Here is a 47056-nt window from a genome sequence, read left to right on the forward strand (position 1 = left end):
CGCGGTTATTGGTGGGGCCCCCCCCCCGTTGTGGGGGCGGGCCACCGACATATACGTGGTCGTGAAGGGCGGTCGCCTACGCGGCGAAAGGCTCCATGAGGCTTCAGCCGAACGATCGTCCTCATGGGCAGTACTCTGCAACGCGGGCAGGTGGCTGCGCATTCCCGGTGAGTCCTGGGGCGGTGGTCACTGAGAACCTCGTCCACACAGTCCTCGACGCCAGCGAGTAACCGCGCCCCCGTACGGCAGACGGCCCGCCCTGGAGCCCCTGGGGCGGGCCGCTGTGTTCGCTGGCGTGGACCGTGCAGTCTGGCCTAGGCAGCCTGCTTGTTTTGGGAGGACATTGGCGGGGCCTGGGCAGCAGCTTCCGTCTGGGCCTGTCGGACCATCTGCCGGTGAGCCCTGACCCAGCTGTCCAGGTCTCGTGAGCGTGACGGGACGTCCGGCAGAACACGGACCGCCGCAGCAAGCCACGGCTGAAGATCCGCTGCCTTGACGACGTAGCAGGCTTTCAAGAATGCGATGGCCTGCTGCGGGTCGACCGGCAGCACGTCGCCTTCGATGATGCGGCGCGCGGTGGTCCGGGGCAGGATGCCGGGGCCGGACATGCGCTCCATCTCACCAGGTGTGGGGTAGCCAGCCCATACATGCTGGTGTCGCAGGGCGCGTGCGAGGTCCGCCGGACTGGACAGCAGTGTGGGATCGGGTGCCGTGGCGACGTGGAAGGGAGCCCGGGTTGCCCGGCGAGCTTTGATCCACAGCTGGCGGGCACGGTCCTCTATGAGGAGCACGGCATGGATGTCGCCCTCGCCGGCGGTCGCGAGGATGAACTCCGCGACAGTCTCCCAAGACGGTATGTGCGTGCCAGAGGCGGCGCGTTCGAACGTCGCAGCTGACACCACTGTGCTGCGGGCGGCCATCTGCTTGGAGGTGATGCGGGCGTTGTCCCGGCGGGCGCGCAGGAAGTCGGCGAGTTTCGCCTTCTCCGGCACGGTGCGGTCGACAGGGTTCTCGCGGCGTCCCATGGTCCTTGCCTCAGTTCCCGACGCTGAAGTAGGCGCGCACGAGGCGACTGAGACGGCCCGCGGCGCGGCCCGGCACGACGGCCAGGGCGACGACCGCTGTGCCGATGCCGCCGGCTCCCGCCAGCAGCCGCAGGACGTCCGGGAGGGTGTGCGGGCGAGGAGCGAGGAAAGCCGCGGTAACGACGAACGCGATGATCACGCACGCATGTGACATCCCGAACCGGCCGCAAGCCGCGGTGTGGTCCGACCTCGCCGAGTCGGCGGTCGCTGAAGGCGGGGTGGCAGAGGGCTTACTGCCCATCAAGATTCTCCTGACTACCGTCCGGCGACCTGCCGATCACCGGACGGTGCTATCTGGCTCCAACCAAAATGCCCGGACGTGCGCTCAAGCAGGAGTTGGCGCTCCCTCGCACACGGACGGACCGTTGCTGGGCAGACAGTTTTCCAGCCCCTACGACACTCCTGAGGAGCCGTCAAGCGATTGCCTCACGACTGCGCCAATGTGTACTTCTTCGCGAAGAGGGGACCGTCCACGACGTGTTGAGGTCTGCAGTTCTCGGCCCGGACGTCCTTGTGTGGCGAAGACGGTGCAGGTCACAGCGTTACAGAGGTGCCTAGCACGCCGCACCGACACCTGGTGTCACCCGAAAATTCAGAAGAAGATGCAGGTCAGGGCCGGGCCCCCCATCACCCACGCGGCGTCATGCTGCGCTTTTTTGGGGGTAGCAATGCGAGGTCGAGGAGCGGGAGGAACAGAGCGCTGACCTGCGTTGACTGAGTTCCGTACCTTCCGTATCCATGAACCTCCCTACTTAGGGAGGGAGAATTCTGATCACAGGCAGCCGTACGGCTCGCCTGCCCTGATTGCTACTGGCTCCAACCAATGCAGCAGGGAGGGGGCAGGTGTTGGCGCACCAGCCCGAACGACTGCGGCCCGCCCCATGCATGGGGCGGGCCGCAGTCGTTCGACGCGACAGCAGCGAGCAGCAGGGACACAAGCCGAGCAAGCGCTAGTACCCGCCGCCAGGACGTGGAAGGGGCCCGTGTCGCCGGCGTCGGCGCTACGGGCCCTGCGGCTGCTGTTCAGCGCCTACGCTGGGCAGAGCCGTCCCAGCGGTCTCCCCCGTACTGCTGGGACGGCTCCGGCGTTCTAGTCGTTGCTGGTCTGCGGCTCCGGCCCGGCCGACAGGGTCGCCCGGGCGTCGGCGGCGGCGACCTGCTCGGCAAGGACGGGCCCCAGGAGCAGATCCGGCGGGGACACCTCGTCGCGAACCATGGCCCTCACCTGCGCCAGGAACTGATCCGGGGACGCCTCGACGAAGGCCCCGAGGGCCTCGAGGTCCACGCTGTCCTGCCACTGGCGGATGAAGTCCAGGAAGACGTCCGGCTCGGCGACAGCGTCTTCGGCCGCGCGCGCTTCGGCGAGCGCGGTGGTGACGGTGGCGACCATCCACCGGGCCTCGCTCTCGCTGACGTCCTCGGGCTGCAGCAGCGTCCCGGTGTCGGTGTAGTCGACGTACAGGCCGCGGAACTTCACGGCGTTGGTCCGGCGGGCGGCTGCGACCACGTCGTTCAGCAGCTGCTCGATGCTGGCCGGCACATCGTCACCGGTCATCGCCATAACCAGGTGGGCGAACTCCGCCTTGATCTGGTGGTGGGTGAACGCCTTCTCGAAGTCGAGGCGGAACTCCTCACGCACGGTGGGAGGCATGGAGAGCGTCATCATGCACAGCGCGGCCTTGCCGACCTCTTCGAGAGCCAGCGCGGCGAACGAGAATGCCGCGGGCCACTGGTATGCGTCCAGGACGGCCTGGGCGCTGGTGTGCAGGGCGCGCGCGTTCTTGAAAGCCGCGGCCGCGAGGTCGAGGACCGTGCGCTCCATCAGGTGCGGGTCGAGGGGGAGCTTCGCCATTCGCCCACTGTCGCAGGCGACGGTCGATCACGGCATCGCCTTTTGGCTGTGAACGACTTCTCTGGCCCCAGCGGAACGAGTCCGGTGGCCCCAGGGGGTTGATCAGGAAATGAATGTTCGTCAGAAGTGGCCCCAGCGGCGGTCTTGCGGTGATGTGCTTCCGACCGGGGCCCGCATGGATGGCCCGAGATCCAAGGTTGAGCTCTTCGCGGCGATCCGCCGCGACTCCCGTACCGAGAAGCTGTCGATCAACGAACTCTCGCGCCGCTACGGTGTCCACCGGCGTCTGGTACGCGAAGCTCAGACGTCCCCGTGGCCGGCGCCCCGCAAGCCGATGCCTCCGCGGCCTTCGGTGATCGACCCCTACAAGTCTCTGATCGACGCGATACTGCGTGCTGATCTGGATGCCCCGCGCAAGCAGCGCCACACCGCCAAGCGGGTCTTCGACCGGCTGGTGGACGAGCAGGGGATGGACAACGTCTCCTACGGCCGGGTACGGGACTACATCAGGCGCCGCAAGCCCGAGATCTGGGTCGAGGAGGGCCGCGGACCACCCAGCGTGTTCATCCCGCAGACGCACCGCCCCGGCGAGGAGGCCGAGGTCGACTTCGGAGACGTCTACATCACGCTCGACGGCGTGCGCACCCTGTGCTATCTGTTCGTTTTCCGGCTCTCCTTCTCCGGGAAGGCCGTGCACCACGTGTCGGCCTCGCAGGGGCAGGAAGCCTTCTTCGAGGGCCATGTCCACGCCTTCCAGGTGCTGGGCGGCATACCCAGGGGCAAGGTCCGCTATGACAACCTCACCTCCGCGGTGGCCCGGGTGCTCGGCTTCACCCGGGCCCGGGTGGAGACAGACCGCTGGACCGCGTTCCGCTCCTGGGCGGGTCTGGACGCCTTCTACTGCCAGCCGGGCATCGACGGCGCCCATGAGAAGGGCGGCGTCGAGGCGAAGTCGGCCGGTTCCGCCGCAACCACCTGGTCCCCGTCCCCGACGTCACCACCCTGGCCGAGCTCAACGCCCGGATCGATGAGTGGGACCGGCAGGACAACCAGCGCCGGATCGGCAAGCACCCGCGCACCGTCGGCGAGTACTTCGCCATCGAAAGACCCCTGCTCCAACCGCTGCCCGAGGACCACTTCGAGACCGGGCGGCTGCTGACCCCGAGGGTGGACCGCTATACGCGCAGATCACTGTGCGGCAGAACCACTACTCGGTGCCAGTACGGCTGACATGAGCCACGACCACGTCGTCGCCGGGATCGCCGCCGCCCTGCGGGCCGGGGCCCTGACCGCGGACGCAGTGGCCCTGGAAGCCCGCCTGGCCGCCGAACGCGAAACTCCCGCCGAGGCGGCCCCGGACACGGCGCGAGGCCGTATCGCCTCTCCGGTGGTGTCGCTGACCGCACGCAGGCTCGCCGCGCTGCCCCCGGACCCCAGGCCGCTGCCCTCGGTGGCCGCCTACGACCAGCTCCTTCGCCATACCCGGCCGACGGCCGGACGTCCCCCCAGCCAAGGGAGTCCCCTGCCATGAACGCCACCCGTCCCCGCGGTCTGACCGAGCCCGCCGCCGACGCGGCCATCGACGCGGCCTGCCGCAACCTGCGCCTGCCCACCATGCGGAGCCAGTTCTCCGAACTCGCCGACGCCGCAGCCCGCGACCAGATGACCTACCGCGGCTTCCTGGCCGAGCTGCTGATGGCCGAATGCGACGACCGCAACCGCCGCCGCTCCGAACGCCGGATCAAAGCCGCAGGCTTCCCCCGCGAGAAGGCACTGCGCACCTTCGAGTCGACGCGAACCCCGCCATCGACCCGGCCGCCATCCACACCATGGCCTCGTGCGACTGGGTCCGCAAAGGGCTCCCGCTGTGTCTGATCGGCGACAGCAGCACCAGCAAGTCACACCTGCTCATCGCCCTGAGCACCGAAGCCGCGATGGCCGGCTTCCGGGTCAAGTACGTGCTCGCGACCAAACTCGTCAACGAGCTCGTCGAGGCCGCCGACGAGAAGGTGCTGACCAAGACCATCGCCCGCTACGGACGCGTCGATCTTCTCTGCATTGACGAGCTGGGCTACATGGAGCTGGACCGGCGCGGCGCCGAACTGCTGTTCCAGGTTCTGACCGAGCGCGAGGAAAAGAACAGCATGGCCATCGCCTCCAACGAGTCCTTCTCCTCTTGGACCAAGACCTTCACCGACCCCCGCCTCTGCGCAGCCATCGTGGACCGCCTCACCTTCGGCGGCAACATCATCGAAACCGGCAGCGACTCCTACCGCCTCGCCCACACCAAAGCCCGCCAGCAGGCCATCACGGGCTCCTGACCACCGCCGCACCTGGACCTCACAGCTACTGGCACCACGACGCTAGGGTCCTGATCATGGCCATCACCGCTGTCATCTTCGACTTCTTCGGGACCCTCACACCCAGTACGCCGACGAACGTGTGGGACGACCACGCCGCCCGGAGCGCTGCCCCACTCGGCATACCGGCCCGCACGTGGCGCACAGCCCTGGACGCTTCATTTCCCGAGCGGGCAACCGGCAGCCTGGGAGATCTGGCTGCGACGTTTCGCACCCTGGCCCACCGCACCGGTGCCGAACCGAGCGAGGAGGCCCTCGTCGCCGCCTGCACCGCACGGATGGCCGCACAACGAGAGCTGTTCGTACTGCGGGCCGACGCAGTCTCCACCCTGACCGCGCTGCGTGTCCGGGGACTGCGGCTAGGAGTGCTCAGCGACTGCACCGCGGAACTGGCCGAGACCTGGTCGCAACTGCCCTTGGCCACGCTCGTCGACGCACGCGTGCTCTCCTGCGAAGAGGGCCGACGCAAGCCCGATCCGGAGCTCTTCCGCCTGATCGCAGGCCGTCTCGACGCCGACCCGCAGAACTGCCTCTACATCGGCGACGGCGGCGGAGACGAACTCACCGGCGCATCCAACTGCGGCATGCAGGCGTTCATGCTCCGAGCCGCTGACTGGGCCGACAACGACGCCCACGCACGTGAGGACAACTGGGCCGGACCATTCCTACCCTCACTAACCGACGTACTGTCCCTACTCGAACCCTCACCAGCAGTCGTCGATCCGGCCTGACAACCGATCAATGCCAGGCCGAGGCGCGCGAGCCTCACCGGCTGGCGTGGGGCCAATCGACTCGTTCACAGCCAGCCCCGAAGATCGCTAATCGGGGCCAGAAGAGCCGTTCCCCTGGAGCCAGAAGACTCGTTCGAAACCACGCGGCGGCGTGCGGCCGCCGACATGGTGCGGGTTCCGTGGTTCAGACGCAGCAAAGACGAGTAGGAGGCTGCGGGCGGTGGGGGCACCGGGAGGTCGGATGCTCTAAGACCGTGTCCTACGTGGTGAGGCCTCGTTGACCTCTGTATGGGGCGGGGTACATGGAGTTGGATTGTTCCGGAGGGGCTGTGGGAGATCGCGAAGCCGCTGATTCCTGCGTCGAAGGTGCGGCCGCAGGGCGGCGGAACACAGGACACGCCTGATGAGACGCTGTTCGCGGCGATCATCTACGTGCTGGTCAGCGGATGCGCCTGGCGGGCTCTGCCGCCCTGCTTCGGGATATCGAAGTCGACCGCCCACCGGCGGTTTCTGATCTGGTCGAGGGCCGGCGTCTGGGGCCGCCTGCACGAGGCGGTGCTGCACCAGCTTGACGACGCCGGCCTCATCGATGTCACCCGCGTCGTCCTCGACACCGCCCACGTCAGGGCTAAAAAAGGGGCGAACACACAGGTCCGAGCCCCGTGGACCGCGGCAAGCCGGGTTCCAAGATGCACGTCCTGTCGGACGCGAACGGACTGCCCCTTCTCGTCGGCGTCTCGGGCGGCAACACGCACGACAGCGAAGGGCTGAAGCCGATGCTGGAGGGTCACCAAACGAGACACGACCCCCACCGCGGCCGGTACTTCAAGCCTCAGCGCCTGCACGCGGACAAAGCCTACGACCGTGCCGACCTGCGGAAATGGTTACGTGGCAAACGCATCGGGGTCCGGATCGCGCGCAAAGGCATCGAGTCCAGCGAACGGTTGGGCCGTCGCAGATGGGTGATCGAGCGGACCATGTCGTGGCTGTCCGGCTACCGCAGACTCAGCCCCCGCTACGAACGAAATCCCCGCAACTACCTGGCCTTTCTCGGACTCGCCGCAGCCATCTGCTGCTACAAGCGCCTCGTTCCTCTCACCACGTAGGACACGGTCTAAGAAGGGCGAACCGCTCTGCTTGATCGGTGACTCCGGCACCGGCAAGTCTCATCTGCTGATCGGCCTCGGTTCCGCCGCCGCGATGGCCGGCTTCCGAGTCCGCTACGCGCTCGCCGCAAAGCTCGTCAACGAACTCGTCGAAGCCGCCGACGAGAAACAGCTGACCAAGACCATCGCCCGCTACGGGCGCGTCGACCTGCTTTGCATCGACGAGCTTGGCTACCTCGAACTCGACCGCCGCGGAGCCGAGATGCTGTTCCAGGTTTTGACCGAGAGGGAGGAGAAGAACAGTGTGGCCATCGCCTCGAACGAATCGTTCGGAGGCTGGACCAAGACGTTCACCGACCCCAGGCTCTGCGCAGCCATCGTCGACCGACTCACCTTCAACGGCACCATCATCGAGACCGGCACCGAGTCCTACCGTCTCGCCCGGACTAAGGCCAGGCAGCAGCAGACGAAGAAGTAGTCCCGAGGCCAGCTGGCCGGTGGGATCTAATCCCTGCTGCCCCGGGCTTGGCGGTCCAGGAACTCGATCAGCCGTGTTTCCGAACGTGCAAGCCTCTCCCGTTGTTCGCGGGGAAGCGAGGCGAGGGCGTCCACCAGGACCCGCTTTCGCGGAACGTGCACCATGTTGCCGGAGTAGATCCGGCAACTGGAACACCAGGTGAGTCCGATGCACCGCTCGAACATGGAGGACTCAGGCGGATAGAAGCGGTACTGGTACGAGCAGATGGGCGTTTTGCAGGCGGCACAGATCCAACGGTCCCCGTCGGAGACCGTGTCCCAGATCCCGACCCTGCGCCAGTGCTGCCGCCCGGCCGGTGCTCTTCAAGTCGTCATGCCCAACATTCTCTCCCACAGCGAGTCGCCCAGCACAGCCATCCCGGCGAAGGTGGGGCCGGAGCAGACCGAAAGCCGGGGCCACTTCAAGCCGGAACAATCGCCGCGCCAGCCCCGAAGCGGGGCCAGCTCGGGCCGGAAAAGTGGGGCCAGTTCAGACCGTTAACGCCACCTTACGGCCCTCCTTGCCGGCACCACGGGGTTGGGGCAGTTCAGGCGTCCTCGAGCATGGTGCCGCCTCTTGGGGATTGGAGGTGCACGGTGACAGCGGCCGTTCCCGTGGGGCTGCCGACGATGACGACAGGGGCGGTGCTGCGGTTGGCGGAGCTGGCGGGGAGTACGGCGAGCGAGGTGATCGGTGCGCCGGTGACCAGGCGGAGAACTTCCTGGCCCGTGTGGTGGTCCCACACGCGGATGCTGGTGTCGTCCGAGCAGGCGCTGACGAGCATGTGGCGGTCGATGTCCAGGTGGGGCAGGGCGGCAAGGGCGGTGACGGGGCCCTGGTGCCCGGTCAGCGGTGGATGAGTTTCTGAGCGCGGGGCGAAGGGGTCCCACAGCCGGATCACGCCGTCCGATCCGCCGGTGGCCAAGAGGTGCCCGTCCGCCGTGGTCAGGCAGGTGAGGCTGCGCACGGCGCCGATGCGCTGGGGCAGACCCATGTGCGGGTCGTGGCCGGGGTGCAGCAAGCGCACGGCCCGGGTGGTGGCGATGGCCAGCAGCGGTGATCTGGTGTCGGGTAGGACGGCGAGCGCCCGAACGGTCGCCTCGGCACGCAGCGTCGGCAAGCGGGGGGTGTCGTCGTCGACGCGCAGGTACTCGATGCGGGAGTCGCTGATGGCGGCGGCGAGGAGGGACTGGCCGGTTTCCGGGTGGGGGAAGCGGGCCAGCGCCCGGACCCTGCTGTTGGAGTAGTACGAGGGAAGCAGGACGCGCCGTGCGCCTTCTTCCGTGGTGAGGTCGACGCTTCCATCCGCGTACCCGATGGCGATACGTGCGGTGGTCTCAGGTGATGGTTCGAGAACGGTCAGTGCGGTGACGTCTTTGTAGGGGCGGTCGTCCGGCGGGGTCAGGACGTGTGTTTCCCGGCCGGTCTGTACGGAGCGCACGGCGATCTCGCCGGCGCGGCCACCGCTGATGAGACTGGGTGGCCCGGAGGGATGCGGCAGGAGGGCGACCTGGTCTGCCGAGGGATGATCGGTATCGTCGTCGACGGCCGGCGCCTGGAGGTCCCACAGGCGGATGGTGCGGTCGAACGATGCGGAGGCCAGGAGAGGTTGGCCTTGTGAGCCGGTGAAGACCGTTAGGCCGCGGACCATCTTAGTGTGCTCGGCGGGGAGTTGGCGAACGAGTACACCGGTGTCGGTATCGAAGACGTGCAGAGCGCCGTCGACGCTGCTGCCGGTGACCAGCAGGGGATCGCCATAGGGGCCCGGGTGCAGGGCCAGGGACGCCACGGCCTGCCGGATCTGTGCGTGTTGGACTCGCGTCAGCGGGTTCCAGATGCGCACGGACTTCGTGGAGCGGGACGCAACGATCAGCCGTGGTTCGCCTTCACGTGTGGCGAAGCCGACGACGGCGGAGGCGCCCCTGCCCGCACACGGCAGTTCCCCGGCGTCGTCGAACGTCAGGGCATCCACGACGGGGACGTAACTGCCGTCCTGGGCAATGGCGAGCAGTGGACCGGCGCCTGGTACTGGGATAACGGCGAGTGCGTGGACGAGGGGGCCGCGGTACCTCCTGCCGAAGTCCTGTTCCCTCTGCAGGCGACCGATGCTGTGCAGAGGCCGGCGCGTCTGGATGTGGCCGGTCACGGGGTCCATCAGGAGGAGGTCTTCAGTGGTGGCGACGGCGAGGAGCGGCCATCCGTATGCGCCGCGGCGGCCCCGTCGGCGTGCACCATCGCTGAAGGTGGCGACGGCACGGACGCGCCCTTCGAGCAGGGGGGCGGCCTCGCCGGTCTGGGGGTCGCACTGCCACAGCCCTCGGTCGGTTCCGACGATGAGGGAGGGTTCCCCGGGGCGGCGGCCGTCCTCCAGGACGGTCAGGGCGCGGGCGTGGGGTCCCAGACCTTCCAGGGCGGTGCCGAAGGGGCTGCCAGAGAGCGGGTCCCACAGGGTGAGGTTTCCCCTCTCGTCCGCCGCTGCCAGCACCACGGAGTCGTCGGTGGTGCGGAAGGTGGCCAGTGCGTAGGGGTTGGCGGGAGTGCCTGCCAGGATGTTGGTGGGCAGATGCAGGTGGTTGAAGCGCGGGCGTAGTTGTGGGTGGCGCGTCGGGGTGTGTGCTTGTGTGCTGCCGGTGTGCTGGGCGAGGGCGAGGCTGTCGGCTCGGGAGGCGGGGGGTGCGTCGCCGACGAAGGGCTCGATGCGGGCCCACGCGGCCAGGTGCCGGATGCGATCGGTGGCGGTGATGGGCAGGCCGAGGGAACCGCGCACGTTGTCGCGGGTCGCCCAGGGCAGGAAGTGGGCCGGGATGTGGTCGTCGTCGACTGTGTTTCCGAGTGCGGCGTGGGTGATCAGGTGCCGTCGCAGGTAGGGGTGCGGGGGTTGCTCCGGTGCCCTTGGCAGTAGCCGGGCGAATGCCTGGGTGAGCTGCCGGTGAGCGGTGGTGGTGTCGGCTGTCCCGGCACCGTCCTGGGTGGGTGTGGCGGAGGTGTCGGCGGGGGCCAGGAGTGTGTGGGGTGCGGTGCGCAGTGTTTCGCTGACGCGTTCGTGGATGGGGCGGTAGACGGTTCTGCCGTCTTCCTGGGCGGTTGTCAGGTATCCGGTCAGCCGGCTGTCACGTACCACTTGGCGGATGGCGGCTGCTGCGTCGTCGCAGGGGGGATGCAGGGCGTTCACTGCGGCCGGCCAGATGTCGGCCCATGGCAGGCCCGCCCCCTGGGCGAAGGCGGTGGCGCGCAGGACAGCCAGGAGTTCTTCGGGGGTTGCGTCGCCGTGCAGGGCTACGTCGGCGAGGTCTTGGCGGAGCAGTTCGTGCGTTCCCTGTCTCAGCTGACGGCGCCATGCCAGGTCGGTGGGCTGAGGCAGGAGGTTGCGGGCGTGCAGTTGTTGGGCGGCGAGCCGGGCGTCGAGGAAGGACGGGGCCACCTCTTCGGCCACCGCTGTGGCGACACGGCTGATGCGGTCGTCGTCGCGGTCGAGGAGGCGCGAACCGGCCTGGGGGTCGGCGTGCAGCAGGGATGCGGTGTAGGCGGCGATGTCGTCCTGTGCGGTGAGGGCGTCGGTCCGCACTGCCGGGCCGGCGTCGGTTGCTCGTTGCAACAGGGCCAGGAGATCGCCGCCGGTCGGGCCTGCGGGGTTGGCACTGGAGGAGTCGGGGCTGGCGGGGGCGGGGCTGCGGATGCCGAGGAGGAGTCGGATGAGGGGCTGGCCGTCGGCGCGCAGGGTGGCCAGCGGGCGCAGGACGTCGGTGATGATGCGGCGCGGGTTGCGGGCTTCGTCGATCCCGTCGATCACTACGGTGAGAGGTCTGCCGTTGCGCAGCATGAAGGCGCGGACATAGACGCGCAGTTCCTCAATCGGATCATGACCGGCCGGTGTCGGGCGGCCGGTGAGGGCCTCGTAGAGCGCGGCGGACAGTTCGTGCGGGTCGGTGTTGCGGGCCAGTACTGCCGCGTCGACGGCTCCTTCAGGAACGTGAAGGTGTTCGGGGATGGCGTCGAGGACGGGCCGGTAAGCGTCGTCGGCCCGGAATCGGGGATCGCTGAGCGTGACAAGACGGGCCAGGAGGGCGCTCTTCCCGGAACCGGCGGACCCGGTCACGATGAGGACGCCGTCGTCACCGTCCAGAAACTCGATCATGCGGCCGACCAGGGCGGCGCGTCCGGTGAAGTACCAGCCCGGGCTGCTGCCGGACATCTGGCCGGTGGCCCGGGAGATCCAGTAGTCGTCCAGGTCGGCGCGGTTCCAGCCGACCTGGCTGCGGGCGTCCTCGAGGAGGGTGGTGTCGCTGTAGCCGGGGTTGGGCAGGCAGGGGCTCAGCGCGCGGCCGGCGAGTTGGAGGCTGACGCTGTCGCCCGGGGGCCAGATGCGGTGGATGTCCGCCATGGTGGTGCGGTCCCAGACGGCGGCGCGGATCGCATGGAAGTCTTCCCAGCTCAGATGGGAGCGCGCGTATCCATTGGTCTGGTCTTCGCAGTGGGCGCGGACCGCGGCCAGCAGTGAGGTGAAGGCCTGAAGGCGGGGTCTGGAATCTTCGTTGCCGGCGGTCAGCACGACCAGGGATCCCAAAGCTCGGCGGTCCTCATCCAATGCTTTGAGGGTGTCTTGTAGTTCGTCCGTCAGGCGTCCGGAGAAGCAGGAGTCGACCATCACCAGGACGTGCCCGGCGCGGGAGTCGAGGGCGGTGGCGATGAGTTCGGCCGTGGGGAACGCAGTGCCCAGGGGGCGGTTCTCATCCGTGTCGGGCAGCTGCAGAAAATGCTGCCGTCCGCGGGGGGCGAGACCATGGCCGGTGATGTAGACGACCAGAGCTTCGTCGTCGTCGGCGTCGGCCAGGTCCTGGTCGATCAGGAAGCACCGCAGATCGTGCACGCTGAGCAGCGGCTTGGGCGGGGCTGCAGGAGTGAAGCGCCGCTCTGCTTCCAGGCCTTCGCCGGCCCACCAGTCCTCTACGACCGATACCTGGGCGCTGATGCCGGCGCGGAAGGCCTCCCGCTCGGCCAGGGTCCCGGTGTCGTAGTCGCTGACGGCGATGACGACCAAGCGCCGATGGAACGTGGACGGGACGTGTTCTTCGGTCATGACCAGCTATGGGTGGCCGCCCGCGCGACCGGCAGGGTGCGCAGGTACGCCTGGGCGGCGTGGGGATCGATGTCGCCGTTGTCGACTTCGACGTCGGTGACGTTGCGGGCGCCCAGGGCCAGACCGGCTGCGCCGGTGACGGCATCGTCCGGGTCGTACACGTTGAGCCATCTGATGTGTGCCGGCATGGCTAGCAGCTCCGGCTCCGGGATGTTCATTGCGCGCCGCACGGCGGGGATACCCAGGGGCGAGCCGCAGGTGACGAAGGTGTGCACAGCGGTTCCGGCGGTTCCGGGAGCGGCGATCTTCTCCTGCCGGATGAGGTCGTAGGCGATCACGCTGCCCAGGGAGTGGCCGATGACGACGGTGGCGGTGTCGTCGCTGAAGGCTTTGAGGACGTGATCGTGGACCTTGGAGGCGAGGTTGGGGTGCTTGAGATAGAAGCGGACCTCACGCAGGCGGGTGATGAGCTTGCCGACGACGCTGTCAGGGGTACGCCGGTCGTAGACCATGGCGCGGCGGGTGACGCTGGGCGGCAGCTTCGGCAGCCCGAGCGTCGTCGGGTCCAGCTCCTGGGCCAGCGCCCGCTCCTGCGGCGTGAGCAGATCGTCCAGCGCCTCGACGATGAAGGCTTCCTCGTCGGGGGTCAGGGCAGTGGAGTCGTCCGGGAAGAAGTCCGCCGGGCCCAGCCGGTCCGCCCCCCGTGCCAGGAGCGAGGACCAGTGCGGAATCTCCAAGGTGGGCGTCAGCCGGGGGTCGGTGCGCACCGCGTCCTGACCGTGCAGGGCGGTGATGCCGCGGTTGAGGGCCTTGGTCCAGTCTTTGATCAGCTCGCGCTGCGACGTACGGCCCTGCTTGATGCCGTGCACTCCCACGATGTGTTGCTGTTCCACCCGGTCCCCCACCCCCTGCGCACCCGCCGATGGCCAACCGGCCTACTGCAGCGGCATATTCGAGGAGCCCACTCTACGGTGGGTGCAGCCGCTCCCTTCCGGCAGACACACGAACGTCGTCACCACGGACATCGCCTCGCGGGCCGGCTGAGGTTGCTCGGTCCTCTTTCGGTGGCCTGGAGCCGCATCGAACCCGTCGGCGTAACGCCTGCGGGTGGGCTCTTGAGCTCAGGGCCTCCCGCTCCAGGCCCACGGGATGTGACACAGCCACAAAGCGTCGTTCGGCGCCGGACGAGGATGACGATGGGCTCATGGGCGTCGAGCTGGGACCTCGCTTGAGCGGTCGGCTGCTTTAGCATCCCCCTGCTGGCTGCATGCGTGCCCGCACCGCGAAGATCTCATGGTCCTCAGCCGACCCCCTGGTGGAGGAGACCGCCCGGTGCCACAGGCCCAGGACCAGTACCGAGCCCGCGCGGTGTGCCGCCTGAATCCACTGGCTGCTGGCGTCGGCTGAGTGCTCAGAGGACCCCACGGGGTGGGTGTGTACGGTGCCCGCGCGAGCGGAGGTGTAGGAGGCGCCTGTGCGGCGGGCGGTCCGCCGTTCCCGGTCTTTACGGGCGTGTCCTTTGGTCATGGCGAAGGCCTCGAGTCTGCGCTCCGGCCCCATGATCCGGTGCGCAAGTTCGGGCGCATGCGGACGCGTTGGCCAGGCAGGTGAACAGAGGTGTTGTTACGCGCAATTGATGCGGCGATCGCTCCGGATGCCCAGGCACCTTTGCTGTGTGGGGCCGTTCATGGGCCGACCCCGGCTTGGGCCGATGCGCTCGGCCTGTTGGCAGGTTAGCGCGTGCAGTTGCCGGCCGGAGCTGATTCCACCCAGTTACGGCGCGAGACTCGCCCTTGTCGGACGGGGTGACATGCCAGCCGGCGAAAGCCGTCATGGTGCACACGGCCCCGAGCGCGCGGCGTGCACCATGGCGGCCGGGCACGGTAGAAAGTTCGCATGTGGTGGAGGAGGACACGGTGGATCGCTCTGTCAGTCATGGGTGCGGCCTTGCTTGCTGGCGTATTGGCTGTGGTCTTCACTCCGCTCACTCGGTGTCTGACGCGCTGGGTGACGAGCAGTGAGTGGTCTTCTCTGGATGCTCCTGGTCGGGCAGCGGCCGTGGGCCAGTTTCGTCTGGCGGTCGTGCAGGTGGTCGCCGCTGTCGGGGCCGGCATCGCTCTGACCTATACGGCGCGTACCTTTCGGCTCAGTCGCCGGGGTCAGGTCACTGATCGCTTCACCAAGGCGTTGGAGCGGCTGAGCTCGGACGAGGAATATGTGCGTATCGGGGGTGTCTTGGCGATGGAACAGATCGTCCAGGATGCGCCGGATCAGGGCGAGCATGCGGCACGGGTACTCAATGCCTTCGTGCGCCGTCATGCACCGGACGCTGCGGCAACGGCGCTGGATGCAGCACAGTTGCCGAAGAAGCCGAAGGAGCAGGTCCTGGAGGCGCTGCGTGCGCTGACGGTGAAGCGTTCTTGGTGGGGCGGCCGTCGTAGACCGGTAGATCTGGCTGGTCTCCATCTGAAGGGGGCAGAGCTCCAAGACGCCTTTTTGCAGGGGGCCCTGCTGAAGGGAGCCACTTTCACCGAGGCGGATCTGCGTGGTGCGAACCTCAAGGGTGCTGATCTGACGGACACCGATTTCACCCGTGCCGACCTGTCCACGGCGCGGGGGCTGAAGGAGGCGCAGCTCCTGCTGGCGGGGAGTCTGCGCGGATGTCGTCTACCGGGTTCGCTTGCTGGCCGTCCGGAGATCGCCGATCGCGTCGGGGCGAGTGAGTGAACCTCACGGCGGGCGTCTCCTGCCGTCTCGCGTGGCGTGTCGGACCGTTTGGGGTCAGGCTTCCAGTGCCCAGTCCGCGATGGGTTCCGGCAGGCGGTCCAGCACCTGCGTTCGGGTGGTCAGTTCTCGCAGGTTCTGCCAGAAGCGGCGCCTGATCAGCTGTGGTGTCGTGGCGTGTAGGTGGGCTAGCCGTTGTTCGAGCGGCTCGACGACTCCGGGGCGGGTCGCCCGGGTGGTCCGTCTGCTGGCGGGGAAGTCGGTCTCGGGAAGCAGGCGGTGCAGGGGGAACGCGGTGAGGATGTCATCTGGCATGGCGGCGTTCACCGAGAAGTAGGCGCCCAGGTCAAGCGCCTGCTTCTGCTCGGCGGGGCTGCCCAGGAACCAATGCAGGATGAGGCCCGGATGCGGGCGGCTGGTGAGCAGGTCCATCAGGGGCCCGGTGCGCCCGCTGCTGTGCAGGGACAGGATGACCGGCTCGTCGCGCACGGCGTTGAGGATCTGGGTGAGTACGGAACGCTGCGTGTCGAGGCTGCCGCGGCGGTCGAGTCCGACTTCTCCGATGAGGCAGGTCTGCTTCAGGGTGGTGCGGAACTGCCGCAGGCTGAAGTCCTTCAGTGCGGCCGGTACCGCGGGGTGCACGCCGGTGCCCCAGACCAGCATGGTGTCCCGGCGTCGCAGGGCGTGGGTGGTCTCTGCCGGGGTGCGGGTCATGGCGAGCACGACCGCTCCGTGAAGTGCGTCGATCTGGGCGGCGGTGACGTCGGGGGCGATGTGGGCGTGGCAGTCCAGCGCAGGCAGTTCGTCAGGGAAGAGGGACACGGCTCAGTTCCTGGAGGCCTCGCTGGCACAGGTCCACGACGGCGTCGAAGTCGGTCTCGGGGGGCAGATCACCGACGGCAAGGATATCGGTGTCCTCGATGCCGTTCAGGATGGATTGCTGAACATCGCGGACGTCTTTGCGACGGTTGGTGAGCAGCCGCTGGTACGAGATGCCCTCTAGGCGCTCAACGAGGTAGACGGTGGGGTCGCGGTAGGGGCCGGTGGTGAAGGACCCGCGGCGCACCAGGCAGGCCACGCACAGGCCGCAGTTGAGGTTCGCGTTGCCGCCCGGATAGCGGGCCCCGTCGAGTTTGCCGCAGGAGAGGGTCTCGGCCGCTGCGGCGAGCAGCGCATCGCCGGTGCGGTCATGTGCGCGTGCGAGGAGCTCGCCTTTGGTGCGGTGGAGGTAGGGGTTGACGATCTGGACGGAGATGTCTGCGCTGGCCAGAAGGGTGTTGAGGCGGCTGAAGGTGCCGGGATGAGTGGACCGGGTGGACAGGGAGCCGCCGCGTGCTGGGGTGAGTGGTGGGTTGATGCTGGTGAAGCCGTTCTCGGGCACCGTGACCTGCGGGCTGGCGGAGCTGGCCGCGGTCGCGGCAGCCAGAGCGGCGAACAGCAGGCTCCGGCTGCGTGAGGAGGGCTCCGGGGAGGGGCCGGTCTGACAGATCTTGGCGCTGAGATGCCGCAGCGACTGGGAGGCACGGCTCTGCAGCCAGGAGCTGGCTTTGGTCTGTGCTCTGCGTACTGCGGTACTGCCATCGTAGTGGCTCAGATGGATCCGTCGGGTGCCGTCCGTCAGGTGGTCGACGGCGCCGCACAGGGAGTCGAGGCCGCCGCTGAGGAGCATGACGTCGTCGGCCGGTTCCAGGGGAGTCAGCGTCCGGTCTGTGGGCCGGGCGGGGACGGTGCGCAGGTGCCATAGATCACCGGTGAGCCAGTGCAGCAGCTCTTCGACGAGCTGGCCGCACGTACCGTTCCAGGGTTCGGGGTTGACCGCGTGGGCGGTGAGCTCGATCGTCCTGACGAACGTGAGGGGACGGCGGACCGTGCGATCGGCGAGATAGGCCGATGCCGCGATACGGACCAGATCTGCCGCGGCCACAGGGGCCCGACCGATCAGGTCCAGATCCCACCCGAGGGTGCCAGTGACTTCGGCGGTCTGGCCGTCGTCGCGCGTACGGGCCCAGCGCACGGGCCTGGCAGAGGGTTCGTGCTGATCGGCGTCGTGCGGGAGCACTTCGATGGCAGTGGTCATGTGCGTCGTGCGCGCAGCATACGCAGTGCCTCCCCGGTCACCTTGGCTGCTGTAGCGGTGAACTGCTGTACGGTCATGCCTTGCGTATCGGGAACGAGAAGGCCTTTGAGTCGGCGTTCCAGCCAGGAGCGCAGCCATCGTTGTTTATGGATGGCCTCCTGCGCGGTCAGGTTCCCCTGGGCCTTCTTGGAGCCGAGTTCGACCAGGGAGAGCTCGTAAATCCACTCGGTGATGAGTCCTCGCATGCCCTCTTGTGGTGCGGGCGGCTGGGGGTCGAGGAGCACGGCCTTGACCCATCTGGTGGCGGCTTTCCTCAGGGCGGCTTCGTCGGGGTGGCCTGCGTCGCCGAGCACCGCCTGCAGGATGCGGGAGATCTGTGCCCGTGGGCCCATGGTGCGCAGTTCGGCGAGATCGAGGCCGAGTTCCTGAAGCCGGGCCGCGTCACCGCTGCGCAGCGCGTAGGCGCCGGCGAGGGCAGCGGCCCCACGGGCGGAGCCTTTGACGACCTGGCGTCGTGAACCCGCGCCGGCTCTGCCCGTGGGTGTTTGGGTTCCTGCGCCGGCGCCTCCTCCCCCGCCGCCGCTGCCTCGGGGAGAGGCGAGCAGGGCGGAGAGCGGGTACCCGGCGGCCGATGGCCTGCCGCGGTCCGCGTCGTCCTTCTGCAGGGCCGCGCCGAGAGCGTCGAGGAGATTGTCGAGCGACTGCTGCTGGTCCTGTGCGGGATCGGGAGGATCCCCGGGGCCGGATCCGGCCGGCGCAGAGCCGGGCAGGGCGTCGAAGGCGTCGTGGGCTTGCTGCCAGTCGGACGTGCCGCTGCCGCCGTAGGAGCCGGAGGTACCCATCAGCGCCCCAGTGCCATCTGCGCCGCTTGCTGCACCGCCGGTTCGATGTCGGTGGCCTCAGCCAGCTGGGGAAGCAGCGCCCGCAGCTCGTCGACGTCGCTGGTGTCGATGTCGACGACGGCCCCGGGCAGGAGGTACTTGCGTACCTCCCACAGCCCCTGCGCGATCAGCGCACGCAGTTCGGCTGTGTGGGTGGCTATGTAGACGAGGGACTGCACCAGGTGATCGGTTTCCGTTTCCCGGCGTGCCCGCTGAATGAGTGCCTGGGCGACGGCCTGCTGGTCGGCGACGGGGGCAGCCACGATCTGTGTCTGGGCTTCATTGCGGTGCGGGTCCGAAGCACTGGCCAGGTCGCTCGCCCAGGAGAGCTGCTGCTGTGTCAGGGAGGCCGCGGCGGTGAGACTTACGAGTGACGCGGCCAGGCTCAGATACGGTCCGATCGGGGCGTTGATGAGGTCGGGGTCGGACGCGGCCCACTCCTTGCTCGCTTCGCTGACCTCGTCGGGCTTGTCAGGCTCCTCGCCGCGTCCCCAAGCCTGCCAGCGCTGCAGCAGTTCGCTGCGCTGGGCGTCCTGGAGTCCAGCAAGCGTCTCGAAGTCCTTGCTGTGGCTGTCTTCCAGCAGCATGAGCTTTGCAATCACCGAGGCCTCGATGTCGATGCCGTGCCGCTCGGCGATCCTGGTGCGCAGCGCCCACGCGTTGAGGAACCGCTTGATGCTGCGGGGACTTCCCGAGCGGTGAGCCGACAGGCCGGTGGCGAGACGGCTGGCCAGTCCCACAGTCTCGGCATCAGGTTCCCACGGCAGGCTCTGCATGTCGGCCAGGACGGGTGACAGGCCCTGAGCACGTCGCTGTTGCGCGTGTCCGATCAGCTGTGTGTACTGCTCTTGCTGCGGACAGCGCTGTTCGGACAGTAGGAGGGTGATGAACGCGGCGGCCTCGTCCGCGCTGATGCGCGGGAGAGACAGGGGCAGTTGGACGATTTTTTCCAGGTAGCGCTGCGCAAACTGTTCGCCGCGGCCTGTGGCGTCGAGGCTGACGGCGATGGACTCCCGCACCATCTCCTGATCAGCGGCCAGGACGAAGGCCACCTTCTCAACGGACAGGAACAGCTTGATGGCTTCCAACGTGGCCATCACTGCGTCCGGTAGGCACCGGTCGAGGTCGTCTACCAGTACGACCAGCCGCTGCAGCGGCGCCAGGTCCTGGAGCAGCTTGGCGAACTCGCTGCGAAAGCCCGCCAGGCTTCTGGCGTTCTCCTTCGATCGAGGCGTGAGTGCTTGAACGAGCTCTTCTGTCTGCGCTACTAGCCTGCCACGGGCCATGCTGGAGGCGACGCGTGACCAACTGATGCGGTCCAACAGGTCTTTGACCCGGTCGTCGAGTCCTTCATCCGGGTAGTTCGTGAGCAGGTCCTGTAGGACTTCACCGATGACGGCGCCGCGCACATCGAACTGGTCGTCAAACTCCCACGGATCGAGGCGAATGACGCGGTAGCCGCTCTGGCGGTTCAGTTCGTCCTTCAGCAGGCCCAGAACGGTGGACTTCCCTCCGCCCCAGGGAGCGTTGATCCCGATGGTCACGGGGTCCAGGGAGCGGGACTGCAGGGCAGCCGCAACGGTGTCGACGATCGAGGTGAATCCCAGAAGGTCGACCGTCGTTGGGTTGTCGTCCCACAGTTGCAGCTCACTCATCATGTGCCCCCCGGCAAGCTCGTCCTCATTCACCGCACTGCCCTCGGCCGGCCCGGCCAGTCGGGGATGCGCCACCGCGGGAGCGGCCTCGGGTGATCGAGCACAAGAGCTCAGTGCCCGGCTACTGCACCGTTCTCATCGATGGGATCATGCTTAGCACAGCGCTGCTGCCCTCTCAGGGAGCGACACACCGCCCGAGGCGTCGTAGCGGCAGCTGACATCTCTCGCCGTCGACGCAGATGTGGCCTGCCGCCCGCCATGAAACGGGCGGGCGGCAGGAGCTGGACACGGTTCTGGTTGGGGCCGGTCAGCACCGACTGCCGCCAGGCTGGTGACGCTGTGGCCGATGATGGTGTGTATGCGGCATGCCTCATCGACGAGTCCGTCTCAGTACGCCAAAGCGCCGGCCCGGCTGCACACGCTGGTGTTGCCGCAGACGGTTCCGCTGCCCGTCCATACGAGCGAGCAGCTCCTGCCGCTGGAGCGTCTGGCCTGGGAGAACTTCGAGCGGCTGTGTCTGAAGCGGGCGGTGGAACGCGGGACGGTCGAGGACTCCACCGACCATGCCGGGGGCGACAGTGCCACCGGGCGCATGAGCGTCTACGACGCCCGCGCTCAGGGAAGCCTGTACGGCACTCGGGGCCAAGAGCAGCAGGGTATCGATCTGTATGTCCGTCTGCCGGACGGTTCCGTCGAGAACGGCTCTGATCCCGAGCGGGTCTACCTGAGTCTGCAGTCGCGGCGGGTGAAGTCGGTGACCGCCAGGCAGCTCGAGGAGGCTGTCACTGACTTCCTGGACGGCACGTGGGCTGCGGTCAGCCGGGTCTTCGTCTACGCCACCAGCCTGTCGGCCGTCTCGCAAAAGATCGCTGACGAGGTGGTGACGCAGCGCGAACGGCTGGCCGAGGCGGGCATCACCTTCGAGGTATGGGATGCGGAGTATCTGTCGGACTGGCTGAAGCAACGCCCGCGCATCGTCCATGACTTCTTCGGTCGCCCATGGGTGGAGGAGCTGTTCGGGCCCGAGCAGGTGGCCGCGTTGGCGACCCGGCTCGATGCCGTGCAGGTCGCCGAGCTACGCGAACAGCTCGGTTCCTTCTACGCCACCTTCTTCGCGCACACCGACTCCGGTGCGATCGCCCTGCAGCACGCCCAGACCCAGCCGGATCTGCGGCAGCGGTTCGTTCTTCCCGACGTGCTCCCGCTGCACCAGCTGGGCCGCTGGCCTACCCAGCTGTCACCACCCGACGGGGTCTCCCCCGGCATGTCCGCCACGGCCTGGTACCGCAAGGCGCGAGCGTCCGCTTACGGCCACCATCCCGACGAGCTGGGGAAGGCGCTCACCGTGCCTGGCTCCGAGGCCGGGGAGCAGATGGTGGCCGTCAGCACCGCGTCCCCAGCAGTGACCGGGGAGGCCACCGGGATCCGCACCAGCGCGGACGCCTGGCTGGCCGGAGCCCGACGCCATGTCCTGGTCGGGGAACCGGGCTCGGGCAAGAGCAGTCTGCTGCGTTTCGCGCTGTTGGACCTGTTCGCCGACTCCCCTGCCCTGCCGCGCTGGACCGAACGGTTCGGCGACCGGCTGCCCCTGTGGGTTCCCTTCCCGTTCTTCACTCGCCGGCTGGCCCGCTACGACGGCGCCGAAGCCTCGCTGGCGGCGACGCTGCGGGCCTGGCTGGAGCAGTACGACGTCGGGCATCTGTGGCCGCTGGTGGAGAAGGCACTGGCCGATGACCGGCTGCTGCTGGTCATCGACGGCCTGGACGAATGGGTGAGCGAGAGTGCTGCGCGCAGGGCTCTCATCGCGCTGGAGACTTTCCTGGACCAGCGCCAGCTGCCCGCGGTGGCCGCCACCCGCCCCTACGGCCTGTCGCGGCTGCAGCCGACGGGAGTGTGGCAGTACGCCTCGCTGGCCTCACTCTTGTCGCGCCAGCAGCGGGAGTTGGTGGCTCACTGGCTCGGCAGCGCTGAGGCGGACGGCGGCCCGCGGGCCGAGGCGTTCGTGAAGGAACTGTCCGGCGTGCGGGACCTTCGCCAGCTGGCCCGGATTCCGCTCTTCCAGCTCCTGCTCACCGGCATGCACCTGGCCGGGACTGCCCTGCCGCACAGGCGGTTCGAGGTGTACGCGGGCGCCATTGATCATCTGCTGGGGGAACATCCCGCCCGGCGTGAGACGGCGGCTGGCATCACCGCGGAGCCCACCGCACTGCACCCGGAAGACATCCGTCAGGTCCTGGCCCACGTTGCGCTGGCCCACCAGCAGCGCGGCGATGTCCAAGCCGTGCCCGAACAGACGGTCCGCGCGGACATCATCGACGCGCTTCGCGATCCACGACACCTCGCGCTGGATGCAGCGGGGGCCGCCGCGCAGGCGCGAGGGTTTGTCGACATCGCCGAGGGGCAGCTCGGCGTGCTGGTCCGGCAAGGCCCGCGCGAGATCGGCTTCCTGCACCGGGTCCTGCTGGAACAGCTGGCCGCCGAACAGGCCGCACAGCAGCTGTCCTTCGAGGAACTGCGCCGCCTGTTCGCCGAGGGAGCCCAGGACCCACGCTGGCATGAGGTGCTGTTGGCCATCCTGTGGCAGCTGCAGCGCACCGGGGAGACCAGTCGGCTGCTCCAGGAACTTGCCGAGCAGGCCGACGGGCCGGAACCGGAAGCACTGGCGGTGCGCGAGCTGGTGGCACAGGCGGTGTTCAGCGGGATCCGGCTGCCTCTCCCCCAGGCCCGGCGTCACGCCGCCACGATCCTGGAAGCGGTCGACAGCCACCCCCTCGTCGGGCACCGGCAGCGGCTGTTGTCGGCGTGTGTGGCCGGGCTGGACGATCCAGCAGTGAGCGGTGATCTGGTGCCGTACCTGTCACGTTGGGTTGCGGCCGGTCAGCCGCTGCCGTGGCAGGTGTTTTACCGGCTCGGGCAGGTGGCCGACGACCGGCAGCTGGCCAAGCCCGTCTGGCCACTGCTGGTGGCCGCGTTGAGGTCAGAGGACGTGCACGTGGCCTGGGCGGCCGCCCGCGCGCTCGCCGCCCGCTACGGGACGCGGGACGGGCAGGAGCACGTGGTTGAGGCGATGCTGACGGCGCTGCGCCACGCAGCCAGTGCCGATCACGCAGCCGTGACTCTGCACGGTCTGCTGCTGGGCTGGCCCGATGATGACCGGGTCACGGCCGCAGCCGCAGCTGCCCGGCAACAACAGGTGCTGGGGCTGCGGCTGACGGCCCTGGCCGCCGTCCTGGGCGTACTGCCTGGGCAGCACAGCACCGGCCGCAAGGCCGGCGGCTCGCAGCCGAAGGCCGTGACGGCCGAAGAGGGCGCCTGGCTGGTCAGCCGACTCGACACTGAGGATTTCACCGACGACGTGTGGAAGCCTGTGCTCGCCGACGCGATCGCGGCCGCCCTGCGTGAGGCTCCCGGCGAGGCCGAGCAGGTGCGCGACACCTGCCTGTCCATCGTGTCCGGTCAGCGCCCCGGGCAGGGTGACCGAGCTGTGGCCTGGAGTGTGCTGTTGCTGGTCTGGGCCCAGGATGCGACCGTCATCGACTACGTCTGCACCACGCTGGTGAACGACCCACACCAGATCCGGTTCCTTGGCATCGGGCCGCTGGCCCGCCCCTATTCTGGTCATACGGCCGTGGCCGCCGCGGCCGAGGAACTCCTGCAACAGGATCCACGGGCCTTCCTGGACTTCGAGCTCCCCTCCCTCGTTGCCCTGGACCGGGGTCCGGTGCTGCGGTCCGTGCTGCTGAAGGAGTTGCACGACAGCGAAGTCCCGCACTGGGCCGCCGATGCCCTGGCCGAGCACTGGGCCCACGACGCCGAAGTGCAGCAGGCGCTGTCCACGGCGCTGAACGGCGAGGCAGGCCGGGCATCACGGGTGGCCAACGCGGCCGTGCGAATCCTGGGCGCCGAGCAGGCCCGGGAGCGGCTGCTCGCCCTCCTTGCCACACCGGCACACGACAGCCGCTTCCGCAAGGAAATCGTCATCCACGCGCTGCTGGAGAGCTGCCAGCACCAGTCCCTGACCTCGGGGCCGGTGGCCGAGCAGATCGCCCGGGTATGCCTGGAGGCGGTGCAAGAGCCCGCCAACGAATACGAGTTCACTGCCGAAGCCGCGGTCGTCGCCGCCCTGCCCGCAACCGCTTCGGCCCGCGACCGGGCGGCCAGCATGCTGCGCAGAGCGCAGGCCCCACTTGGATCGCTTCTGGCCGGCTACGGCAGCGAGCTCTCCGCCCTCGAGCCCGTCCTTGACCTGGTGCGAGCCGCCCACCCGGTCCTGCCCACCGCCGCCCGCCTGCACCTGTGCACCCTGCTACGCGACCACCCCGGCGACAGCACCCTCATCCGGAAGCTGACCGCTCAGTGGCCAAACGAGCCCCACGACCTCATCCGCCCCGCCGCCTCCGCCGTCTTCCACACCCACCTGCTGCGCGACCACGACCGCGGCGCGCTTCCCGAACTGGAATGGCAGCAGGCCCAGTCCGTACTCCGCGACACCGCCTCAGGCCTCGGTCACAACAACTGGGCACGGCGGCGTGCCGCATGGGTGGGCATCTTACTGACCGGCCAACTCGGCCTGCTGGACGACCTCGTCGAACACGACGGCCGCCCCATCCGGCTGCCCCTGGGTGAGTTCATCAGCACCGACCTGGACCTGCTCGTGCTCGGCGAGATCGCCGACCACTGGCCCGCTCTACGCGCCCACTTCGGCGACACCCTCCTCACACGCCTCACCGGCGACATGCTCTCCCCCGCCACGGACACGGCCTGGGAGTATCTTGCGCTGGTCGCCGACCGCCACCCCCAGCTCGCGCAAGAACTCACCGCGGCCGTCGACCAGCAACCCCACCTCCTCACCCACGACACCGTGCTCGCCTGGTACGCCCACACTCACCGCGGCGAGCCGCACCTGCTGCGCACCCTGATCGACAACCTCCGGCCGAGCGACACCGGAAGCCGGGAGGTCGCACCCCTGCTCCTGGCCGACCCCCTGGTCCTCGGCCTCGACCCGGCGAGCGTGCAACGCGCACTGCACACCGAACTGGGCCCACGACACAGCGGTTACCCGCTCCCCGCCTCCGGTGCGTTCCTCGCCCTGGCCGCCGGGTTCCCCGACGACACAGCCGTCGTCGGCGCCTGGGAGGCCCTCCAGCGCGAGCGAGACCTGCACGGACACGTCGAGGTGGACGTGTCGGTGTATTACCCGCTGGCCTACGCAGCCGTCGAGACTGCCGGCTTCGTGGACCAGGTAGCCCACGACAGCGCATGGATCTGCAGTCACTTCACCAAGGACGTCGACCCGCCGTTCGCCCAGGCCGTCATCCGCCGCCTGGAGCGTGATCCCGAAGCTCGCGCTCAGGCCGACGCCACCATCGCCAGTGCGGATACCTCCGATGCCCAGGCCGCGCAGCTCGCCTCTCTTCGCAGCGCGGCCTCCACCCTGTCCCCGGACGTCGCGGACAACCTGCGCCAGCGGCTCCACCGGCAGCAAGGCTTTCAGCTGCCCGATGCCGTGCACGACTTCGTCACCGCCACAGAGGTCTCCGTCCCCGCTCTCCTGCTGCGCATGCTGCAGTCAGGAACAGGGCGATGACACGTCATGCGGCCCCAGTAGCAGCTCCCGACGGTCCTGGCTCACTTCTCTGGTGCCAGGCCGCCCGTCGCCGCGGTGCTGTACGAGCGGTATGCGGGACGCCTTCCCGACGCGTTGGAGGCCCTCGCCGGACCAGCGCACAGCTTCGTCGATCTGCCGCTCCACATCGCCTGGTCAGGACTGCGCACCTACGACCTCGACCGGCCCCGCCAGCGTATGAGCCTCTACCGCTCCGTGCTCGCCGAAGGGCAGCGCGAGGACATCACCTGCTTCCTGAACCGCGATCTCCTGCTCGCGCTATGGCCCACGATGAGGACCATGATCAGCAGGCCGTCCGCGACGCGTGGGAGACCGCCTTCCCAGAGCTTGAGCGCTGGGCGTCCGGCGCCGGGTGAGTGATCCAGCGCCCCCAGACGACCACCGATACGAGCGTGGATGCGGCGGCTGACGCCGTTCGGGCCCAGAAGCGTGGCGCCGCCGTGTGGCCCGTCGCGCCAGACGGCGAGCGTGACGTGCCGGCATCACGGCAACGGGCTCCACCGCCGGGAATGACGCCTTCACATCACGCAGCGGTGCGTACGTTCCGCAGTAGTGCGGCGGTCATCGCCAAGAGCGTCTCGGCCTCGGCCCGGTCGTATGCGAAGTCCCTGGTGACCGCGTCATTGTGCAGAGCGCCGCATGTCTGGCCGTACAGGGCGTCCTGGATCCGCCACCATCGCTCGGTCTGGCTGCACTGGCTGGGGACCTTCCTGCCGGGGTTGTCCCATCCCGCGTTCTCCCGGACCCACTCAAGTGCCCGCCTGATCTGCAGGATGGACGCGGGAATCTCACCCATGGTCAGCAGACGCTGCGCTTCTCGCAGGGTCCAGCCGACCTCGTCCCTCTCCGGATCGCCGAGCGGATACGGCACGGCCATCTCGAACGCCGCGGACGGCCCCAGCTGCGCGAGCTGCTGTTCCCACCGGCTCTTGGCGATGGTGATGTGCGCCGTGTCCTGGGCGCTCCCCGGGTAGCCGGGCGCCTGCGGCAGCGTCGCGTTGAGGTCGACCTCGAACCGTACGTCGCCGGTGCGGCCTTCCTCGATCGCATGGACCTGCAGTGACGTCAGCGGGAAGGACAGGTTCACACGGTGAACAGTGATCTTCGGGGTGTACGCCAGGTTCGCTGTGGTCCGGGCGAGCCGGTGGCGCTGCCCTGCCGTGTCGAGCCGAACAGGTCCGTCTCCAGGGCGAGGATCTTCCCAGCCTCGATGAAGGGCGACACCCCGACGGCGAGTTGGACGCTCAGCTCGTGCGCTCCCAGCGCACGCTTCAGCCACGCCTGATCGCTGCTGACCGTTGCGGTGAACCGGATGTCGTCGTCGAAGCGAAGTTCCTGCATAGCTCCCCCAAAGGGACGTGTCGATCACCCGATTCTGCCGGGCTGGACGTCCCGCCACCGCCCCTTTTCCAACCGGCCATGAGCCCCGCCGCGCACGCGAAGGGCCCCGTCTACGAGTCACGGACGGGGCCGGTTGGTCCCGTGGGCTCTACCGGATCGTGCGGCGGCACGAGGACGAGCTCTGCCACCACCGGGGCCGTGCTCAGCGCTCTTCGGAACCGCACCACTGACCGGACGGGGACGCACGGCCCGGTCGCGAGCCATGATCGAAAACGCCTCGACAGCACGAGACGCCTGCCGCCTCTCAGGACGGCTGCCCACGCAGCAGTAAACCGCCCCTGCACTCCATCAGCTCCCTGACCTGCGCAAACGCCGCCATACTTCTAGGGGTTCCCGAGGTATCCGCGACATTCCAGATCTAACACGTATCAGCAGGTCACAGACTCATGCACCTCTAACCAGGGGTCAACACTCCGCAGTTCAAGCTGGTCAGATCAGCACACCAACACCTCATGAGAATCCAGATCTGCCCCGACGCCCCAGCTCAACGTCCCCTCAGACACAGCGCAAAGCCGGGAACTCACAGAGCCCGAGAATCTCGGTGGTCTGCGCGAACATCCACCGCGATGTGCTCGGTCGGCCCGCGGCATGCAGCTGCTGCGGCACCTGGGACTGGTTGAGCGGGTGGATCTCCACCCGGATACCGCGTCCGTCGCGGTTCCGTGCCCAAGAGCGCGGCGACCAGGGAGGCGTTGCCAGCATAGCTGGCCAGGAGGAACGCAATCTGCCCCTGGTGGCCGGCCGGGAACCGGGGCGCGAACTCGGTGCGCTCCTCGGCCTGGAGAAGGGCCTCGCAGCGCGGCGTCTTCTTGTTGTTCCGGGCGAAAGGTGCGGTTGCGGACATGGTGCAGCAGGTTCTCGATCGTCCAGTGGCCACGGATCCAGGCAGCGAGTTGGGCGCCGGTGGCTGGGTCCCGTCTCCAGCGGACGACTTGGAGGGCCTGCTTCGCGTCGGGGTAGTCGATGTGGTGGAAGGCGGCCGTCTTGAGCCTGCGGATCTCTTGGCGGTGATGGGCGCGGGTGCGCTCGTAGTGGTCGAGGGTGATCTCGCGCCAGGGCAGCCGGCGGACGCGGTCGAAGAGGCCGGGGTGGTTGGCCTTGACGTGGGCGATGTAGTGGGCGCCGCGCTCGCGCTGTTAGGTGCCGTGGGCGTGCTGGTGTCCAGGGCGTCGGCGGTGATCACCGTGTGGGTCAGGTCTTGGGTATCCAGCAGCGGGGCGAAGGCGGGGATCTCGTTGCTCTTGTGGGCGACCTGGCGCTGGGCGAGGACGTCTCCGGTGTGGGTCATGGCGGCCAGCAGGGCGATGGCCGGGGGGTGGCGGTGCGCGAGCCGCGTACGGTCTTGCCGTCCACGGCGATCGGCCGCCGCGCGCCCGCGGCGGTGGGGGTATTCCGGGCAGTGAGGAAGGAGCCGATCGCGGCGTCCAGCGCATCACCGTCCAGACGGGCCAGCAGCCGGCGCACGGTGCCTGGATGCGGCACCGGGATCCGGCCGGTCAGTGGGTCGGGCGCGAAGCCCAGGGCTCGCAACGCCCAGCGCGGAGCGTCGGCGAGCCATTCACCGATCGCGGTCAGTGACCGTGCACCGGCCAGGACGCTTGCCGCGGCGGCCGACAGCAGCGGGACCAGCGGGTACAAGCGGCCCCGGCGACCCCTCGGGTCAGGTACGAGGGTCAGGTAGTGGTGCAATCGCACGGCATCGGCGACGGGCGCGGCGGCTTCGGCGCGGGTCAGTTGGTCCAGCACGCAGGGCGTGGGAGATGATGCGGGGGCAGGCACGGTCTCGCTCGGTTCTCATGGGTCTCGACAACCACATGATCACCGGCGCCGTGCCTGCTCTGTTACCGGCCCCAGACCAAGACATGACGGCACGTCACGGATTACTGCACCGAACCCGGACCAATCGCTTTCATACAAAGCCCCTGGTCCCGCCGGAACCCGCTGACCAGTGGCCCCGGCCGGACCCGCGCCAAGCTGCGGACCTCGCCGGCTCGGCCAATTGCCGCTCAACCGTTGCTCGCGGCTCTTTTCAAATGCCATCAAGGCAACAACTACAGGAGGATAATCCACCCGTTATCAAATTCGAAAATGACCAGCCCGAATTCCGGAGCAGCTACGAAGCCTGCGGTTCGTCAGTATTGAGATCAGCGCTTCCAGCCGACCCGAGCAAGGTCCAGTCGTGCTTACGCGAGAACTCTCGGAACTCCTCCGAATCCAAGTCCATCGCCTTACCCTTGGCTTGAAGCTCAACCATATCCTCGATGAAGTGCTCGAAACCTCCGGGAACCGAGATCTGCAGAAGACGCGGCACGGTCTCCCCTACCGGCTTAACCGCATGGGGAATCCCTGCAGGCAGGAACATAAAACTCCCCGGGCCGACCTCATACTGCTCGTCGTCAAAGGTCACCCGTAGCGTACCTTCCAGCATGAAGAAGAGTTCGTCCGCGGTTTCGTGGATGTGGAGTGGGAGGTCATGGTTCACCGAGACCTCAAGGACTGAGTACTGGCCGTCAGTATGGGCGGCGCCCGCTTTGAGCAAGTAGATCGGTGCGATGTTGACGCGAGTTTCCAGACCCTCGCCTGGTCCAAGTTTGATGAATCGAGCCTTCTGCGAGGATCGATCGGAATTGGTCTGCTTTGCATTCATCTTTGGAACTCCTTTTCTCGTGATTCGACCACTTGTACAACGCCGGTGGGGCGGTCAGGGCGGAGAAAGTAAGAAGTGGGGCGGGCGATGGGGCCCGGTGATCTGTGACGAACCGAGCCCCCGTACATGGGAATCGGAGCGGATGGCGGCTTCAGAGGCTGTACGGGCCGGAGCGTCCCCAGGCCACCAGTACAGCAAGGATCAGCAGGACGGCGTTGAGGCCGATCGCGGGGAATTCCTTCTTGCGGGCGTGGTACGTCGCGGCCAGCAGCATTGTTATACCGAGGCCGACGGCGGCCAGTGGTGTCAGCACGGTGGCGATACCGGTGGCCGCGGGCAGGATCAGCCCGAGGGCGCCGACGAACTCCACGATGCCGATGAAACGGACGGCGCCGGCTGAGAAGTCGGCCACCCAGGGCAGCTTCTCGACGAGCTTGTCCTTGGGCTGGGTGGTTTTCATGACACCGGCCATGGCAAACATGACGGCCAGTACGGCCTGCACGATCCACAGGAGTGCATCCGGGCGCCGCACCCCGCGCGGTGTCCTATGGGGCCGGTAGGGCAGCACCTGCCCAGCCGTTGCCTCAGGCGGCGTCGTACTCGGGGAAGAGCTGCTCGACGCGGTCACGCTTGGTGTACATGTCCCAGTACTGGTCGGCCAGCGCGTCCGGGTCGACGAGCGGGCCCGTGCCGGCCGAGCCGGTCTTGGCCAGGCTCCTCGCGGCGAGTTCGCCCATCTCGCTCCGGGCGATGAACGCGGCGATGGACAGGGTGCCGGCGTAGATGCCGGCGTCGGCCAGCTCGCCGTTGAGTGAGAAGAGCCAGTTGCGGGCGGCTGCCATGAGCGGGCCGACGCCGCTGGCGAAGGGGCGCGGGGAGCCGGCCGTGGCGCCGGTGGTCATCAGGAAGGCGCCGTCGCCGCGCTCGTTCCACTCCGGCAGCACGGCCTGGGCCACCTCGACCGGGGTGAGCAGGAGCAGCGGGCTGTCCTTGCGCAGGGTGGCCGCGTCCAGCTTCGCGGCGGGAGCGAAGGCCTGCTCGCCGCTGATCGGACCGTACTCGACCACGTCGATGCGACCGAAGTGGTCACGGATGGCCTGGACCGTGGCGCCGGCCTGCTCGGGCTTGGACAGGTCGGCGGTGAAACCGGCCGCGTCGATGCCTTCGGCCTTCAGCTCCTCGACGAGGGCGTCGAGACGCTCCTTGCCGCGGGCGATGAGCGCCACACGGAACCCCTCGCGGGCAAAGCGGCGCGCGACGGAGGCGCCGAGGCCCTTGCCGGCGCCGAAGATGGCGATCACCTTGGACATGGGATGTTCTCCCCTTCACTGTTCGGACTGCGGCGCGGTGGTGGGGTGGGGTGGAACAGGGTCCGGTTCATGTCGGACCGCCCGAGGGCGTCATCCTCGTGTGTTCCAGACGAGGGGGGCTTTGCGGATCCAGGTGTCGTCCTCGATCGTCTGGACGAGGAAGCGGGCGAGGTCGGCGCGGTTGATCCGGGCGCCGGGCTTTTCGGTGCCGGCCTCGGCGGCCCGTACGGGACCGCTGAGGGGCTTGTTGGTCAGGGTGACGGCGCGGGCCAGGGTCCAGTCGATGCCGGACGAGGCGCGGACGAGCTGGTCGAGGCCGGTGTGGTCCGCGAAGCCTGCTTTGATGTTCGACAGGTTGATGAACGCCTTGACCAGCGGGTTGAGCCGGGCCCAGTCGTCGCCGGCGCCCTGCGTGGATGTCAGCACGATGCGGGGTATGCCCTGTTCGCGCATGACGGTGAGCGTGTTGCGGGTGGCGTCGGTCATGAACGTCGGCGGGCTGACCGGCTTGGCCCACGGGTTGTCGGAGGCGCGGGCGTTGTTCAGCGCGCTGATCACCGCGTCGGTGCCTTCGGCGGCCCGACGGATGTCGTCGATGTCGGCGGGTGTGCCCTGGATCAGTTCGACGCCGGCCGGTGCCTGCACCGTGTCGGGGTTGCGGACGAGGGCGCGGACGTGGTGGCCGCGCCTGGCGGCGTGCTCCAGGACGTGGGTGCCGGTGCGGCCGCTGCCGCCGAGGACCAGGAGGTTGCTCATGGTGATCAAACGCCTTTCGGGCAGTTCAGGGGTGGATCACGCGGCCTGTCGGCCGGTCAGGGCAGAGCCCAGGCGGCGGGCCTCGTCGTGCGCCTTGGTCATGGACGCCTCGTGCACCGGCAGCAGCGGGGCCATCATCGGCACGTACGGGGCCATGGTCAGTTCGGGCAGGACCGTTGTCAGGTCGAGGCCGAGGTTGGCCGGGTGGCCCAGGACGGTTTCCAGCGTCGGCACCAGGTGGTCCATGCCGTGCTTGGGGGCGCCGGGGCCGTAGCCGCCGCCGCGTGCGGAGATCACCGTGGCGGGGCGGCCGAGGGTGGGAGGGGGTCCGTCGAAGCTCAGGGTGCGCCCGGCGACCATGATCTGGTCCAGCCATGCCTTGAACACGGACGGCATCGTGAGGTTGTACATCGGCACGGTGAAGAGGTAGGCGTCGGCGCCGAGGAACTCCTCGATCAGCTCGTCCTGGACCGCCGCGGCCTTCGCCTGTTCGGGGGTGTGCTCGGCGGGGTCGGTGGTGCGGGCGGTGATGCCGGCCGCGCTGAGGTGCGGGGCGGGGGAGGCGGCCAGGTCGCGGTGGACGACCGGGCCCTTCCACTCGTCACGGAAGGACCGGGCGACCTGACGGGAGACGGATGCCTCGTCGAGCGAGGAGGCGTCGATGTGCAGCAGGTAGGACATGGAGAATGCAGCCTTTCGAAACGATCAAGGGTGGGTCGGGGGGGATCGTGGGGTGACCGGTGGAGGTCAGCTGCGGGCCGGTACGGCGCAGCCGTCGGGGCCGCAGACCGCAGCGTCGCCGTCGGTCGTCAGGGTGAGCGGGTGGGACTCGTCCCAGGCCGTGCGCAGCACGTCGAGAAGGCCGTCGCTGTCCTGCGCTCCGGGGATGCCGTACCTGCCGTCGATGACGATGAAGGGCGCGCCGGTGGCGCCCAGGCGCTGGGCGCGGGCGGCATCGTCGCGGATGTGGCGCTGGTAGCGGTGCTCGGTGAGCGCCCGGCGGGTGCCCTCGCGGTCCAGGCCGATCTCCTGGCCCAGGTCGAGCAGGTCGTCCATGCTGAAGACGGGGCGGGCCCGGCCGAAGTAGGCGCGGAAGATCGTGTCCCAGGCTTCGCGGTTCTTGCCCTCGGCGGAGGCGTGGGCAAGGAACTCGTGCGCCAGGTCGGTGTTGCCGACCATGTTGTCCAGCACCTTGTAGGGACGGAGTCCCTCGGCCTCGGCCAGCGCCTCGATCCGGCGCGTGGACGCCTCGGCCTGGGAGCCGCCCATGCCGTGCCGGCGCAGGAGCGCGTCACGGACGCTGAACGTCTCACCCACGGGGAAGGAACTGCTCAGCGGGAACGAGTGGTGGACGATCTCCACCTCGTCGCCGTGCTCGAACCGCTCCACAGCCCGGTCCAGACGGTGGCTGCCCAGTCCGCACCAGGGGCAGGTGACCTCGGCCCAGACCTCGATCTTCATGACGCGCCTCCCATGCCTGCGCTGTTATTCCTACGTTTTGTTCGTAGCGCCATGATGGGCCAGTATGGGAGTCGATACAAAAGGCACATCGGTGTGTGTGCCGGAGAGGAATGTGCGTCATGGAGGTCACCGGCAGTTCGGGCGGCGCGGCGGCAGTGGGGCCCTGTGCCGCCATCCCCGCCGAGCACATGGAGTTCATCCGGCAGGTCCTCGACCGCGTCGGCGACAAGTGGAGCCTGCTGCTCATCGCGGTCGTGGAGTCCGGCCCGCTGCGCTACACCGACCTGCAGCGCCAGGTCCCCGGAATCTCCCAGCGGATGCTCACCCTCACGCTCCGCCAGCTCCACGAGGACGGTCTGATCACCCGCACCGCATACGCGGAGGTTCCGCCGCGCGTCGAGTACTCCCTCACCCCGCTGGGCCGCGGCCTGCACGAGATCGTGACCTCCCTGATCGGCTGGGCCGCCGACCACCACGACGAGATCCGCGCGCACCGGGCCCGCACCGCGGCACCAGCAGCCCGGTCCTGACCGCTCGGCGACCGGCTGTCGGCGCCGGGTGCAGCGCGGATGCCCGGCGCATCGTCTAGACAGATCGCATCGGGCCAACATTGACACGCTGCGCCATCTGATGCATGTTGGGCCACATGCCGAGAGCGAGCGGACCGTCGGCCAGGTCCTCGTCACCGGGGTCGACAGCGGCTTCGGTCCGGGCCGGATGCACGTGCCGACGCCGAACACCGCACTGTCCGGCCTCGGCAACCATGACGCCGACGCGCCCGCCGCACCGGGAGCCGCCCCCGACAGCCGGGCACCTCGCTCGGCAGAGCCTGCTGAACACCCTCGTCACCACGGCGGTGGCCGGCCCCGTGGCCATTCGAGGCGTCTCGCCGGGCAACCAGGCCAACGGCGCCGCCACCGTCGCCACGGTCCAGCCGGGGACCGGTGTGGAGCAGACGGCCGCCGGTCTTCCGCATACCGGCTGACTCGTCAGAGAGCCGGCACGAGTCGACCACGGCCGAGCCGGCATTCACGCACTAGGGAACGAGAGCGAGCAGTGTTCAAAGAATTCATGGGTCTCCCCCTGCACCCGCTTGCGGTGCACGCGGCGGTAGTGCTCATCCCGTTGCTGGCGCTGGGCGCTGCTGGATACGCCATGCTGCCCCGGTTCCGCCCCCAGTTGGGCTGGGTGGTGTGGGTGCTCGCGGTGGTGACTCCTCTCATGGCGATCGTCGCCCGGGAGTCCGGTGAAAGCCTGCAGGAAGTGGTCACCGAGAAGCACTACCCGAGCAGCGTGCTTCACAAGGTGGCGCAACACGCGGACTACGCCGACACATTGCAGCTTCTCAGTCTGGGACTCGGTATAACGACCATTCTGTTGTTGCTGCAGGTTCGCTCGAAGCGCGGAGCCCGTATGCCACGCTGGGCGCCTGCGGCGCTCGTGGTCGTCGTGGTGGGCCTCTCCGGCCTCAATCTCGTCTACTCGTACCTGGCCGGCGACTCGGGCGCCAAGCTGGTCTGGACCGGCGTGCTCTGACGCGCCGTCGGGCTTCGCCGGCGGTCAGGCAGTTCGCCGCCGTCCACGCAGGACGGGGTGGCGGTGGACGGCCTGACCGGAAACGCCGGAGCGGGTCGAACCGCTGCCCGGGGCCTGCGAATGGGAGGCGTGGGCCGAGGGCGTGACGGACGGCTGATCGTCACGACCAGCTCCACACCGGTCTGGCCTTCGACGGCATACAGCGCCCCTGGAAGCGTCGAGGCGGCTGCTCCGCCGCCCGCCAGTGCCCCGGTCGGCCCGTCCGACCTCGCTCCGCGGTGCTGAGAAGCCTCATTGCCGTTCTCACCGAGTTCGCGCCGGGTGCTGACACGCGCGGCCGCCGGGATACCGGGGGAGACGGGCGGGACGTCGGCGATCACCAGCGCCGGTGCCGAATCCGACGCCTCTGGCGTGCGGCGCCGTGGGTCTGCCGAGGGTGCGGGCGACCCGTGCCTACGTCGGTGCCGCGCGGTCAGTGCAGGTCCCGCCGGAAAGTTCTCGGGGCGGGCGAGCCGGCTGCCGGTTTGCATGCGCTGCCCGGCGCGTCCCATGGACTACTTCTCCTCGGAATACGTGACGACGCGCATGGGCCGCTGTCCGGAGGTTCGAGGAACCCCGCCCGACGCCACCACGGCACTCGCGGCCTGCACGCGGCCGCGACGGCGCTTGTGACCCACACAACGCAGAACAGCGCCACAGCAACGGCGGCAAGCACGGCGGCGCCGATCAGCCCCGCCGAGTGCAGGACCCTGGTCGCCACCGTGCCGGCGAAGCAGCCGAGGAGCACGTTACCGGTGCCCCAGACCAGCGACGCGTGCCGCGCTGCAGAAGAAGAAGCGGCGGTCCGGCATGCCGGACGCTCCGGCGGCGAAGGGCAGGAAGGCCCGGATGACTCCGACGAACCTGCCGGTGAGCACGGCGGTTCCGCCGTGACGCGTCAGGAACGTCTGGGCCATGCCGCTCCAGCTGTCGGATCGGAGCCGGCGCGCCAGCCGAGTGCCCGGATGCCGTTCGCAACGTCGGCCCAGCGCGTAACCGAGGCCAGGGGCCGCCGACCTGACGGTCGGCGGCCCCTCAAGCATGTCTCATACTCCCCGCCCTCCCCACACCGTCCGAAACCGGAACAAGTGAGGAAGACAAGCAGCTCAGGCCGATTTCAAAGAGTCTCATCACCGTTCGGAGCCGTGAGGCCGAGGCACGGCAGCACGCAGTCCTCAGGGCACTCCCCCACCGCTGCCGCTGCATGCGGGCCGAAGACGGGCCTTGGGTCATGCCGAAGGGGCGGGTGCGTAGACCACACCGGTCAGCTCCTCGGACAGCACCCACAGGCGGCGTGCGGTGTCAGGGTCCTCCGCCGCAGGGTCGGGGCGGACGACGGTGGGATGTCCGCGCAACTCCTTCCATCCGTCGGGGCCGAAGAACTGCCCGCCCTCGACGTCCGGTGCCGTCGCGGCGCGCAGTTGGGGGAGTGCGCCGATCTCGACGTCCTGGGCGAACAGCCGGTTGACGAGGGCGCCTCCCACCCGGAACAGGCCGGTCGGGCCGGTGCGCTGGAGGTTGGTGGCCGTGATCCCGGGGTGGGCGAGCAGGCTGCGTACCGGGCTGCCGGCCGCGCGGAGCCTGCGGTCGAGTTCCAGACCGAAAAGGACGTTGGCGAACTTCGACTGGTCGTAGTACTTCACGCGCTGGTACTTCCGGGCGCCGGAGAGGTCGTCGAAGTGGATCTGCCCGCCGTGATGCCCGATCGAGCTGACGGTCACCACACGCGGGTCACGCCCCTGCCGCAGCAGGTCCATGAGCAGGCCGGTGAGGGCGAAGTGGCCGAGGTGGTTACCGGCGAACTGTGACTCGTGGCCCTGGGGGCTCAGCGTTCGGGGTGGCGTCATGACACCCGCGTTGTTGATCAGGACGTCGACCTGCAGGGCGTCGTCGTGCGCGCGGGCGGCGAACGCCTTGACCGAGTCCAGGTCGGCGAGGTCGAGATGGCGCATCTCAAGGCTTGCGTCGGGATCGGCGGCGCGGATGCCGGCGACGGCCCGGCGGCCCTTGGCCTCGTTGCGTACGGCCATGACGACGTGCGCACCGTGCCGCGCCAGGTGGCGGGTGGTGGCCAGGCCGAGGCCGCTGTTGGCTCCGGTGACGACGAAGGTCCGGCCCGTCAGGTCGGGGATGCGGGATGCGGTCCATTTGCTGTCTGACATGAGACCCAGACTGCCGCCCATGGCACAGTGAGTCAATAAGAGCCTGGAGTGACTCATCTGGCTCGGACTAGCATCGGTGTCGTGGGAGATGCGAAGACGGCCCCGGCGGCCAACATGGCGGAGCGCAAACGCCTGCTCGTGCGCAGCGAACTGGCGGAGGCCGCGGTCAAGTTGCTGGCCGACCAGGGATTCGAAGAGACGACGGTCGACCAGATCGTGGCCGCCGTGGGAATGTCACGCCGTACGTTCTCGCGCTACTTCGATTCCAAGGAAGACGTGATCGTGCACATGCTGGCGGAAGCCGGCGTGAAGTTGTGCGCGGAGCTGAACGCCCGGCCCGCCGACGAGCCGCCCGCGGTGGCGTTGCGTCGTGCCCTGTCGGTGTTCACCTCGATGAGCGTCGGCAATCCGGCCAAGATGCTGCGCGTGAGCAGGCTGATCCTGGACACCCCGGCCCTTCTGGCCCGCTTCCTGGAGCGGCAGTCCCAGTGGCAGGCCGAGATGACCGGCATCCTCGCCCTGCGTGCCGGACTGGACCCGGACGTCGACCTGCGTCCTGCCGTCGCTGCCGGCGTCGCCCTGACGGCCTTCCAAGCCGCCCTGCGCCGCTGGGTGGACAGCGACGGCAGCGAAAGCCTGGACGAGGTCGTCGATCAGGCTCTTGCCCTGGTTGGACCGGTGATCGAACTCGGAGTCGATGCGGGCTGACCGACTCCGGACTGCATATCGGCCCGTCACAGGGCGACTGGTCAACACGCAGAAAAAACCGGATGTGGGCTGGATCCTGTGCGTCCTGCCAGGTTGGAGAACGTGGGCATGCCGAGGCCGATGGTGCGCTGGTGTGCTTTGGACCGAAGCGGCTGCGTACCGCGCTGATCAGCCGCCGCAGCCCGCCGTCCGCCGCGGCGATGGCCTCCCGGACGGAGAGACCGACTGAACCGCGGTAGAGATCGCCTTATAAGGACGAGTCGTTCTGAGCCGGTAGCGACGGCGGTGAGAGTGCCCGGACCTTCCGCGGCGTGGTCGTGGCACGTCACGCCGCCCTGGCAGGTCGTGATCGCTCGTCCTCTTGCCGCGCCCCACGCACCCGCACGCCTGAACACGCTCCGAGAGAAGGCCCGGCCTGCCATGACCGTAGCGCACCGCAGCGAGCACGACCTGCTCGGCGACCGCGACGTCCCCGCCGAGGCGTACTGGGGCATCCACACCCTGCGCGCCCGGGAAAACTTCGCCATCACAGGCACGCCGATTGCCGCCTGCCCGCATCTGATCGACGCTCTGGCCGGGGTGAAGGAAGCCGCCGCCCTGGCGAACGAGGAACTCGGCCTGCTGGATCCGAGGAAGGCGGCCGCCATTGTGGGGGCGTGCCGTGAGATCCGTGAGGGCAAGCTGCACGACCAGTTCGTCGTCGACGTCATCCAGGGCGGCGCCGGCACCTCCACCAACATGAACGCCAACGAGGTCGTGGCGAACCGGGCGCTGGAGCTACTGGGGCACGCCAGGGGCCAGTACGACTTCCTGCACCCCAACGAGGACGTCAACCTCGCCCAGTCGACGAACGACGTCTATCCGGCACGCTACGCCCTCGCGGACGTGGACGACGAAAGCCCCGGCCCCCGGGGTCGCCCCCACGGGTCGGCGCTTTCGTGCTCGGGCTGCTGATGCGGCGCGTTCACCCGCGGTGCGGGTGGCGCGGTCAGGCTCGGCCGGCCGCTACCGCCTTCTTGGGGGCGCGGGTGGCGGCGCGGGCGGTGCTCGCGGCCGGTGCCGTGCGCCGCCGTAGGCTCTTGAGGCCGACGGTGAGGGCGGTGGTGGTGAGGACGCCTGCGGCCACTGCTGCGGCGAACAGCCACGGCTGGCCGAGTTGGCCGGCGGCGAAGACACCGCCCCTGGGGTAGCTGATCGTGCTGCCGAGTTGCATGACCAGGGCGCCGGTGACGGCACCGCCGGCCATGGAGGCCGGGATCACCCGCAGCGGGTCGGCGAGGGCGAAGGGGGCCGCGCCCTCGGGGAGGAAGGCCGCGCCGAACAGCCAGGAGATCTTGCCGTAGCGCCGCTCGGCCTCGGTGAACAGGCTGCGGCGTACCAGGGTGGCGAGGGTCATGGCCATGGGGGGCACCATGCCGGCGGCCATGACGGCGGCCATGATGCTCATGTTGAGCGGGGTGAAATCCGCCGGATCGGGACCGCTCAGTTCCACCGCGCCGAAGGCGAATGCCGTCTTGGTGATCAGCCCGCCGAGGTCGGAGCAGGCCATCAGGCCGAGGAGCAGGCCGAGAGTGAGGGTGCTCTCGAACTCCAGGCCGGCCATTTCGTTGTAAAGCCACTTCGTCAGGGTCTTGAGCAGCGACCCGACGACCGCGAGGGTCACGAACAGCGTGATCACGGTGGCCAGCAGGGGGAACAGCACGGCGGTGGCGCTGTGCAGCGCCCGCTTGACGGGAATCCGCTGCAGAGCCAGGACGGCCGCACCGGCGACCACACCGGCGATCACACCGCACAGGACGCCGCCCTCGGCGACGATGGCGGCGACACCTCCGAGGAAGCCGGGGAGAATCGCCGACCGGTCCGCGACGCCGTGAGCGACGTAGGCCGCGATGACCGCGGGGAGGGTCTGCAGCGCGGTGAGACCGGCCATGTGCAGCATGGCCGCCCACGTCGGGGCGATCGTCCAGTCGCCGTTGGCCAGGGCTTGCGAGGCCCACTCGCCGACCTGAGGGCCGTGGATGGCGTAGGCGAGGACGATCAGCCCGGCGGCGAGCGCGGTGACGGCGCCCAGGTAAGGGGTGCCGGACACCAGGCACCTGCCGAGTCTGGTGTGGAAGTGCCGCTCCCGCACGGTGTCCTTGTCGATGAGGGCGGCCGGGTCGGTGGTGCGGTTACTGGGATGAGGCATGGTGAGGCTCCAGGTACGCGAGGTACGCGCCCACTCAGCAGGGCGGGGGACGAATCGATGCGACGGGCAGGTGTGAGATCGGCATCCGCGCGGGTGGGCCGCTTCTGCGGAGCACGCCGGGGGAAGGTACCGGCCGGCCAGGAGGCGGCCGGCACCTTCAGTCCTGCGGCCGAGCGGGCCGGGGCTGTTCCTTGTGGCCTAGTTGTCGTACCCGTGGACGAGGTCTGCGTCCTCGGCCTGGAGGATCGGGCCCATCTTCACGCCGACCATCGTCCAGCAGCCACAGTTGTGGGTGTTCCACAGGCGGGCTGAGTTGATGCCGGCGATGTGGGCAGTCCCATCCTGTGTGTAGACGGGGGCGCCGGAGTCACCCGGTACGGTGAACCCCCCGGGGATCCATCCGTTCCCGACCACGCGCCCTCCCTGATCGAACGTGAACCCATTGCCTCCGGAAATCCAGGTTCCCCGAGTGGACCGGGGTGTGAAGGTGTAATTCGTGTTGGTGACGGGGTGGCCGCAGTGGTTCATGGACACGGAACCGCTCACACACACCTGCAGGCCCGGGAAGACCTGCTGCACACTCTGAACGTCCTTTGTGGACTGACTGTAGGTGGTGCCCCCAGTCCAGATCCTGCCCCTGAACTGGGAACCCCGGAGTTCTTCCGCGTCGAGCTCCTTTATGACCCCGCGCACCGTACCGACGAAGGAGCCCCAGCCATTGTCGGTGTGGCGGTTCACAAACCTGTCGCCGTCGTTGCCGCAGTGCCCCGCCGTCACCAGGGACCGTTGCCCCGTCCAGACGTTCTGGACGGCGACTCCTGACGTGCACTGCGAATTGTCGCTGGTGTTGAGGGTCGCCATACCGCCGTAGTAGGGCGAACCGGAGTCGAAGCGGTTTGCCGTTTCCTCGAAGCGATTCTGCTCCACCTCGATCTTGTCCGGGTAGGCATCGAGCAGCGACTGCGTGACGGAGTCCGGAGCATCCGTATTGACCAGCACTTCGTCCTGCTTGGCGTCATAGGAGACGCCCACGGTGTACTGGTCCGCGTCGGCGTTCCACTGTTTCGCCGAAACCGTATTCACGAGCTGGTCCAGGTCGGCCTGGGTGAACTGGCTGATGTAGCCCCGGACGTTGTCCATACCGGCCGGGAACTCCGACTCCAGCTGGTTCTCGTCGGCGGGGGGTGTGTCCGCGGGCAGCGCGACCATCGTCAGGGAGCCGTCGTCGGCTGTGTAGACCCCGAGGGGGTGGTACTTCTGGACGACGTCGTTGAGGTCCTGGTACTGCTGCTGGCTCACCTGTGAGTCGGACGACGTATCGGTGTCGTCCGCGTAGGAGGGGACGGGCGATGCCAGGGTCACCACGGCGGTCGCGGCGACCGTGGCCAGCGCCGCGGCGAGGCGCCTTCTTCTCGTTGTGGTCCTCATCGTTCCTCTTTCTCGCGGAGGGAGCCGGCGGCCGGATCGGCAGGGCCGGCTCACGAAGGAGATGAATGGTGCGAACGGCGTGCGGGGCAGACCCGCTTCAGGGGAGTGGAGACGCACCCACGGCGGTGTGGGGGCTTTCCGTGCTCGTGAGGGTCTGAGCGGCACCAGATCGGAGGTTCCGCTGCGATGGGCTCGGCCCCGCGTGCTGTGTGCCATGCCGCGAGAACGCTGTTGTCGCGGCATCCACCTGTGTGTCGGCAATGACGATGCCGGTGCAGGTCAGGCCGAAACAATGGAGGACGTATTTAGTGGGGGTCGGCCGACATAAAATGGTGGTGGCCGATGACGTCGGCCCGAGCGGGCACTGCGCGTGACCGGAGCGAGGCGTCCCGCATTGGACGGTGATCGTATGGCGGCCCAGCACGGCTCCTCGGGACTCGGCCGGGGCTTCGCGTTCGTCGGTCGCCGCCACGAACTCGACCTGGTGCTCGCCGCCATCCGACAGCCACCGGCCGTGGTGAGGGTCGAGGGCGACGCCGGCATGGGCAAGTCCCGGCTGGTACGCGAAGCCACCGCAATCCTGAAGTCGGAAGGGTGGCGGGTGATGACAGGCTTCTGCCACCCGCTGCGTGAGCCCCTGCCGTACGGGCCGGTGATCGACGCGCTCGGCAAGATCGGTCCGTGGCTGCCAGACGGCGCTCTGCCGCCGTCCACCGGCGCGCTGGCCCCGCTGCTGCCGGACCTGGCCAACCGCCTGCCGCCGGCACCGGCAAAGCCACAGGGCCCAGGCGCAGCGCGCCACCAGCTGATCCGGGCGGTGCGCTCGGTGCTGGGGCACGTCGGCCCAGTGGTCCTGGTCGTCGAGGACGTGCACTGGGTCGACGACGCCACCCGCGAGCTGCTCCTACTGCTCGCCCGCGACCTGCCCGACCAGTTCGCGCTGGTGGTCACCTACCGGGCCGAGGACCTGCCGCCAGGCGCCGCGGCCCTGGGCGCGGCCTACCGCCCGCCGCCCGGCGCCAGCGGCACGGTGATCCGGCTGTCACCGCTGACCCGGACCGACGTGGCCGAACTGGCCGGTGCCGCGCTCGGCGCCCGGGCCACGCCCGAGCTGTGCGCGGCGCTCCACCACCGCAGCGAGGGCCTGCCGCTGGTCGCCGAGGAAGACCTGATCACGCTACGGGACCAGGCGCACCTCGACGTCAGGGAAGTGGAGCGGGCCGAGGTGCCGGGCGGCCTGCGGGAAGCGGTCAGCGAGCGGCTGACCTCCCTGTCGCCGGCCGGCGCGGCGGTCGTGAACGCGGCGGCCGTACTGGCCGTGCCGTCCACCGAGACGCTGCTCGCCGGGGTCGCCGCGCTGGACGGCGACGAGGCCGCGGACGGGCTGGTCGACGCGCTGCGGGCGGCCGTGCTGCGCGAGACTGCGAGCGGCCTCTACGGTTTTCGTCACGTGCTGGCCCAGCAGGTCGCCTACCGACACATCCCCGGGCCGCGCCGCACGCGCCTGCACCGGCGGGCGATCGACGAGCTCCAGACCCACGACCCGCTCCCGCTGGTGCAGATCGCCCACCACACCCTGGCCATCGGCGACCATCAGGGCTGGCTCGACCGCATCGAGCAGGCCGCCGACCAGGCCGTCGCACTGGGCGACACCGGCACCGCGGCCTTCCTCCTGCACCAGATCCTGGACCAGCCCGGAGTGGACACCGAACGGAGGTCCCGGGCCGCGCTCACGCTCGCCCGGATCATCAACTACGGCACCGACTACGCCGTGACCGTCCGCGGGCTGCGATCGGTGCTGGACGATCCGCGGCTGCCGGATGCCGTCCGGGGCGAGATCCGCCTGGGGCTCGGTGCGGCCATGCTCGTCGTCGGCGCGGACCCGGCCGGTTTCCGCGAGCTCGCCCACGCCGTCGACGAGCTGGCCACGCAGCCGCACAAAGCGTTGAGCGCGATGACCAACTTGGCCCTCAACGAGCGGGACGGTGCCGCCGCGCACGCGTGGGACTGGCAGGACCGAGCCGAGCGGACCGTCCGCGACAGCGCCGACGAGACGAGCCGGAGCAGGGTCCAGATCAACCGGCTCATCCTGATGGCTCGGGACGGCGATCCCGCCGTCTGGCCGCTGCTGGACCGGGTACCACGCCGAGATGCCGCCGGAGCGGTGCTGCGCCACGCCACCTACGCGCTGTACGCCCTCGCCGAGGTGGCATTCCAGCTCGGCCACGACCGGCGGGCCCGCACTCTGCTGCGCGAGGTCGAGGACTTGCTCGCTCACGCAGCCCACGAGCGCATCACCCGCGTTGTGGAGCTGCGCCTGGACTGGCTGGACGGGCGCTGGACCCGGCTGGAGGAGGATTACGCGGCCCTGGCGGATGCCCACCCCGACGTGAGGCAGATCAACATCGACCGGGCTCTGTGCCAGGGACACCTCGCCTTCGCCCGAGGGCTGCACTCCCTGGCCCACGACCACTTTGCCACCGCGGCGGCGGCCGCCAGCGGCACGAGCGAGGTGGACGCGAGCATCAGGATGGCCGCCGCACTCGCCGCTCTCCGGCTCGCCGAGGGTGACCCGCAGGCGGCCTGGACGATCGCCGAACCCGCGCTGTCGATGGTGCGAGGACTCAGGTCCTGGACTCGGACCATGGACCTCGTCCCGGTCGCGGCCGAGGCCGCGCTGGCCTGTGGGCACCACGCGTCGGTCGAACGACTCGTGGCGGAGGCCGAGTCGGACCTGCGCGACCGCGACGCGCCGGCCGCCTCGGCCGAACTGGCGCTGGCCCGAGGTGTGTTGCTCAGCGCCACCGAGCCGGCGCGGGCCGCCGAGCACTTCGCCGAGGCACAACACAGGTGGCGGGACATCGGCCGCCCCTACGAGGTCGCCAAGGCCGCCGAACGCCGGGGTGACGCCCTGACCTGCTCGTCTCCCGAAGACGCGGCGGCGCACCTGGCCGACGCCGCGCGCGGCTTCACCGAGCTCGGCGCGACCGGCGACGCCGCACGCTGCCAACACCGCCTGCGCGAACTCGGTGTCCAGACGTCGCGGCGACCGGGACGCCGCGGCTACGGAACCCAGCTGTCACCCCGTGAACGGGAAATCGCCAAGCTGCTCGCCGACGGCGCCACCAACCAGGACATCGCCCAGACCCTGTTCCTGTCCCCCAGCACCGTCGAGAAGCACGTGGCCCGCGTCCTGGCGAAACTGCGCACCGGGCGGAAGGACATCCAAAGCAGCCTGCCCGACTCCGACCGGCCCGGATCCCACGAACTCGCCTGAGAACGCGCCGAACACCACCGACAAGACTGTCGAGACGCCGAGCAGGGCCGTTGAACCGCGAAGAGCCGCTGACGTCGGCAGAGCCGATCGCATCTCTACCCTCGCCGGGCGTACCGTCGAGCGGCGCCGGCCGTGGAGCGATCTACCGAACGAGCCTGACGGTACGGAAGTTCGAGCGACAGTCGTGTTCCTCGGATTGGGAATCGCTTCTTATGGCAGGGTTCTGACGTATCACGCAGTCGACATGCTCGATCGCTGCCTGCTCTGCGACGACGAACTCCTCGCCGTGAGGCTCTCGGCCACGATCTCGCCTCCGAGACCGGCAACGACGCCATGCAGCTGCACGCCGCCAACGGCCTCGACGAGGACTTCCCCATCCAGCGCGTCTGGCGCGATCTGCAGACCACTTACGCACCCGCCGGCACAGGCGAAGTCCAACGCCGGCGCCTCGCGGAGAACCTCCTCCAGCAGGAGGAAGACGGCGTCAGCACCCGCACCCCGTGGTCAGTGCTGCACGCCGGCCGCGCCCTCGTGACCGACCAACCGGTCAGCGTCCAGGACTACCCGTGTACGGCACCCGCTTCGGCGCCTCCGGCCGGCCGGTGAGCCGAAGCCGCCGAAAACCCGGTTCCTGCGCCCGTCGCGTGCACCGTGCCTCGCGCACGGGAACGGGACCACCACGACACCGCCCCATCAACTCACTCGAAGGAGACCATCGTGACCACCCGCGGCCACCAGCCGACGCCCTCCCAACCGGCGGCCGGGAATGGGAGGACCGCCGGCCCAGCGCGCGGGGAGTGCGGGGCCGGCGGCAACGGTCGGCGGTCAGGCCCCGGGGTGCAGTCCGAGCCAGCCCGGTGAAGGGTCTCCCTTGACCTCACCGAAGTACAGGGCGAAGGTCTGCTTCCAGCGCTCGATCGCCGCGCGGTCGGCCATGAAGCGGGGGAAGCCGTCGAGGTTGCCGTTGGGGTACTCCCAGACGGGCTTCAGCCCGGTCGGCGGGGTGACGTCGGTGCGGACCGACCAGCCGTTGGTGGCGGCCTTCTGCTGCTCGACGGAGAGCCGCCAGTTCAGGTACAGCTTGGCGGCGGTGGGGTTCTTGGCCTGCTTGAGGATCGCGGCCCGCTGTCCCCAGGACATGAACGGCGCCTCCTCGGGCAGCACCCACTTGACCGGCCCGGTGGACAGCGGCGCGCCGGATCCGCCGATGCCGATGGCCTTCTGGCCGCTGGTGACGGCCGCGCTCGGGGTGTAGCTGCCGCGGGCGAACTGAAGGTCCTGGGTGGCCAGTCGAGCGAGCCAGTCCCAGCCGTACTTCTCCACGTAGAGGGTGTAGAGGTAGAGGACCGCGTCGTCGTCGTGCGGGTAGGAGGAGGCGATCTTCCCCTTCCAGCGGGCGTCGGCCAGGTCGAGCGGGCCGCTGGGGATGTCGGAGCCGACCGCGGCGGGACCGTACATGTAGCTGAAGGCACTCACCTGGACGGCGACCCACGCGCCGTGCGGGTCCTTGAAGGGAGCGTAGAGCTTGGAGAAACCGGCCGGCTTGTAGGCGAGCAGGCGGCCCTGCTCCTTCCAGCGCACGAAGTCCTGCACGGTCTGGAGCTGTACGACGTCGGGTATCAGGGTGTCGGTCGCGAACTGGTTGTCGACGCGGACGTCGTGGTACTTGCTGTAGTCGACGACCACCGTCAGGTCGATGCCCGGGAACCGGCTCTTGAAGCCGTTGCGGATCCCGTCCGCCTGGCTGGAGACATCGCCGCCGGCGTAGAGCACGAGCTTGCCGCCCTCCGCGAGGGCTGCCTGGTAGAGCTCGTCAAGAGTCCGCTTCTCCTCGGCGCCGCCCGTCGCCACGCGGCCCGCGGAGGCCTGGCCGGTGGCGGCCTGAGCGGGGGTGACGGAGGCAGCGGCGACACCGAGACCGAGAGCGGCGCCCGCTCCGGTGGCAAGCAGGCGGCGTCGGCTGGGAAGGCTGGTCATGGTGGGGGGAGCCTCTCTGTCCGTTCTGTTCTGTTCTCTTGCGTTTCGGTTGTCTGTGTGGTGCGGCTGGACCGCGGCGGCGGAGCAGCACGGCGCCCGGGTACGGCACGGGTGCCGTGCTGCTGCTGTGGGGTCAGAACATGGTGTTGTCGTTGGCGCTCTTCTCGGGCACCTCCTGGATCACGTCCCAGTGCTCGACGATCTTTCCGTCGGTGACGCGCCAGAAGTCCGCGACGGCCATGCCCCGGTCACCGGGCTTGAGGTGCAGGTTGCTGTGGGTGACCACCAGGTCCCCTTCGGCGACCGTACGCTTGATGTCCAGGCGCAGGTCGGGGAACTGCCCGCGCAGCCAGTGCACATAGCCGACGAACGCCTGCGGCCCGTCCTGCGCCTCGGGGTTGTGCTGGGTGTAGCTCTCGCCGAGGTGCGCGGCGGCGGCCGCCTCGGGCTGGTAGTCGTTGAAGGCCTGCTCGTA

36 protein-coding genes and 3 pseudogenes are annotated in these 47056 nt (G+C 68.9%); 15 read left to right on the top strand and 24 right to left on the bottom strand.

Features of this window, described 5'->3' with window-relative positions; genetic code table 11:
• Nucleotides 1-314 precede the first annotated feature (314 nt).
• The 3 genes from AB0M11_RS27660 to AB0M11_RS27670 all read right to left on the bottom strand — a co-directional run bounded on the left by AB0M11_RS27660 (nt 315) and on the right by AB0M11_RS27670 (nt 2937).
• On the bottom strand, nt 315-1025 hold the full coding sequence (locus AB0M11_RS27660) for a hypothetical protein (protein ID WP_365710092.1): 711 nt from the start codon (nt 1023-1025) through the stop codon (nt 315-317).
• A 10-nt stretch (nt 1026-1035) separates the two neighbouring features.
• Nucleotides 1036-1224 carry a hypothetical protein gene (locus AB0M11_RS27665; protein WP_365710094.1) on the bottom strand — a complete coding sequence of 63 codons (189 nt, stop codon included), beginning with the start codon at nt 1222-1224 and terminating at the stop codon, nt 1036-1038.
• Between the two features lie 951 nt (nt 1225-2175).
• Nucleotides 2176-2937: an AbiV family abortive infection protein gene (locus tag AB0M11_RS27670; protein WP_365710096.1), complete on the bottom strand. Its 762-nt coding sequence runs from the start codon at nt 2935-2937 to the stop codon at nt 2176-2178.
• Between the two features lie 175 nt (nt 2938-3112).
• On the opposite strand from AB0M11_RS27670, the pseudogene istA reads away from it, so the two are divergent.
• The 5 genes and pseudogenes from istA to AB0M11_RS27695 all read left to right on the top strand — a co-directional run.
• Nucleotides 3113-4468, top strand: a pseudogene (istA, locus tag AB0M11_RS27675) (IS21 family transposase).
• An 83-nt stretch (nt 4469-4551) separates the two neighbouring features.
• Nucleotides 4552-5258: pseudogene (istB, locus tag AB0M11_RS27680) on the top strand (IS21-like element helper ATPase IstB).
• A gap of 56 nt (nt 5259-5314) precedes the next feature.
• Nucleotides 5315-6028, top strand: coding sequence for an HAD family hydrolase (locus AB0M11_RS27685; protein WP_365710098.1), 714 nt, complete (start codon nt 5315-5317; stop codon nt 6026-6028).
• 288 nt (nt 6029-6316) lie between these two features.
• A protein-coding gene (locus AB0M11_RS27690; protein ID WP_365710100.1) for an IS5 family transposase occupies nt 6317-7134 on the top strand; the annotation gives its coding sequence in 2 pieces (ribosomal slippage) (nt 6317-6665 and nt 6665-7134; 819 coding nt in all).
• A 13-nt stretch (nt 7135-7147) separates the two neighbouring features.
• Nucleotides 7148-7612, top strand: a pseudogene (locus AB0M11_RS27695) (ATP-binding protein); the annotation flags it as partial.
• 586 nt (nt 7613-8198) lie between these two features.
• On the opposite strand, the gene AB0M11_RS27700 reads toward AB0M11_RS27695, so the two are convergent.
• The gene (locus tag AB0M11_RS27700; RefSeq protein ID WP_365710102.1) at nt 8199-12728 is read right to left on the bottom strand and encodes an AAA family ATPase; all 4530 of its coding nucleotides are present in this window, start codon (nt 12726-12728) and stop codon (nt 8199-8201) included.
• Complete coding sequence (locus AB0M11_RS27705; protein ID WP_365710104.1) at nt 12725-13621, bottom strand: endopeptidase; 897 nt, start codon at nt 13619-13621, stop codon at nt 12725-12727. The genes AB0M11_RS27700 and AB0M11_RS27705 overlap by 4 nt, the downstream gene beginning before the upstream one ends.
• A gap of 1165 nt (nt 13622-14786) precedes the next feature.
• On the opposite strand from AB0M11_RS27705, the gene AB0M11_RS27710 reads away from it, so the two are divergent.
• Entirely contained in the window at nt 14787-15455 is a 669-nt protein-coding gene (locus AB0M11_RS27710) for a pentapeptide repeat-containing protein (protein ID WP_058915214.1), read from the top strand.
• Nucleotides 15456-15509: 54 nt separating this feature from the next.
• Here AB0M11_RS27710 and AB0M11_RS27715 read toward each other — a convergent pair whose 3' ends face one another.
• From AB0M11_RS27715 to AB0M11_RS27730, 4 genes are read right to left on the bottom strand one after another with little or no spacing between them, the layout of a single operon-like run.
• Complete coding sequence (locus AB0M11_RS27715) at nt 15510-16274, bottom strand: TatD family hydrolase (RefSeq protein ID WP_365710107.1); 765 nt, start codon at nt 16272-16274, stop codon at nt 15510-15512.
• A complete protein-coding gene (locus tag AB0M11_RS27720; RefSeq protein WP_365710109.1) occupies nt 16258-17511 on the bottom strand; it encodes a hypothetical protein in 1254 nt (417 codons plus the stop codon). Before AB0M11_RS27720 ends, AB0M11_RS27715 begins: the two co-directional genes overlap by 17 nt.
• A 14-nt stretch (nt 17512-17525) precedes the next feature.
• Nucleotides 17526-18371 (bottom strand): hypothetical protein, encoded by an 846-nt coding sequence (locus AB0M11_RS27725; protein ID WP_365710111.1) that lies wholly within the window; start codon nt 18369-18371, stop codon nt 17526-17528.
• Entirely contained in the window at nt 18371-20140 is a 1770-nt protein-coding gene (locus AB0M11_RS27730; RefSeq protein WP_365710113.1) for a P-loop NTPase fold protein, read from the bottom strand. The genes AB0M11_RS27725 and AB0M11_RS27730 overlap by 1 nt, the downstream gene beginning before the upstream one ends.
• Nucleotides 20141-20423: 283 nt before the next feature.
• Here AB0M11_RS27730 and AB0M11_RS27735 point away from each other — a divergent pair, with 283 nt between their 5' ends.
• Together AB0M11_RS27735 and AB0M11_RS27740 are read left to right on the top strand one after the other, a co-directional pair.
• Nucleotides 20424-25652, top strand: a complete 5229-nt coding sequence (locus AB0M11_RS27735; RefSeq protein ID WP_365710115.1) for an NACHT domain-containing protein — start codon at nt 20424-20426, stop codon at nt 25650-25652.
• A gap of 75 nt (nt 25653-25727) precedes the next feature.
• Nucleotides 25728-26051 (top strand): hypothetical protein, encoded by a 324-nt coding sequence (locus AB0M11_RS27740; RefSeq protein WP_365710117.1) that lies wholly within the window; start codon nt 25728-25730, stop codon nt 26049-26051.
• 163 nt (nt 26052-26214) lie between these two features.
• On the opposite strand, the gene AB0M11_RS27745 is transcribed toward AB0M11_RS27740, so the two are convergent.
• The 9 genes from AB0M11_RS27745 to AB0M11_RS27785 form a co-directional block, all read right to left on the bottom strand.
• Nucleotides 26215-26778, bottom strand: a complete 564-nt coding sequence (locus AB0M11_RS27745) for a hypothetical protein (RefSeq protein ID WP_365710119.1) — start codon at nt 26776-26778, stop codon at nt 26215-26217.
• A complete protein-coding gene (locus AB0M11_RS27750; protein WP_365710121.1) occupies nt 26775-27032 on the bottom strand; it encodes a hypothetical protein in 258 nt (85 codons plus the stop codon). Before AB0M11_RS27750 ends, AB0M11_RS27745 begins: the two co-directional genes overlap by 4 nt.
• A gap of 1344 nt (nt 27033-28376) precedes the next feature.
• The gene (locus AB0M11_RS27755; protein ID WP_365710123.1) at nt 28377-28838 is read right to left on the bottom strand and encodes a transposase family protein; all 462 of its coding nucleotides are present in this window, start codon (nt 28836-28838) and stop codon (nt 28377-28379) included.
• A 367-nt stretch (nt 28839-29205) separates the two neighbouring features.
• Nucleotides 29206-29739 carry a cupin domain-containing protein gene (locus tag AB0M11_RS27760; protein ID WP_365710125.1) on the bottom strand — a complete coding sequence of 178 codons (534 nt, stop codon included), beginning with the start codon at nt 29737-29739 and terminating at the stop codon, nt 29206-29208.
• A 151-nt stretch (nt 29740-29890) separates the two neighbouring features.
• Complete coding sequence (locus tag AB0M11_RS27765) at nt 29891-30307, bottom strand: DoxX family protein (RefSeq protein WP_365710127.1); 417 nt, start codon at nt 30305-30307, stop codon at nt 29891-29893.
• Nucleotides 30308-30323: 16 nt separating this feature from the next.
• Nucleotides 30324-31049 carry an SDR family NAD(P)-dependent oxidoreductase gene (locus AB0M11_RS27770; protein ID WP_365710129.1) on the bottom strand — a complete coding sequence of 242 codons (726 nt, stop codon included), beginning with the start codon at nt 31047-31049 and terminating at the stop codon, nt 30324-30326.
• A 90-nt stretch (nt 31050-31139) separates the two neighbouring features.
• A complete protein-coding gene (locus AB0M11_RS27775; RefSeq protein ID WP_365710131.1) occupies nt 31140-31805 on the bottom strand; it encodes an NAD(P)H-binding protein in 666 nt (221 codons plus the stop codon).
• 36 nt (nt 31806-31841) lie between these two features.
• The gene (locus AB0M11_RS27780; RefSeq protein ID WP_365710133.1) at nt 31842-32486 is read right to left on the bottom strand and encodes an NAD(P)H-dependent oxidoreductase; all 645 of its coding nucleotides are present in this window, start codon (nt 32484-32486) and stop codon (nt 31842-31844) included.
• Between the two features lie 66 nt (nt 32487-32552).
• Nucleotides 32553-33266: a DsbA family oxidoreductase gene (locus tag AB0M11_RS27785; RefSeq protein ID WP_365710135.1), complete on the bottom strand. Its 714-nt coding sequence runs from the start codon at nt 33264-33266 to the stop codon at nt 32553-32555.
• Between the two features lie 119 nt (nt 33267-33385).
• On the opposite strand from AB0M11_RS27785, the gene AB0M11_RS27790 reads away from it, so the two are divergent.
• From AB0M11_RS27790 to AB0M11_RS27800, 3 genes are all read left to right on the top strand, one after another.
• Nucleotides 33386-33796: a helix-turn-helix domain-containing protein gene (locus AB0M11_RS27790; RefSeq protein WP_365710137.1), complete on the top strand. Its 411-nt coding sequence runs from the start codon at nt 33386-33388 to the stop codon at nt 33794-33796.
• Nucleotides 33797-34029: 233 nt separating this feature from the next.
• The gene (locus tag AB0M11_RS27795; protein WP_365710139.1) at nt 34030-34251 is read left to right on the top strand and encodes a hypothetical protein; all 222 of its coding nucleotides are present in this window, start codon (nt 34030-34032) and stop codon (nt 34249-34251) included.
• 86 nt (nt 34252-34337) lie between these two features.
• Nucleotides 34338-34802 (top strand): DUF2231 domain-containing protein, encoded by a 465-nt coding sequence (locus tag AB0M11_RS27800; RefSeq protein WP_207921682.1) that lies wholly within the window; start codon nt 34338-34340, stop codon nt 34800-34802.
• Nucleotides 34803-35590: 788 nt separating this feature from the next.
• On the opposite strand, the gene AB0M11_RS27805 is transcribed toward AB0M11_RS27800, so the two are convergent.
• Both AB0M11_RS27805 and AB0M11_RS27810 read right to left on the bottom strand, forming a co-directional pair.
• On the bottom strand, nt 35591-35884 hold the full coding sequence (locus AB0M11_RS27805; RefSeq protein WP_365710142.1) for a VTT domain-containing protein: 294 nt from the start codon (nt 35882-35884) through the stop codon (nt 35591-35593).
• Between the two features lie 186 nt (nt 35885-36070).
• Nucleotides 36071-37003, bottom strand: a complete 933-nt coding sequence (locus AB0M11_RS27810; RefSeq protein ID WP_365710144.1) for an oxidoreductase — start codon at nt 37001-37003, stop codon at nt 36071-36073.
• Between the two features lie 114 nt (nt 37004-37117).
• On the opposite strand from AB0M11_RS27810, the gene AB0M11_RS27815 reads away from it, so the two are divergent.
• Nucleotides 37118-37711: a TetR family transcriptional regulator gene (locus AB0M11_RS27815; protein ID WP_132888402.1), complete on the top strand. Its 594-nt coding sequence runs from the start codon at nt 37118-37120 to the stop codon at nt 37709-37711.
• A gap of 420 nt (nt 37712-38131) precedes the next feature.
• On the top strand, nt 38132-38665 hold the full coding sequence (locus AB0M11_RS27820; RefSeq protein WP_365710146.1) for a lyase family protein: 534 nt from the start codon (nt 38132-38134) through the stop codon (nt 38663-38665).
• Nucleotides 38666-38699: 34 nt separating this feature from the next.
• On the opposite strand, the gene AB0M11_RS27825 is transcribed toward AB0M11_RS27820, so the two are convergent.
• Both AB0M11_RS27825 and AB0M11_RS27830 read right to left on the bottom strand, forming a co-directional pair.
• The gene (locus tag AB0M11_RS27825; RefSeq protein ID WP_365710148.1) at nt 38700-39899 is read right to left on the bottom strand and encodes a PTS fructose transporter subunit IIC; all 1200 of its coding nucleotides are present in this window, start codon (nt 39897-39899) and stop codon (nt 38700-38702) included.
• A gap of 198 nt (nt 39900-40097) precedes the next feature.
• Nucleotides 40098-41327 (bottom strand): hypothetical protein, encoded by a 1230-nt coding sequence (locus tag AB0M11_RS27830; protein ID WP_365710150.1) that lies wholly within the window; start codon nt 41325-41327, stop codon nt 40098-40100.
• A gap of 409 nt (nt 41328-41736) precedes the next feature.
• On the opposite strand from AB0M11_RS27830, the gene AB0M11_RS27835 reads away from it, so the two are divergent.
• Complete coding sequence (locus AB0M11_RS27835; RefSeq protein ID WP_365710152.1) at nt 41737-44604, top strand: AAA family ATPase; 2868 nt, start codon at nt 41737-41739, stop codon at nt 44602-44604.
• A gap of 255 nt (nt 44605-44859) precedes the next feature.
• Nucleotides 44860-45210 carry an acyl-CoA dehydrogenase family protein gene (locus tag AB0M11_RS27840; RefSeq protein WP_365710157.1) on the top strand — a complete coding sequence of 117 codons (351 nt, stop codon included), beginning with the start codon at nt 44860-44862 and terminating at the stop codon, nt 45208-45210.
• Nucleotides 45211-45429: 219 nt separating this feature from the next.
• Here AB0M11_RS27840 and AB0M11_RS27845 read toward each other — a convergent pair whose 3' ends face one another.
• A complete protein-coding gene (locus AB0M11_RS27845) occupies nt 45430-46581 on the bottom strand; it encodes an ABC transporter substrate-binding protein (protein WP_365710154.1) in 1152 nt (383 codons plus the stop codon).
• A gap of 133 nt (nt 46582-46714) precedes the next feature.
• Nucleotides 46715-47056 (bottom strand): nuclear transport factor 2 family protein (locus tag AB0M11_RS27850; RefSeq protein ID WP_365710156.1); only part of this gene is annotated, 342 nt, incomplete at its 5' end.

The sequence above is a fragment of the Streptomyces sp. NPDC051987 genome (assembly GCF_040680735.1).
Taxonomy (GTDB): domain Bacteria; phylum Actinomycetota; class Actinomycetes; order Streptomycetales; family Streptomycetaceae; genus Streptomyces.

What these genes read in the sequence shown, in the direction of transcription:
- AB0M11_RS27775 (WP_365710131.1), bottom strand. Translation starts at nt 31,805, where the DNA reads ATGAGCAACCTCCTGGTCCTCGGCGGCAGCGGCCGCACCGGCACCCAC.
- AB0M11_RS27700 (WP_365710102.1), bottom strand. Translation starts at nt 12,728, where the DNA reads ATGACCGAAGAACACGTCCCGTCCACGTTCCATCGGCGCTTGGTCGTC.
- AB0M11_RS27685 (WP_365710098.1), top strand. Translation starts at nt 5,315, where the DNA reads ATGGCCATCACCGCTGTCATCTTCGACTTCTTCGGGACCCTCACACCC.
- AB0M11_RS27800 (WP_207921682.1), top strand. Translation starts at nt 34,338, where the DNA reads ATGGGTCTCCCCCTGCACCCGCTTGCGGTGCACGCGGCGGTAGTGCTC.
- AB0M11_RS27830 (WP_365710150.1), bottom strand. Translation starts at nt 41,327, where the DNA reads ATGAGGACCACAACGAGAAGAAGGCGCCTCGCCGCGGCGCTGGCCACG.
- AB0M11_RS27660 (WP_365710092.1), bottom strand. Translation starts at nt 1,025, where the DNA reads ATGGGACGCCGCGAGAACCCTGTCGACCGCACCGTGCCGGAGAAGGCG.
- AB0M11_RS27770 (WP_365710129.1), bottom strand. Translation starts at nt 31,049, where the DNA reads ATGTCCAAGGTGATCGCCATCTTCGGCGCCGGCAAGGGCCTCGGCGCC.
- AB0M11_RS27795 (WP_365710139.1), top strand. Translation starts at nt 34,030, where the DNA reads ATGACGCCGACGCGCCCGCCGCACCGGGAGCCGCCCCCGACAGCCGGG.
- AB0M11_RS27815 (WP_132888402.1), top strand. Translation starts at nt 37,118, where the DNA reads ATGGCGGAGCGCAAACGCCTGCTCGTGCGCAGCGAACTGGCGGAGGCC.
- AB0M11_RS27790 (WP_365710137.1), top strand. Translation starts at nt 33,386, where the DNA reads ATGGAGGTCACCGGCAGTTCGGGCGGCGCGGCGGCAGTGGGGCCCTGT.
- AB0M11_RS27735 (WP_365710115.1), top strand. Translation starts at nt 20,424, where the DNA reads ATGCGGCATGCCTCATCGACGAGTCCGTCTCAGTACGCCAAAGCGCCG.
- AB0M11_RS27820 (WP_365710146.1), top strand. Translation starts at nt 38,132, where the DNA reads ATGACCGTAGCGCACCGCAGCGAGCACGACCTGCTCGGCGACCGCGAC.
- AB0M11_RS27845 (WP_365710154.1), bottom strand. Translation starts at nt 46,581, where the DNA reads ATGACCAGCCTTCCCAGCCGACGCCGCCTGCTTGCCACCGGAGCGGGC.
- AB0M11_RS27785 (WP_365710135.1), bottom strand. Translation starts at nt 33,266, where the DNA reads ATGAAGATCGAGGTCTGGGCCGAGGTCACCTGCCCCTGGTGCGGACTG.
- AB0M11_RS27725 (WP_365710111.1), bottom strand. Translation starts at nt 18,371, where the DNA reads ATGGGTACCTCCGGCTCCTACGGCGGCAGCGGCACGTCCGACTGGCAG.
- AB0M11_RS27825 (WP_365710148.1), bottom strand. Translation starts at nt 39,899, where the DNA reads ATGCCTCATCCCAGTAACCGCACCACCGACCCGGCCGCCCTCATCGAC.
- AB0M11_RS27810 (WP_365710144.1), bottom strand. Translation starts at nt 37,003, where the DNA reads ATGTCAGACAGCAAATGGACCGCATCCCGCATCCCCGACCTGACGGGC.
- AB0M11_RS27760 (WP_365710125.1), bottom strand. Translation starts at nt 29,739, where the DNA reads ATGAATGCAAAGCAGACCAATTCCGATCGATCCTCGCAGAAGGCTCGA.
- AB0M11_RS27805 (WP_365710142.1), bottom strand. Translation starts at nt 35,884, where the DNA reads ATGCTTGAGGGGCCGCCGACCGTCAGGTCGGCGGCCCCTGGCCTCGGT.
- AB0M11_RS27670 (WP_365710096.1), bottom strand. Translation starts at nt 2,937, where the DNA reads ATGGCGAAGCTCCCCCTCGACCCGCACCTGATGGAGCGCACGGTCCTC.
- AB0M11_RS27780 (WP_365710133.1), bottom strand. Translation starts at nt 32,486, where the DNA reads ATGTCCTACCTGCTGCACATCGACGCCTCCTCGCTCGACGAGGCATCC.
- AB0M11_RS27750 (WP_365710121.1), bottom strand. Translation starts at nt 27,032, where the DNA reads ATGCAGGAACTTCGCTTCGACGACGACATCCGGTTCACCGCAACGGTC.
- AB0M11_RS27835 (WP_365710152.1), top strand. Translation starts at nt 41,737, where the DNA reads ATGGCGGCCCAGCACGGCTCCTCGGGACTCGGCCGGGGCTTCGCGTTC.